General features: G+C 58.8%; 51 protein-coding genes and 2 pseudogenes (1 of these 53 running past the window's edge). 26 read left to right on the top strand and 27 right to left on the bottom strand.

Going from position 1 to position 57671, the window contains the following annotated elements; genetic code table 11:
* Positions 1-127: the 3' portion of an MFS transporter gene (locus ACIOWL_RS14265; protein ID WP_400386344.1), read on the top strand. Its footprint begins 1079 nt before the window's first position; the window shows 127 of its 1206 coding nt (coding positions 1080-1206); its start codon lies beyond the left edge, outside the window; it ends in the stop codon at positions 125-127.
* A gap of 279 nt (positions 128-406) precedes the next feature.
* Here ACIOWL_RS14265 and ACIOWL_RS14260 read toward each other — a convergent pair whose 3' ends face one another.
* The 5 genes from ACIOWL_RS14260 to ACIOWL_RS14240 form a co-directional block, all read right to left on the bottom strand.
* Positions 407-1198, bottom strand: coding sequence for a hypothetical protein (locus tag ACIOWL_RS14260; RefSeq protein ID WP_400386342.1), 792 nt, complete (start codon positions 1196-1198; stop codon positions 407-409).
* Positions 1199-1215: 17 nt separating this feature from the next.
* Complete coding sequence (locus ACIOWL_RS14255; RefSeq protein ID WP_400386339.1) at positions 1216-1848, bottom strand: Type 1 glutamine amidotransferase-like domain-containing protein; 633 nt, start codon at positions 1846-1848, stop codon at positions 1216-1218.
* A gap of 199 nt (positions 1849-2047) precedes the next feature.
* Positions 2048-3532 (bottom strand): rhamnulokinase family protein, encoded by a 1485-nt coding sequence (locus ACIOWL_RS14250; RefSeq protein ID WP_400386336.1) that lies wholly within the window; start codon positions 3530-3532, stop codon positions 2048-2050.
* A complete protein-coding gene (locus ACIOWL_RS14245) occupies positions 3529-5577 on the bottom strand; it encodes a bifunctional aldolase/short-chain dehydrogenase (protein ID WP_400386333.1) in 2049 nt (682 codons plus the stop codon). The genes ACIOWL_RS14250 and ACIOWL_RS14245 overlap by 4 nt, the downstream gene beginning before the upstream one ends.
* A gap of 74 nt (positions 5578-5651) precedes the next feature.
* Positions 5652-6413, bottom strand: a complete 762-nt coding sequence (locus ACIOWL_RS14240) for a DeoR/GlpR family DNA-binding transcription regulator (RefSeq protein ID WP_400386330.1) — start codon at positions 6411-6413, stop codon at positions 5652-5654.
* Positions 6414-6566: 153 nt separating this feature from the next.
* Here ACIOWL_RS14240 and ACIOWL_RS14235 point away from each other — a divergent pair, with 153 nt between their 5' ends.
* On the top strand, positions 6567-7856 hold the full coding sequence (locus tag ACIOWL_RS14235; protein ID WP_400386328.1) for an MFS transporter: 1290 nt from the start codon (positions 6567-6569) through the stop codon (positions 7854-7856).
* Here ACIOWL_RS14235 and ACIOWL_RS14230 read toward each other — a convergent pair.
* Complete coding sequence (locus ACIOWL_RS14230; RefSeq protein WP_400386325.1) at positions 7849-8601, bottom strand: DeoR/GlpR family DNA-binding transcription regulator; 753 nt, start codon at positions 8599-8601, stop codon at positions 7849-7851. The genes ACIOWL_RS14235 and ACIOWL_RS14230 overlap by 8 nt on opposite strands.
* 48 nt (positions 8602-8649) lie before the next feature.
* Here ACIOWL_RS14230 and ACIOWL_RS14225 point away from each other — a divergent pair, with 48 nt between their 5' ends.
* From ACIOWL_RS14225 to ACIOWL_RS14215, 3 genes are read left to right on the top strand one after another with little or no spacing between them, the layout of a single operon-like run.
* A complete protein-coding gene (locus tag ACIOWL_RS14225; protein WP_400386322.1) occupies positions 8650-9702 on the top strand; it encodes a 2-hydroxyacid dehydrogenase in 1053 nt (350 codons plus the stop codon).
* The gene (locus tag ACIOWL_RS14220; RefSeq protein WP_400386319.1) at positions 9699-11132 is read left to right on the top strand and encodes an FGGY-family carbohydrate kinase; all 1434 of its coding nucleotides are present in this window, start codon (positions 9699-9701) and stop codon (positions 11130-11132) included. Before ACIOWL_RS14225 ends, ACIOWL_RS14220 begins: the two co-directional genes overlap by 4 nt.
* Entirely contained in the window at positions 11132-11908 is a 777-nt protein-coding gene (locus tag ACIOWL_RS14215) for an SDR family NAD(P)-dependent oxidoreductase (RefSeq protein WP_400386316.1), read from the top strand. Before ACIOWL_RS14220 ends, ACIOWL_RS14215 begins: the two co-directional genes overlap by 1 nt.
* A 60-nt stretch (positions 11909-11968) precedes the next feature.
* Here ACIOWL_RS14215 and ACIOWL_RS14210 read toward each other — a convergent pair whose 3' ends face one another.
* The 3 genes from ACIOWL_RS14210 to ACIOWL_RS14200 are packed head-to-tail and all read right to left on the bottom strand — an operon-like array spanning position 11969 to position 14851.
* Positions 11969-13270, bottom strand: coding sequence for an MFS transporter (locus ACIOWL_RS14210; RefSeq protein WP_400386313.1), 1302 nt, complete (start codon positions 13268-13270; stop codon positions 11969-11971).
* Between the two features lie 2 nt (positions 13271-13272).
* Complete coding sequence (gene rhaI / locus ACIOWL_RS14205; protein ID WP_400386310.1) at positions 13273-14445, bottom strand: L-rhamnose isomerase; 1173 nt, start codon at positions 14443-14445, stop codon at positions 13273-13275.
* 58 nt (positions 14446-14503) lie between these two features.
* The gene (locus ACIOWL_RS14200) at positions 14504-14851 is read right to left on the bottom strand and encodes an L-rhamnose mutarotase (protein WP_400386307.1); all 348 of its coding nucleotides are present in this window, start codon (positions 14849-14851) and stop codon (positions 14504-14506) included.
* A 236-nt stretch (positions 14852-15087) separates the two neighbouring features.
* Between ACIOWL_RS14200 and ACIOWL_RS14195 the strand changes: the two are divergent.
* From ACIOWL_RS14195 to ACIOWL_RS14170, 6 genes and pseudogenes are all read left to right on the top strand, one after another.
* Positions 15088-15432: pseudogene (locus ACIOWL_RS14195) on the top strand (NAD(P)-dependent oxidoreductase); the annotation flags it as partial.
* 182 nt (positions 15433-15614) lie between these two features.
* Positions 15615-16628 carry a LacI family DNA-binding transcriptional regulator gene (locus ACIOWL_RS14190; protein ID WP_400386304.1) on the top strand — a complete coding sequence of 338 codons (1014 nt, stop codon included), beginning with the start codon at positions 15615-15617 and terminating at the stop codon, positions 16626-16628.
* Positions 16629-16687: 59 nt separating this feature from the next.
* Positions 16688-18136, top strand: a complete 1449-nt coding sequence (locus ACIOWL_RS14185; RefSeq protein WP_400386301.1) for a DUF3375 domain-containing protein — start codon at positions 16688-16690, stop codon at positions 18134-18136.
* Positions 18133-18795: a DUF4194 domain-containing protein gene (locus ACIOWL_RS14180; protein ID WP_400386298.1), complete on the top strand. Its 663-nt coding sequence runs from the start codon at positions 18133-18135 to the stop codon at positions 18793-18795. The genes ACIOWL_RS14185 and ACIOWL_RS14180 overlap by 4 nt, the downstream gene beginning before the upstream one ends.
* Positions 18792-22154: an ATP-binding protein gene (locus ACIOWL_RS14175; protein WP_400386295.1), complete on the top strand. Its 3363-nt coding sequence runs from the start codon at positions 18792-18794 to the stop codon at positions 22152-22154. The genes ACIOWL_RS14180 and ACIOWL_RS14175 overlap by 4 nt, the downstream gene beginning before the upstream one ends.
* 11 nt (positions 22155-22165) lie before the next feature.
* Positions 22166-23323, top strand: a complete 1158-nt coding sequence (locus ACIOWL_RS14170) for a Wadjet anti-phage system protein JetD domain-containing protein (RefSeq protein ID WP_400386292.1) — start codon at positions 22166-22168, stop codon at positions 23321-23323.
* On the opposite strand, the gene ACIOWL_RS14165 is transcribed toward ACIOWL_RS14170, so the two are convergent.
* Positions 23320-25113: a plasmid pRiA4b ORF-3 family protein gene (locus ACIOWL_RS14165; protein WP_400386289.1), complete on the bottom strand. Its 1794-nt coding sequence runs from the start codon at positions 25111-25113 to the stop codon at positions 23320-23322. The genes ACIOWL_RS14170 and ACIOWL_RS14165 overlap by 4 nt on opposite strands.
* A gap of 627 nt (positions 25114-25740) precedes the next feature.
* Between ACIOWL_RS14165 and ACIOWL_RS14160 the strand changes: the two genes are divergently transcribed.
* Complete coding sequence (locus tag ACIOWL_RS14160) at positions 25741-26181, top strand: hypothetical protein (protein ID WP_400386286.1); 441 nt, start codon at positions 25741-25743, stop codon at positions 26179-26181.
* Between the two features lie 800 nt (positions 26182-26981).
* On the opposite strand, the gene ACIOWL_RS14155 is transcribed toward ACIOWL_RS14160, so the two are convergent.
* Entirely contained in the window at positions 26982-27431 is a 450-nt protein-coding gene (locus tag ACIOWL_RS14155) for a MarR family winged helix-turn-helix transcriptional regulator (RefSeq protein WP_400386283.1), read from the bottom strand.
* 81 nt (positions 27432-27512) lie between these two features.
* Here ACIOWL_RS14155 and ACIOWL_RS14150 point away from each other — a divergent pair, with 81 nt between their 5' ends.
* The gene (locus tag ACIOWL_RS14150) at positions 27513-28961 is read left to right on the top strand and encodes an MFS transporter (RefSeq protein WP_400386280.1); all 1449 of its coding nucleotides are present in this window, start codon (positions 27513-27515) and stop codon (positions 28959-28961) included.
* 246 nt (positions 28962-29207) lie between these two features.
* On the opposite strand, the gene ACIOWL_RS14145 is transcribed toward ACIOWL_RS14150, so the two are convergent.
* From ACIOWL_RS14145 to ACIOWL_RS14130, 4 genes are read right to left on the bottom strand one after another with little or no spacing between them, the layout of a single operon-like run.
* Positions 29208-29507, bottom strand: a complete 300-nt coding sequence (locus tag ACIOWL_RS14145; RefSeq protein ID WP_400386277.1) for an antibiotic biosynthesis monooxygenase family protein — start codon at positions 29505-29507, stop codon at positions 29208-29210.
* Positions 29504-29959 (bottom strand): cupin domain-containing protein, encoded by a 456-nt coding sequence (locus tag ACIOWL_RS14140; protein ID WP_400386274.1) that lies wholly within the window; start codon positions 29957-29959, stop codon positions 29504-29506. The genes ACIOWL_RS14145 and ACIOWL_RS14140 overlap by 4 nt, the downstream gene beginning before the upstream one ends.
* Before the next feature lie 9 nt (positions 29960-29968).
* Complete coding sequence (locus ACIOWL_RS14135) at positions 29969-31345, bottom strand: NAD-dependent succinate-semialdehyde dehydrogenase (protein WP_400386271.1); 1377 nt, start codon at positions 31343-31345, stop codon at positions 29969-29971.
* Positions 31346-31374: 29 nt separating this feature from the next.
* Positions 31375-32838 carry a CitMHS family transporter gene (locus ACIOWL_RS14130; protein ID WP_400386269.1) on the bottom strand — a complete coding sequence of 488 codons (1464 nt, stop codon included), beginning with the start codon at positions 32836-32838 and terminating at the stop codon, positions 31375-31377.
* A 75-nt stretch (positions 32839-32913) separates the two neighbouring features.
* Between ACIOWL_RS14130 and ACIOWL_RS14125 the strand changes: the two genes are divergently transcribed.
* Positions 32914-33636, top strand: a complete 723-nt coding sequence (locus ACIOWL_RS14125; protein ID WP_400386266.1) for a GntR family transcriptional regulator — start codon at positions 32914-32916, stop codon at positions 33634-33636.
* A 12-nt stretch (positions 33637-33648) separates the two neighbouring features.
* On the opposite strand, the gene ACIOWL_RS14120 is transcribed toward ACIOWL_RS14125, so the two are convergent.
* Positions 33649-33963: a putative quinol monooxygenase gene (locus ACIOWL_RS14120; RefSeq protein WP_400386263.1), complete on the bottom strand. Its 315-nt coding sequence runs from the start codon at positions 33961-33963 to the stop codon at positions 33649-33651.
* Positions 33964-34065: 102 nt separating this feature from the next.
* Here ACIOWL_RS14120 and ACIOWL_RS14115 point away from each other — a divergent pair, with 102 nt between their 5' ends.
* The 4 genes from ACIOWL_RS14115 to ACIOWL_RS14100 all read left to right on the top strand — a co-directional run bounded on the left by ACIOWL_RS14115 (position 34066) and on the right by ACIOWL_RS14100 (position 38082).
* On the top strand, positions 34066-35133 hold the full coding sequence (locus tag ACIOWL_RS14115) for an Ldh family oxidoreductase (protein ID WP_400386260.1): 1068 nt from the start codon (positions 34066-34068) through the stop codon (positions 35131-35133).
* Between the two features lie 586 nt (positions 35134-35719).
* Positions 35720-36025 carry a helix-turn-helix domain-containing protein gene (locus ACIOWL_RS14110; RefSeq protein WP_400386257.1) on the top strand — a complete coding sequence of 102 codons (306 nt, stop codon included), beginning with the start codon at positions 35720-35722 and terminating at the stop codon, positions 36023-36025.
* 1 nt (position 36026) lies between these two features.
* On the top strand, positions 36027-37310 hold the full coding sequence (locus tag ACIOWL_RS14105; RefSeq protein ID WP_400386254.1) for a type II toxin-antitoxin system HipA family toxin: 1284 nt from the start codon (positions 36027-36029) through the stop codon (positions 37308-37310).
* A gap of 310 nt (positions 37311-37620) precedes the next feature.
* The gene (locus ACIOWL_RS14100; RefSeq protein ID WP_400386252.1) at positions 37621-38082 is read left to right on the top strand and encodes a DUF3817 domain-containing protein; all 462 of its coding nucleotides are present in this window, start codon (positions 37621-37623) and stop codon (positions 38080-38082) included.
* Positions 38083-38159: 77 nt separating this feature from the next.
* Here ACIOWL_RS14100 and ACIOWL_RS14095 read toward each other — a convergent pair whose 3' ends face one another.
* Both ACIOWL_RS14095 and ACIOWL_RS14090 read right to left on the bottom strand, forming a co-directional pair.
* Entirely contained in the window at positions 38160-38522 is a 363-nt protein-coding gene (locus ACIOWL_RS14095; RefSeq protein WP_400386250.1) for a hypothetical protein, read from the bottom strand.
* Between the two features lie 99 nt (positions 38523-38621).
* On the bottom strand, positions 38622-39737 hold the full coding sequence (locus tag ACIOWL_RS14090) for a PrpF domain-containing protein (protein ID WP_400386247.1): 1116 nt from the start codon (positions 39735-39737) through the stop codon (positions 38622-38624).
* Between the two features lie 215 nt (positions 39738-39952).
* Between ACIOWL_RS14090 and ACIOWL_RS14085 the strand changes: the two genes are divergently transcribed.
* A complete protein-coding gene (locus ACIOWL_RS14085) occupies positions 39953-40702 on the top strand; it encodes an ankyrin repeat domain-containing protein (RefSeq protein WP_400386245.1) in 750 nt (249 codons plus the stop codon).
* Between the two features lie 154 nt (positions 40703-40856).
* Here ACIOWL_RS14085 and ACIOWL_RS14080 read toward each other — a convergent pair whose 3' ends face one another.
* Genes ACIOWL_RS14080 through ACIOWL_RS14070 form a run of 3 tightly spaced genes read right to left on the bottom strand, consistent with a single transcriptional unit; the run spans position 40857 to position 43900 of the window.
* Positions 40857-41852, bottom strand: coding sequence for a tripartite tricarboxylate transporter substrate binding protein (locus ACIOWL_RS14080; RefSeq protein ID WP_400386242.1), 996 nt, complete (start codon positions 41850-41852; stop codon positions 40857-40859).
* A 40-nt stretch (positions 41853-41892) separates the two neighbouring features.
* Complete coding sequence (locus tag ACIOWL_RS14075) at positions 41893-43398, bottom strand: tripartite tricarboxylate transporter permease (RefSeq protein ID WP_400386239.1); 1506 nt, start codon at positions 43396-43398, stop codon at positions 41893-41895.
* 1 nt (position 43399) lies between these two features.
* Complete coding sequence (locus ACIOWL_RS14070; RefSeq protein ID WP_400386236.1) at positions 43400-43900, bottom strand: tripartite tricarboxylate transporter TctB family protein; 501 nt, start codon at positions 43898-43900, stop codon at positions 43400-43402.
* 138 nt (positions 43901-44038) lie between these two features.
* Between ACIOWL_RS14070 and ACIOWL_RS14065 the strand changes: the two genes are divergently transcribed.
* The 6 genes from ACIOWL_RS14065 (at position 44039) to ACIOWL_RS14040 (ending at position 49113) form a co-directional block, all read left to right on the top strand.
* Positions 44039-44821: an IclR family transcriptional regulator gene (locus ACIOWL_RS14065; RefSeq protein ID WP_400386233.1), complete on the top strand. Its 783-nt coding sequence runs from the start codon at positions 44039-44041 to the stop codon at positions 44819-44821.
* A 257-nt stretch (positions 44822-45078) separates the two neighbouring features.
* Entirely contained in the window at positions 45079-45702 is a 624-nt protein-coding gene (locus ACIOWL_RS14060; RefSeq protein ID WP_400386230.1) for an RraA family protein, read from the top strand.
* A 19-nt stretch (positions 45703-45721) separates the two neighbouring features.
* Positions 45722-46498, top strand: coding sequence for a DUF1932 domain-containing protein (locus tag ACIOWL_RS14055; protein ID WP_400386227.1), 777 nt, complete (start codon positions 45722-45724; stop codon positions 46496-46498).
* Between the two features lie 32 nt (positions 46499-46530).
* Positions 46531-47868 carry a TRAP transporter large permease subunit gene (locus tag ACIOWL_RS14050; protein ID WP_400386224.1) on the top strand — a complete coding sequence of 446 codons (1338 nt, stop codon included), beginning with the start codon at positions 46531-46533 and terminating at the stop codon, positions 47866-47868.
* 19 nt (positions 47869-47887) lie between these two features.
* Positions 47888-48136, top strand: coding sequence for a hypothetical protein (locus ACIOWL_RS14045; protein ID WP_400386221.1), 249 nt, complete (start codon positions 47888-47890; stop codon positions 48134-48136).
* Positions 48133-49113: a cyclase family protein gene (locus ACIOWL_RS14040; protein ID WP_400386218.1), complete on the top strand. Its 981-nt coding sequence runs from the start codon at positions 48133-48135 to the stop codon at positions 49111-49113. Before ACIOWL_RS14045 ends, ACIOWL_RS14040 begins: the two co-directional genes overlap by 4 nt.
* A gap of 348 nt (positions 49114-49461) precedes the next feature.
* On the opposite strand, the gene ACIOWL_RS14035 is transcribed toward ACIOWL_RS14040, so the two are convergent.
* The 5 genes from ACIOWL_RS14035 to ACIOWL_RS14015 all read right to left on the bottom strand — a co-directional run bounded on the left by ACIOWL_RS14035 (position 49462) and on the right by ACIOWL_RS14015 (position 55763).
* On the bottom strand, positions 49462-50859 hold the full coding sequence (locus ACIOWL_RS14035) for a M20/M25/M40 family metallo-hydrolase (protein ID WP_400386215.1): 1398 nt from the start codon (positions 50857-50859) through the stop codon (positions 49462-49464).
* A 48-nt stretch (positions 50860-50907) separates the two neighbouring features.
* Entirely contained in the window at positions 50908-51918 is a 1011-nt protein-coding gene (locus tag ACIOWL_RS14030; protein ID WP_400386213.1) for an amidohydrolase family protein, read from the bottom strand.
* The gene (locus ACIOWL_RS14025) at positions 51911-53164 is read right to left on the bottom strand and encodes an MFS transporter (protein WP_400386211.1); all 1254 of its coding nucleotides are present in this window, start codon (positions 53162-53164) and stop codon (positions 51911-51913) included. Before ACIOWL_RS14025 ends, ACIOWL_RS14030 begins: the two co-directional genes overlap by 8 nt.
* A gap of 81 nt (positions 53165-53245) precedes the next feature.
* Complete coding sequence (locus ACIOWL_RS14020; RefSeq protein WP_400386523.1) at positions 53246-54673, bottom strand: NAD-dependent succinate-semialdehyde dehydrogenase; 1428 nt, start codon at positions 54671-54673, stop codon at positions 53246-53248.
* 175 nt (positions 54674-54848) lie between these two features.
* Positions 54849-55763: a LysR family transcriptional regulator gene (locus ACIOWL_RS14015; RefSeq protein WP_400386520.1), complete on the bottom strand. Its 915-nt coding sequence runs from the start codon at positions 55761-55763 to the stop codon at positions 54849-54851.
* A gap of 259 nt (positions 55764-56022) precedes the next feature.
* Between ACIOWL_RS14015 and ACIOWL_RS14010 the strand changes: the two genes are divergently transcribed.
* Positions 56023-56817, top strand: coding sequence for an MBL fold metallo-hydrolase (locus tag ACIOWL_RS14010; RefSeq protein ID WP_400386209.1), 795 nt, complete (start codon positions 56023-56025; stop codon positions 56815-56817).
* A gap of 251 nt (positions 56818-57068) precedes the next feature.
* On the opposite strand, the pseudogene ACIOWL_RS14005 reads toward ACIOWL_RS14010, so the two are convergent.
* A pseudogene (locus tag ACIOWL_RS14005) lies at positions 57069-57671 on the bottom strand (hypothetical protein); the annotation flags it as partial.

The following is a 57671-nucleotide window of genomic DNA, read 5'->3' as shown; positions in this document are numbered from 1 at the left end:
ATTACTGCCGCTCATTGTGCTTCCGGCGATTGCATTCGTTGTCCTTATAGGGCTCAAGGACCCCGAACTCACAAACAGTCATTCAGTGGCTGTGGCGCCATCTGACAGCAAGAATTCAAGCTCATGATGAGAATGCTATGCCCACCAGAATCTGGCCATAGCATTCCTAAGCTCTGAGCAGTTTCAACCGTGTCCACTTGCCACAGGAAAGTGTGCAATTTTCATTGGACGGTACCCGCTAACGCAGGGAGTCTAGAAAGATACTCGAAGAACGCGACGAGCTACTTAGACAACTTGGAGATATAGGTTGACGAGAGTACTGTAGGTAGCACAGAAGGTGAGGACAAGGTCCCTCATCATGAGTTTGGAAGTCTACAGAACGTATGCGTCTGTAGGCTTTTCCATCTTAAACCGGTCGGTTCTTTAGAACTGTTGGAACTTTGTTGCCTCCAGAGACCCAATTGGCTACATCCGAGTCAATACTGCGAATGATCCGCAATGAATCTCTAATCACGTCCAACACGTCAATCTGGAATAGTGGCTCCATGTGTGAAACGCGGTTTCTGAGCCCGTGAATGTGATTCACGCGCCAGTAGGTCATAGACCCGTCAGCATCCTGAACGTTTGGGAAGGCATGGATGAGGCAGTCCTTCCACATCCGCTCGCGATTGTTGTTCTCCTGGGAGTTTCCAGCGTTGGGCGCATGATTGGGCAAAAGATCCTTCCACATTCCGAACATCACCTGCGCGAGAACATCGTCATGGGTCACTGGGGCTCCGAATCGCCGATGACTTGGAACGCGGGCAATGGATTCTTTGCTCGCTCGGCTCAAAGCGCTATTTCTCTTGCCGGCAATCAACGCGCGTAGCGGGGTTTCTGGCTCCGCAAGGAGCCAACTTGCGCTACCACCATTTGCAACGTTCCATGTTTGCAGCTCTCGATCCATGGCGTTGCGCAAGACTACTTCGGTAATACCAATGATCGACTGTGTCGCTGCAGTCAGATCAAGATTCCATTGATACAGCTTGAGAGCCTTATCTTGGTTGCCTGCAACGGCATCAAGATAAGGCTGCATACGCGAAATGTGCAGACAATTGATGATTTTCTGCCGAGTAATATATGTGGCCACCAGATAATCATCTTCCTTTGTCTTGCTGTAATGAAATGCATGCAACGATAGCAGTTCATTTAAGCCCAAGGCCGGGCCTCGAGCCGTTAGACACCCGAGAAAATAACAGACTCCCCCTGTTCATCAGCAAGCAGGGCTTGATCATCGCGCAGCAGTTGCAACGCATACTCTGCACCAAACGTTTCCAGCGTCTGATCGATCAGCGCCGAAGGGTAGGGCGGCAACTTACCGTCAGCATGCGGAATGACGGTCGCACTCACCAATCCCAGACCTTTTGTATCATTCAGAAGTGGACCGTCCTCCGGCGAATCCATCAACGTGGCGGGAGCAACATCCGGTCCGGCAATAATAGAACCAGCGCTGCTGCCGATATAGGGCAATCCTGACTTCACATGCGACAGGACGATCTCGTCATTTCCCGTAACCCTCAGTGATTCCAACAGCGCAAAAGTGCTCCCGCTCGCCACATAGATCGCGTCCAGAGCCTCAAGCTCGGCGTCCAATTGCGCGGGTGCCAGCTCGCGAAACATCAAGGGAACTACCTCGTATCCAAGAGAACAAATCCGCTCACGCTCCGCCTCCACAAACGGCAACCCCAGGTAAGCAGCTTGGGCGTCGAGCGCGTAGCCGACCCTCAGCGCCCGGTCAGTAACGCTGACAGCCTCAGTAAGAAATGGCGCCACAGCACCTGTGTTTAGCGATAAAAGCAGAATCTTCACTTTTTGATCCTATCGGTGGCCACCGACAGCTGCAGCTCCGCAGAAACAACGCAATTGGTTTCGCGCTGAACGGCGGCAAAAGCAGTTTCCAGACCCACAACGTAAAAAGGTCCACCACCTTTCGTTGTGCGAAAGGTGGTGGACCCGAAGCCGTCACACCATCACATGTAACGACGTTGGTCTAGAAGCCCACACGGATCTAGACCAAACTTGCAGTGCTCTGCGGCACGTACGTTGTGAGTTGAACCGACGCGCTGACCAGCTCGCGCAGGTCTGCCAGGTTCACCTCGGAGCCAGCCGAGGCACGCTGCTGCACCAGGACATTGCCCAGCGCGGTGCATTCAACCGGTCCAGCAACTACCGGCACCCCGGCATGATCTGCGGTGCGCTGGCACAGCAGCTCGCCTTGCGAACCACCACCAACAATGTGGATGGCCTGAGGCGCAAAACCGCCAAATTCCGCCGCCGCAAACGCCTGGGAGGCGAAGCTGGCAGCGAGCGATTCGATGATCACCCGGATCAGTTCGGCGCGGGTCGCCGGAATCTGGCCTCCAGCGTCACGCACCGCTTCACCCACACGCTGCGGCATCTGCCCTGGAGCCAGGAAACGCTCGTCCTGCGGATCGATGAGCACCGGTGGAACAGGAAGCTTTTCGGCCTGCACCAACAGTTCTTCAAGGCTGGTTTCTGCCTGCCCTGAGGCTGCCGCCTGCTCGTTCCAGAAACGGATCGATTCGCTGAGCAAGAAGGTTCCGGTCACGTTTTTGAGGAACCGCACACTCTGGTCCACCCCGAGCTCATTGGTGAACCCTGCGCTGCGCGCCTTCTCGGTGAGAACCGGAGCCTGGAGCTCAACACCCACAAGCCCCCAGGTCCCGCACGATACATAGGCCGACCGGGCGCTGGACAGCGGCGTGGCGGCCACCGCGCTGGCGGTGTCATGCGAAGCCACCGCCACCACCTGCACCGATTGACCGGCACCCAGTTCCTCAGCGAGTTCTGGGCGCAAGCGGCCCACAACTTCTCCCGGGTGGATGATCTCAGGCAGCTTGTTAGCCACCCCAAGATGCTCGCTCAGCTGCGCATCCCAGGTGCCGGTGCGCTGATTGAGCAGCCCGGTGGTGGATACGTTGGTCCATTCACTGCGGGCGACTCCGGTCAGCAACCAGTTGAAGTAGTCAGGGACCAGTAGCACCGTATCCGCCGCGGCCAACCGTGTGTGCGCACGCTCAGCCTGAAGCTGGTACACCGTATTAAACGGCAGGAACTGCAACCCGTTGCGGTCGAAAATTTCCGCCCGGTCGAACTTTGCTTCCAGCTGCGGGACCGCCAGTTCGTTGCGCGGATCCCGGTAGTGTCGTACCGCTCCCAGGCGTTCGCCCGCAGCCAGCAGCGCATAGTCGACAGCCCATGAGTCCACGCCAATGGAGGCGATATCCGGGCGCTGCGCGAAGGCAAGCTTCAGGCCGTACCGGATCTGGGTCCACAACTCGTCGATGTCCCAGGCCAGGTCATCCGGCCCGGCCCCGTCTTCCAGGTTCGCCAGCGGCACCGGGCCGTTGGCGAATCGGTGCACCAGGTGCAGCTGCACCTTGCCGTCGATAAGTTCGCCGAGCATGACCCGGCCGCTGGTGGCTCCCAGGTCCACCGCGGCGACCGGGGCACCGTGTACTAGATGGCTCATCGCAGGAATGCCGCGGCCACACCGGAGTCAACCGGGATGTGCAGGCCGGTGGTGCGGGTCAGTTCCGGGCCGGTGAGCACAAATACCGCGTCGGCGATGTTTTCCGGGATCACTTCACGCTTGAGGATGGTGCGGTTCGCGTAGAACTGGCCCAAATCCTCCTCTGCCACGCCGTAGGTGGCGGCGCGGTTGGCACCCCAACCCGAAGCGAAGATGCCTGAGCCGCGCACCACGCCATCCGGGTTGATGCCGTTCACGCGAATGCCGTACTCGCCCAGTTCCACGGCCAGCAGGCGAACCTGGTGAGCCTGGTCTGCCTTGGTGGCCGAGTAGGCGATGTTGTTCGGACCGGCAAAAACCGAGTTCTTGGAGGAGATGTAGATGATGTCTCCGCCCAGCTTCTGCTCAATGAGCACCTTGGCGGCGGCCTTGGAGATCAGGAATGAGCCCTTGGCCATCACGTCATGCTGCAGGTCCCAATCCGCCTCGGTGGTGTCCAGCAACGACTTGGACAGCGACAGGCCGGCGTTGTTGACCACCAGGTCCAGACCGCCGAAGGCCAGCACGGCCGCGTCAATCGAGGCCTGCACCGCGGCGGCATCCGCCACGTTGGCGGCCACGCCGATGGCGACATCCGAGTTGCCCAGCTCCGCCGCGGCGGACTGGGCCTTGGCCAGATCCAAGTCTGCAATAACCACGCAGGCGCCCTCGGCGGCCAAACGGGTGGCGATTGCCTTGCCGATGCCGGAAGCGGCCCCGGTCACCAGGGCAATACGCCCGGCGTGCGACTTGGGTTTCGGCATACGCTGCAGCTTGGCTTCTTCCAGCGCCCAGTACTCGATGCGGAACTTCTCCGCGTCGGAGATCGGGGTGTAGGTCGACAGCGCCTCGGCGCCGCGCATCACGTTGATGGCGTTCAGGTAGAACTCGCCGGCCACCCGAGCGGTCTGCTTGTTCGCCCCGTAGGAGAACATGCCGACACCCGGAACCAGCACGATCAGCGGATCGGCACCGCGCATGGCTGGGGAATTCTCATCCTTGTGAGCCTCGTAGTACGCCTGGTAATCCGCGCGGTACTCAAGGTGCAGTTCCTGCAGGCGGGCCAGCTGCTCTTCAACCGTGGAACCGGCTGGCAGGTCCAGCACCATTGGCTTGACCTTGGTGCGCAGGAAGTGGTCCGGGCAGCTGGTGCCCAGGGCGGCCAGGCCGGCCAGCTTTTCACGGGACAGGAAGTCCAGCACCCGCGAATCGTCGGTGAAGTGGCCGACCATTGGCTTGTCGGTGCTGGCCAAACCGCGAATGGTCGGCGCCAAGGCGGCGGCGCGGGTGCGGCGCTCAGCTTCCTCAAGTGCTTCGAAACCGGCGACTACCGGACCGAAAGGTTCTGCGGAGCCGTGCTCCTGGATGTAGGCGGCCGCGGTGTCAATGATCCACAGCGAGTTCGCCTCAGACTCTTCGCTGGTTTCGCCCCAGGCGGTGATGCCGTGGCCGCCGAGGATGCAGCCCACTGCCTGCGGGTTTGCTTCCTTGATGGCGGCAATGTCCAGGCCCAGCTGGAAGCCCGGGCGACGCCAGTCAACCCACGCAACCTTGTCCCCGAAGATCTTTTCGGTCAGTTCGCGGCCGTTGGCCGAGGTGGCAATCGCGATACCCGAATCCGGGTGCAGGTGGTCCACGTGGTTGGCGTTCACCAGGCCGTGCATGGCGGTGTCGATGGACGGCGCGGCACCGCCCTTGCCGTGCAGGCAGTAATCGAAGGCAGCGACCATTTCATCTTCACGCTCAACACCCGGGTAGACGTTGACCAGCGAACGCATGCGGTCCAGGCGCAGGGTGGACAGGCCCTGTTCGGTCAGGGTGCCCAGGTCTCCGCCGGATCCCTTGACCCAGAGCAGCTCGACCTCTTCCCCGGTGACCGGGTCGGTGGCAGTGCCCTTGGCCGAGGTGTTGCCGCCGGCGTAGTTGGTGTTCTTCTTGTCAGCGCCCAAGCGGTTTGAGCGCTCGATCAGTTCCTGTGCGGCGGTACGTGTCGCGGTGCTAGCCATGAGGTGTCCTTCGTTTTCACGTTGTGTAACTAATTGTTAATTATCACAAAATCTAACACGCTTCGCAAGATCGTTCACAAAATTTCCACGAGCTTCCGGAACGGATCCAGCAACGGGTCATGCGGTTCAAGCTCGGTGACTAGTACGTCCACCTCACCCCACCCCAAACAACGCACAGCGTCGCGTCGCGAAAGTTTCGAAGAATCCGCAAGCACAACAACCCTGTCCGCGGCGCGGGCGAACTCCTGCTTCACCTGAACCTCGGCCAGCGAGACGTCCATCATGCCGGACTCCACATCCACACCACTAGCTCCCATGAAAAACGTTTTGTACCCGAATGACGAAGCGCAGGAGCAAGCAACCGGACCCACGAAGCTATCGGTAAGCTCGTCGAGCTCACCGCCAATCAGGATTGTCGACTGGCCCTCGGCTCGCGGCAAGGCTCGAAATGTCGTGTAAGAGTTGGTGGCCAACAATAATCCAGTCGCTGGTTCCAACGCCTGCGCCAGTAGCCCCGAGGTCGACGAAGCATCCAAAGCTACCCCGCCGGCATCCGGGAGCAGCGTCACCGCCTTAGCCGCAATCACTTCCTTGGCTTCTCGATGTTGAGCACTGCGCACCGCATACCGGCGCGGCCCGGTGATCTTCATGGCACCGCCGCGCACGCGGCGCACATACCCTTCCACTTCCAGGTCCGCCAGGTCGCGACGCACCGTCATCTCCGAGACCCCGAAGTGCTCGGCGGCATGATTCAGGCGCACCTCGTTTGAATTTTCTAACCATTCCAGAATGACGCGTCGACGCTGTTGCGCGCCCAGTGATCCACTAGTTGACATGCCCTAAGCTTGTCCGATTCGGCACATCGCCACAACTCGACGCCGTCAAAGCACAATTTTCCTTCTTGACATTTCTGACAATTTCTTACATCTTTTTACAAGATGCTTTTTTGCACACTACACTCGGCACCAGAGATTCAAAGGAGAACACAGGTGACACTTTCCCCCTCCCCTGCGCGTAACTTCATGGGCTTATCTAAGGCACTCATCTGGGGTTACGTCGCAATTGCCTTCTTCATGACCGGCGACGGCCTAGAACAAGCATTCCTCTCGGACTACCTCGTCACTTCCCAAGGGTTCTCCACCTCTCAGGTTGGCACCCTCTTCACCGTGTACGGTTTCATCGTTGCGATCGCGGCCTTCGCATCGGGCGTATTAGCCGAGTACTACACTCCCAAACGCATCATGGGTCTTGCGACCATCGGCTGGATCGTCTTTCACGCCGGTTTCCTGTTTTTTGGAATCATGGCTCACAACTATCCAATGATGATGCTCATGTACGCCATCCGTGCGATTGCCTATCCCATGTTCGTGTACGGGTTCGTGGTCTGGATTTCCTATGCCGCGCCACAGAACAAACTCTCAAGCGCAATGGGCTGGTTCTGGGCATCGTATTCAGTGGGTGTCGGAGTCTTCGGTTCATACCTACCAGGCCTGACGATCCCTTTGATCGGTGAGGTCACCACCATGTGGGCCGCTTGCATTTTCATCGCAGTCGGCGGATTGCTGGCCTACTTCATGGTTGACGGCAAGGGCCCCGAAGTTCAAGGGCCACGCACCATGACCGGGTTGCTGGGTGTACTGCGGCACACAATCTCGCTGCCCTTCCACAATCCACAGCTGGGTTATGGCATGATCCAGCGCGTCATTAACCAGATCTCGCTCTACGCCTTTATCGTGATGCTGCCTATCGTATTCGTGCGCGACATCGGCTTTGAACAGGGCGAATGGCTGAGCCTCTGGGGACTGGTGTACCTCGTCACCATCTTCACAAACCTCATGTGGGGCGTCTTGGGTGACAAGCTTGGCTGGATTCGAACCATTCGTTGGTTCGGCAGTATCGGCATGTTCATCGCCACTTTGGTGATGTATTTTGTCCCTGCCCTGGTTGGGCCAATTCCATGGATTGCCGCTTTCGGGGTGATCCTCTTAGGTATCGCCATCGCAGCGTACGTGCCGTTGTCGGCACTCATGCCGGCATTGGAACCGAAACACCGTGGCGAGGCCGTGGCACTGCTGAACTTGTCGGCAGGGCTTTCACAGTTTGTCGGTTCCCTATTGGTCACCCTCTTGTGGGGTTGGCTGGGCACCGCGGCCACCGTCATCGTCTTGGCATGCACCTATCTCATTGGCTTCGCCCTGACCTTCGTAATGAAGGTAGATCAGGACGCGCTGGCCAAGTATGCGGTGTCCACCGCCGAGTCCGCCGAGCGAATTAAATAACCCGAGGAATGAGCTTACGCATGCCATCCAACGCCCGGTGCTGTGGATCGAGGTCCGTGGCCAGAGTGTGGATGGCTGAGGTTTCCAGCGACTGGGCCAGTGACAACTGGTCCAGTTTGCTCGCGTCGACACCTACAACCACCTGCGCTGAGCATTCAGCAAAGGTCTGTTTGATGTGTGCCTCTTCCAAAGTGTCGTCGAAACCTCCGCGTTGCTGATGCAGCCCAGCCTGCGACGCAAAAAACATCGAGTACCCAAACCCGCTGGCGCAACGCGCTGCCAACGGCCCGATTAATGAATCGCCACGGCTATCGAGCTTCCCTCCCAACAGCAACGCCTCAATTCCAGGCTTGTCCTGCAGGGCGCGCAGGGTTTGCACCCCGTTGGTCACTACCGTCAGGTCCGTGGCATCGCGAATCATCTCGGCAAGCAAGGACATCGTCGAGGAGGAATCAATGGCAATGATCCCTTGACGCGGAACCAAGGGCAGCAGCTTCGCGGCAATAAGGCGCTTTTGCTCCGTATTTTTCGCTTCGCGGCCACGAAAACTCACAGGGGCCGTTGATTGGGCTCCACCTCTCACCCGCCGCGCTAGACCTTGACGTTCCAACGACATGACATCACGTCGAACCGTCTGCTCACTGACGCCCAGCGACAGGGAAGCAGATGCCAGGGAAACGGAGCCGTATTCGCTTAGTGCGGAGAGGATCCAACGTTCCCTGTCTTCGGTCATCAAATTAGCCATATCCCAATCATAAAGTTTCCACCTAGTTTCCACTTAAGAAGGAGCACCATGACTACCGTTCTAGCCGCCGGCGATCGGTTTATCCTCCCTCAGCTGTTTAGCGAGGAGTTGCAGGCTGCACTCGATACCGAGCTGCAGGTCAAAACCCTCGAACTACCATGGCCTGATGTCCCCTTCGCAGCGGTGGGAAATGTCAACGAAGCCTCCGGTGATGAACAGCTGTTGATCGACGCACTAGTTGGCTGCGACGCAATGGTCACGCAGCTGGCCCCCGTCACTGAGAAGGTACTAGCCGCTAGTCCACAGCTGAAATTCATCGGTGTGTCCCGAGGCGGCCCAAGCAACATCGACTTGGAAGCTTGCGAACGACACGGCGTGACCGTCTGCAACGTTCCCGGACGTAACGGCCCGGCCACGGCTGAAATGAGCCTGGGTTTGCTCTTGGCTGTCTTGCGACGCATTCCGGCGACTCAGCGCACATTGGAAAACGGCATCTGGGAGGGGTCCTTCTACCGGGCAGACCAAGTCGGGTTTGAAGTCGAAGGAGCAACCATTGGCTTGATCGGTGCAGGCGCCGTCGGTTCTCGACTTGCCACCGCGCTGCATGCCATGGGCGCCACCGTGCTGGTTTATGACCCGTTCCTTCCAGAACAGGCACTTCAAGGAGTTGTTGAACGTGTCCAGAGTGTGGAAGAGCTGCTTAGCCGCAGCCAAGTTGTCTCAATCCACGCCAGGCTGAACGAACAGACCGCCCACGTCATCAATGCACGGTCACTGAGCCTGATGCCGCGTGGCTCCTATTTGGTGAATGCCGCGCGCGGCGGGCTTGTAGACTATGACGCAGTAGCCGAGGCGCTCGAAACCGGCCAGCTGGCCGGCGCAGCTTTTGACGTGTTTCCCACCGAGCCGGTGGACTTTTCCCATCCGATTTTCGAGGCCGCCGCAAAGGGACTGAATGTGGTGATGACCCCGCATATTGCCGGTGCTAGCACGCAGACAGCTGTCCGTGCCGCCCGCGGCACTGCTACCGAATTGGCACGTTTCCTCAATGGGCAGCCGCTGCTAGCTCCGCTAACCGAATCTGCAAAGGCACAGGCATGAGTGAAGTATTTCTTGGCATCGACGTCGGAACCAGCTCCGTCAAAGTCGTCACTACCGATGCACACGGAAAACTCGTTAACGAAGGCGCTGCCCCGTACCCAACGTCCACCGATCGTGACGGCGGCGCAGAGCAGGATCCCATGGCCTGGTGGGAAGCCATCTGCCAGTTGTTGCCCTCAGTGCTCGAAAAAGACACCGTACGCGCTCTGGCAGTCACTTCGCAAGCACCCACGCTAGTTCCTGTCGATGCCGCAGGCCTGCCAGTGGGTCCCGCGCTGACTTGGCTCGACCGCCGTGCCCAAGCAGACGCCGCACAAATTGCAGAGCAGGCCGGAGGACGCAATGGGGCGGACGCCTTTTTCGGAACCGCAAAGCTTCCCTGGTTATTACGTGAACGCCCGCAGATCGCCGAGCGTACCAGCGCGGTGCTCACCGCCAACGGTTTTATCGTTGCCCAACTGACCGGGCAGTTCACGTTGGATGACAGCTCTGCCTCGCTGATGCAAGGTTTCGACGAGTCCACGGGCGCTTTCCCTCCCGCGCTGGTTCAAGCTGGTCTGGGCGTTGACCTGCTGCCGGAGGTTGTTCCTTGCCGCCAAATCGTCGGACAGGTCACCGCTGAAGCTTCAGTACTCACTGGCATCACTGCGGGAGCCCAGGTAGCAGCTGGCGCCATCGATTCGGTGGGTTCAGCCATCGAAGCAGGTGTCTTGGGTCTCGGCGGGCCCTTGGTGGAAATGACCGGTTTCTCCAATGTGGCTATTCTGGCAGTGAAACCCGGCACGACGGTCCCAGGTTTCATTCATGCACGGCATTGCATTGAAGGGGTGGACTTGTTGATCACCGCCCAGGTTACTGCGGGTGCGGCGATCGACTGGGTCAACAGGCTTGACGCGTCTCAGGACCTGCGAAACGTTGCAGAGCTGGCTTCGCGCGAACGCCCGTCACGGTTGACAGTGATCAGTTCACTCGCCGGGGAACGCACCCCGCGGTGGAACCCCGAGGCACGGGGAATCATCGACGGCATAGATCTAGCCACCGACGGATATGACATCATGCTGGCCACTATGGAAGGAAACTCCATGGCACTGGCCGAAGATGTCTGCACGATTCAGCAACATGGTTATCCGGTGGATCGTATCCTTGCCACCGGCGGTGGAGCCAAGTCGGCCATGTGGTTGCAAATCAAAGCCGACGTAACCGGTATCCCGGTGCACCGCCCGCGCAGTGGACATGGCGCGGCGCAAGGAGCTTCCTACCTAGCCGGTTATGCGGTGCAAGCCTACCGCTTGGCGGACATCGTTGCCGATGAAGTGCAGATCGATGCATCTTTCACACCAGATCCCGAGTTGCATGCAGCTTATGAGGTACGCGCTCAGTGGGCATCTCGGGTAGCCGAGCTCAACCTTGCACGAAGGGAACAGCGATAGTGCGCACAGCCGAGCTTGCCGGTCGTGTTGCCGTAGTCACCGGCGGAGCCAGGGGGCTAGGACTGTCCATGGCCACCGTGTTAGCGGAGCAGGGAGCCCGCGTCGCGCTCCTTGATTTGCTTGACTCGGTGTCCGAGGCGGCCGCTGGCCTACAGGAACACAGCGGTACGCAGTGCATTGGCTTGCGGGTAGATATCACGGACGAAAATTGGGTGACCCAAACCTTGGCTGAAGTTGCTCAGCGCCTTGGCGAAGCTGACATTCTGGTCAACAGCGCAGGAATTACCTCGGGAACCGAGCTGCTTGAAACCAGCCTCGATGTGTGGAACAAGCTGATGCAGGTGAACCTTTCCGGCACTTTCCTCATGGCGCGCGAGTTTGCCAAGCGCCATCAAGCCCGCGGAGGGGAGCACCGTGCTTCGATCGTGAATGTCTCCTCGATGTCTGCTTTCGCAGTCAACATTCCACAGACTCAAGCGGCGTACAACACCTCCAAGGCCGGGGTATCAATGTTCACCAAGAGCGCTGCAATTGAATGGCTGCCGCTGGGAATCCGGGTTAATGCAATCGCTCCCGGTTACTTCGCCACTGACATGACCAAAGATTTTGTCGCTGAGAATCCGCAAAAGGCTGCCCACTGGATCGGCAAGATCCCCGCAGGCCGGATGGGCCAACCCGAGGAACTCGGTGGACTGCTAACGTTCCTGGCTAGTGAACAGTCCTCCTACGTGGTGGGGCAGACCTACATCATCGATGGTGGATACACTCTGGTTTAACTGAAAGTAGGGCTGTGGATTTGCATCGCAAAACCACAGCCCTACTTACTTCCTCAGCGACTAGGCCTTGGTAGCGCGCTCGGCATAGCCGTAGCGCTCGAGTTCGATTTCTTCCAGCGTCTTGCCGCGGGTTTCCGGGGCCCAGATGGTGCCGATGAGCAGTGCTGCAACCAGCAGGCCGATGATCAGCAGGCCGAGCTTCTCCAAGCCCATGCTGGTGAGCAGGACCGGGAAGACCAGGGAGAGCAGGCCGACCAGGACGCGGGCGAGCATGAACAGCACACCCTGGGCGCTGGCGCGGTACCGGGTGGCGAACAGTTCAGCGGTCCACAGCCCGTAGAACGCCTGGGCGCCGATACCGGCCGAGATGCCCCACGCCACGGCGTAGAACAGCAGGGAGAAAGCACCTGGAGGGGCGAAGATCAGCACAACCCACGCCACCACACCCAGCGCGGCGCCGGCGAAGTACAGCCAACGACGCGAAACCTTGTCCCCGTACTTCATGAAACCGAAGTAGGTGGCAACCGCCGTCAGCACCCACACCAGCACCTGCAACAGGTTCTGCTGGGTTGCCGATTCCACACCGGCTGCCTCGTACACACGTGGCTGGAAGATGCCGGCCTGGCCTGCAACGGTGTTCCACAGGCCGTAGACACCCAGCAGGAAGAACAGCGCGGTCCAGTTGCGGCGGTCGGCCAGCAGGCCGCGCATGCCGGAGAAGAATGAAATCTTGGTGCCGGCGGCGATTTCCGCCTGGCGCTGTTCCTTCCACCGGGTCGATTCCGGCAGGCCGCGGCGGACCCACCAGGTCACGGCGGCAATGATGAACAGGTGGAAGAAGATCACACGCGATCCGTTGACACCCCATGGTTCAACCAGGATTGCCAGCGCGAAACCGATCGCCGGGCCAACCGACCAGGCCAGCTGCGCGGTGCCCACGTGGGCTGCGCGGTGCTCGCTGGGGGCCTCTTCGGCAATGTAGGTCCAGGAAGCCGGAACACCGGCACCCACGGCGATGCCCATCAGGATCACGCCGATCACCAGCAGGGCAGTCCCCGAGGTGAAGGTGATCATCAGGGCGCCGATCATGAACACGATCAGGTCATAGGTGTAGATGAACTTGCGGCCCAGGCGGTCGCACAGCGGACCGCCGATGAGCGCGCCCAAGGCGGCGCCGAAGGCATTCGCGGAGACCGCGGCGATGACGCCAACCAGCGCGTCGTCAAAACCAAAGGCGCTCTGCCACAGGCTCAGGCTGGTGGCCAGGGCGATAATCGCGCCGGCCTCGATGTAGTTGCTCATGGCCACCGCAATGGTGGCCTTCCAACCGGTAATGCCGCGCTTCTTTGCAACGGTAGTCATTTTTAGGCTCCCCAACCGGCCTGGACGCCACCGGCGCGCTCGGCTTCGATGGTCGACTGGTAGTCCGAGGTGCGGAATGCCTGCATCGGGTCAGCTGGCAGGCCGCGCGAATCGCGCCATGCAGCCAGTTCGCCGCGGACGTCGGTGTAGTAGGCGTCCATGAAGATCTCGTTGGCCTTGAGCACGTCGCCGGAAAGCTGCGCCTCGGTGAGGGCAACCCGGTCGATCAGCAGGGCGCGGGCGGTCATTTCCTGCACATTGAGCACACTTCGGATCTGTCCAAGAATCTTGTCTTCTACATTGTGGCACTGATCGAGCATGAAGCTGATGGGGGTATCCACCTCAAGGCCGCCACCGCGGTGCACCTCGGCCATGATGCGGAAGAGCTGGTACGGATCTGCGGTGCCGACAATCAGGTCGTCATCTGCGTAGAAGCGCGAGTTGAAGTCGAAGGAGCCAAGCTTGCCCAGGCGCAGCAGCTGCATCACGATGAATTCAATGTTGGTGCCCGGTGCGTGGTGCCCGGTGTCCAGGCAAACCATTGCCTTCTCACCCAGCGCGGCGACCTGGGCGTAGGAGGTGCCCCAGTCCGGAACATCGGTGTGGTAGAAGGACGGCTCGAAGAACTTGTACTCCAGCACCAGGCGGTGCTCGTCGCCCAGGCCGGCGTAGATCTCTGCCAACGAGTCGGACAAGCGGTCCTGGCGGCCGCGCATGTCGGCCTGGCCCGGGTAGTTGGAACCCTCGGCCAGCCAGATCTTCAGATCACGTGATCCGGTGGCGTTCATGACGTCGATGCACTCAAGGTGGTGGTCGATTGCCTTGCGGCGGATCTTTGGATCCTCGTGGGTCAGCGCACCGAACTTGTAGTCGTCGTCCTGGAAGGTGTTGGAGTTGATGGTGCCCAGCTGGACACCCAGATCCTCGGCATGGCGACGCAGAACCGAGAAGTCTTCCACCTTGTCCCACGGGATATGCAGGGCAACCGACGGTGCCAGCCCGGTCAGGCGGTTGACCTCTGCGGCATCGGCGATCTTCTCGAAGGCATCACGCGGGGTTCCCGGGGTGCCGTAGACCTTGAAGCGGGTGCCGGAGTTGCCATAGGCCCAGGAAGGAACCTCGATGGCCAGGCGTTCAAGGGTGGTTAGGATCTCGGGACTCAGCTTTGCGCCCATGGATCTCTCCGTTCTTCTCTTGCGTTGGTACGTGCGGGGAAAATTTGTGGTGTGGTGTTCAGTTCGCCGCGTTGGCGGTGGCGGTCAGCTGGTCTTCGAGGTTGAAGACTTCGCGCAACCGCGGTGCGCCCTGGTCGGCTCGGCCATCCAGGGAGACAAAAAAGTCGGCCATGTCCGCTTCCCAGGCTGCGGTGCGGGGATCCGCATCCAGCGCCGCCTGCGCGGCTTGGTCGTCTTCCGTCTCGTAGTAACCGATCAGCAGGCCGTCCTCGCGCAGGAACAGGGAGTAGTTTTTCCGCCCGGCGTCGTTGATGGCTTGGAGCATCTGCGGCCAAACAGCCGCGTGGCGGCGGGTGTACTCCTGAATGCGGTCAACCTTGACCTGAAGTTGGAAACAAACTCGCATGAAACTCGGCCTTCCCCGTTCAGTGCATTCGATCGGGCCGGTGAAGCCCTGCCCTGTGAATTGAAAATGAATCGTTTCAATTCAACTGACTTCATTGAGTGTAGAGCAGGTGTCGATGGAAATTCAAGGCGAAAAGGTGATCCGGGACAAGGTTTTTGAAACCTTTCAACTCATCGCGGATTTGTCGCTCCCCCGCCAAGGAGAAACCCTAAAAGAAGGCTTCAACGCAGGCGCATGCACTCATTGCCCAGGAGCATCTACCCCTGCGTGGCCCAGAGGGCCTGATTATCAATGTGGCACGCGGTCCGATCATCAAGGAAAAAGACCTCTATGAAGCCCTCAGTTCGGGAATCATCGGTGGAGCAGCCTTGGACGTGTGGTGGAACTATCCTCAGGCCGGTGACTACGGCGAGCCCTCGCAGTATCCGCTGTCCGAGTTTCCCAACGTCCTGATGACCCCGCATTGTTCGGGAATCACCGAGGATATTTTCCGCTCTCGTGCCATCGATCTTGGTCGCAATGTTGATCGTTTTGCTCAAGGCCTGAGTTTGTTACGTCCCATGCAAAGGTTGCGGAACTGACGGTATTGAAACTTAACCCTGCAGCATTTGGCAGGTGGTAAGCGGATTTACTAGAAGGAAAAATGACCAAGAAATAGAGCATGTGTGTTGGGAAAACTTCAATCGCCCAAGAATTACCCAAGGCCAAGACGATATACTCTCGAAAGATCATTTCCAAGGAAGACAGGGTTAAGGCAGTGAGCGTGAGCGTAAAGGAAGTCGCCGCCGAGGCGGGGGTTTCCGTAGGCACGGTCTCCAATGTGCTCAACCGCCCGCAGGTCGTCGCAGAACGCACCGTCGCCAAGGTCACCGCGGCCATTGAAAAGCTGGGATTCGTCCGTAACGATGCAGCACGTCAACTGCGCGCCGGGCACTCGCGAAGTTTTGGACTCATTGTCCTTGATACCCGCAACCCGTTTTTTATGGACGTGACCCAAGGTGCTCAACACCGGGCCTTGGAAAACGGCTATACCGTGCTGACCGGGACCAGCGACAACTCGCTGAGCATCGAACAGCAGCTGCTTGAACTGTTTGAAGAGCAACGCGTCGCCGGGGTCCTGATCTCTCCCATGCATGAAGACCTCGGCCGGCTCTGGAGGCTGCGCGAATCAGGGACCCCGGTGGTTCTGGTCGACCGCGGCAGCGGGGACCGCAGTTTTTCCTCGGTGTCGGTAGATGACGTAGCCGGCGGACGCCTGGCCGCGGCGCACCTGATCGAGCTCGGGCGCAGGCGCATCGCCTACGTGGGCGGGCCCGAGCGAATCGAGCAGGTACGCCACCGCTTGGAAGGGGCCCGCGAGGTCATCGCCGCCACCGAGGGCGCTGTGCTGGACTGCATTCCCACGGACAAACTGACCGTGCTGGAAGGCCGGGCCGTCGGCGAACGTATTGCGGCCATGGATCCGGAGTCCCGGCCCGACGCAGTTTTTGCGGCCAATGACCTGCTGGCCATGGGTTTGCTTCAGGCCTTTGTGATGTCTGGAAAGATCCAGGTTCCACAGGACATCGCCCTGGTTGGATACGACGACATCGATTTTGCCGAGTCCGCCATCGTGCCGATCACCACCATCAGCCAGCCCGCAGCCGAGATTGGCCGGACCGCGGTTGATGTCCTTTTGCGCGAGGCCGAGGCGGGCGAGGATGCGGTCCGCGAACAGTTTGTTTTCACCCCCAAATTGGTGGTTCGCGCCTCCACCGTGGGCGCCAAAGAGTCCTAGCGTCTTCACACCCTGCGCAAAATAGCCCATTGCCACTGCCACTAGCTACGCTGTAATACATGTCCGCAGTCCAAGCCGCCCTCACCGCTCGCCGCTTACTGGCCGAAAGCCCGGCATGGGGTTTGCTTCGCGCAGACAACGCACCCGTGGCATTTGGTGTGCTGGGAGCCAGGTTTTCGCGCCAACGCCGGCAAATCGCCGCCCCAGAACTGATCGAGGCGGTGGACGCAGACCTTGATGAGCTTCGCGACCGCGGTTTCGACCTGCCGCAAACCGCAGCGAACTACATTCGAGCATGGCTTTCCGACGGCTACCTTGTCCGCCGCCCCGGTGATGCCCGCGAGGAACTTTATGAGCTCAGCGACGGGTCGTTAACCGCCCTGCGTTTCATCGAGGATCTTGCAGTTCCGCGGACCTCCGTCACGGAGTCCCGCCTCTCCACCATCGTTTCCCGGGTCCGGACCTTGAATATCGACACCGACCCGGATATTTCCCGCCGGTTGGACGCGCTGCGCGCGCAGCGCGATGCCCTGGACGCCAGGATTGAAGCACTCACACGCGGTGAAACCACGGATATTGATGAGCAAGGCGCCGTTGATGCGGCCATGGACATCCTGTCGCTAGCCAGCCAGCTTCCCGAAGACTTTGCGCGGGTCCGTGCGGAGTTGGAAACCATCAACCGCTCGCTGCGCGTTAAGTTGGTTGAGGAACCGGCCTCCCGCGGCAGCGTCTTGGATGATATTTTCCGGGGTGTCGACCTGCTGGCGGAATCCGATGCCGGACGGTCTTTCTCCGCGTTCCATGCCTTGTTGCTTGATCCCGAACGCACGGTCGCGGTAGACGATGACATTGATGAATTGCTCAGCCGTCCCTTCGCCCGCAAACTCAATGAAACTCAACGGATGGCGCTGCGCGACCTGTTGCCCGGCATGCAGGACTCCAGCGCTGAAATCAGCATGGTGATGACCTCCTTGGGCCGAAGCCTGCGGCGATTTGTCCAGTCCGAAGAACTCGCCGAAGACCGCGAGGTGCATCGACAGCTGCGAAGCACCATGTCTGCTGCCTTAACAGCCGCTGCGACGTTGCGGCCCTTCACCAAACTGGGGTTCGAGCTGCCGCTCACCGGCCTGCAAACGTCCTCGCCCAGCGCGATGAAGCTGCACAATCCGTCGGAATCCCAAACAAGTGAAGCCTTGGTCATTCACTCTTCAGGCACCGCTGACCTGCAAGCCTTGCGTGAATCCGTGCGCGCTTCGGAAATTGATTTCACCGAAATCACAGACAATATCAACTCCGTGCTCGAAGCCCAGGGTTCGGCCACCATCGCCGAGATCCTTGAAAAATACCCTGCGACCCAGGGAATCGCCAGCGTTGTCGGCCTGCTGGTGCTCGCCGAATCGCATGCGCAGACCGTCAGCGGCACACCGGAACCGGTCAGCTGGGTCAGCGCCGAAATCACCCGCCAAGCCACCGTCCCCCGCTTCCTCTTCCAGGAGAAGATCGTATGAGCGAGCCAACGTTCACCACCGCAGGAATCGAAGACACGGCAAACCGTGATGCCCGGCTATGGCCCGAAGACACCGGCGAACTCTCCGCGGCTTCCCGCAAGGTTTTGGTGCAGTTGGTCAAGGGGCCGTATGTCTCAGCGGAACGCCATTCCGAAGCGTGGCGAGTGCTGCTCACGGACACCACCGCGCTCCGTTCCCGGCTTGCAGACATGTTCCTCGACCTGGTGTTGGACGAAACGCAGGGTGTGGCTTTTGTCCGCAACGCCTCCTTGGAGGCTGGGGCTCCGCAGGTGGTCCGCACCATGGCCCTGACGTTTTTGGACACCGCAATGCTGCTGTATCTGCGCCGCGAGCTTCTGCGCGGCTCTAACACCCAGCGCGTATTTGTCGGCCGTGATGAGGTATTTGATCATCTGAACAGCTATCGTTCCGCAGAGTCCACCGATGAAGCCGGGTTCCTCAAACGGGTGAGTTCCGCCTGGACCAAGATGCTCAAACACAGCTTGCTGCTCTCTTCCAGCGTGCCCGACCGGTTTGAAGTTTCACCGATCCTGCGCCTGATCTTCTCACCGGAGCAGATCCGCGCCGTCGAGGACGAATACCGACGGCTCGCACGGCAAGACAAATTTGATGATGTGGAAACCGAGGAAGACCAGTGAGCGCAGCATTGCCAGCAGGCCAGTGGCGGCTTGAACATCTAGAACTCGCCAACTGGGGCACCTTCTCCGGCCTGCATTCGGTGCAGATTCCACGCAAGGGTTTCCTGCTGACCGGCGAGTCCGGTTCCGGCAAGTCGTCCCTGGTGGATGCCATCAGCGCGGTGCTCACCCCGCGCGGCAAAACCCGTTTCAACGCGGCGGCAGCCGATGGCAGCACCCGTTCCGCGGACCGTTCGGTGCTAACGTACGTGCGTGGCGCCTGGCGGCGCAGTGCAGATGAAGAAACCGGTGAAATCACCAGCCAGTACCTGAGGCCCAAAGCCACCTGGTCCGGAATCCTGCTGCGTTATTCGAACGGCAAGGCGCAAACCCAGACGCTGGTTAAACTGTTCCACGTCAAGGCCGGGGATAATAATCCCGCTGATGTCAAGGATTTATCCCTGCTCACCGGCGAGGCCCTGGGCCTTGCGGAGCTTGAAGCCTACGCCGCGAACGGGCTGAAGGTACGCGAACTCAAAGCGGCCTTCCCGGAAGCAACCGTGGATTCGGAACACTCACGTTTTGCGCACCGCATCTCCCGCGCCTTGGGGCTCTCCGGCGAGCGCGCGGCGCTGCTGCTGCACAAAACTCAATCGGCCAAGAACCTCGGTTCGCTTGATGAGCTCTTCCGGAAATTCATGCTTGACGAGCCGGGAACGTTCGCGAAGGCGGATTCTGCGGTGGATCAGTTCACCGAGCTGAACGCGGCCTATGAGGCGGTGTTGCGTGCACGGCGCCAGGTCGAGCACCTCAGCCCGCTGCGGGCCGCGAATACCAAGTACGAGCACTCAGCGCAGCGCGCCGATCAGGTGCAGTCCCTGCTGGATCATCTCGATGATTTCACCCATGCCTGGCGCCGTGAACTGACAGTAGCCGCGATTGATGACGGCCGCAGCCACCACGGCACCCTGCAACGCCAGCTGGCTGAGGCGACCGAGGAGCTGGACGCGGCCGAGTCGGCCTGCGACACCCTGCGCGCTCAGGTAGAACAGCGTGGCGGGCTGCAACTATCGCTGTTGGAAACCAAACTGTCCGCCGCTCTCACCGGGCTTGAGAATATCAGGGCCGACCGTGCCAGTGTGCAGCGCAAGCTGGCTACGGCCCTCATGGCCATGCCCGAAGATGCCGCGCAGTTCGCTGAACTCGTGGCCGAATGCACCCGGTTGCTTGAGTCCAGCACCGAGGAAAAACAGCGCCTGGAGCAAACGCTGGGAGATGCCAGTTCGCAGCGTCTTCAGGCGGCCGCCGCCGTCGCTGAGGTTAACCGGGACATGAACGCGCTGCGCAGCAGCCGCTCCAACCTCCCCTATGATCTGCTCGCGGCACGCCAGCTGATTTGCGAGGATACCGGTTTGGATCCACGCACGCTGCGGTTCGCTGGCGAACTTTTGCAGGTGCACCCGGACTTCGCCCAATGGTCCGGTGCGATTGAACGGGTATTGCGTCCCCTCGCGCTGGTGATGCTGGTCCCCGCGGCTCATGCTCTGAAAGTTTCCCAGTCGGTGAATGCACACCATTTGGGTACCTCGCTGAAGTACGAAACGATCTCTCGGCAGCAGCCTGAACGGCCTCGGGCGAGCGGAGTGAATTCGCTGGTGCAGCGGGTCCAGGTGGCGGATACTCCCATGCGTGCCTGGCTGGAGCACCGGCTCTCAACCCGTTTTGACTACCAGTGCGTGGACAGCGTTGAAGAACTGCAGGCAACCACGCAGGGTGTCACCCTGGCCGGGCAGGTCAAACGCTCCGCGCATTCTTTCGAGAAAAACGATCGCCACAAGGTCAATGATCGACGGCACTGGGTCCTTGGTTTCGACACCGATTCCAAGCTGGAACAGCTGCAGCTGGAGTTGAAAGCCGCCGGCGGCGCACTTCAGCGTTGTTCGGCCACCGAGCAGAAAGCCAAAGCCGCCCTGGACCTGCACAACGCACGGTGTTTTGTGGCTGCAGACATGGTGGATCTGCCGTGGGACAAACTCGACCAGGACCGGGCGGCCCGGCAGATCACCGAACTTGAAAATGCCAGGGCTACCCTGCTGGCAGATGACTCTGATTTGCGTAGCGCCCAGCACCAGCTGGAACTGGCCAAGGCCCGTGAGACCACGGCACGCGGTGCTCAACGCGAAGCGCAAAAGAACGAGCTGTCCGCGTTGGCCACGGTGGAAAAACTGCAAGCCGCCCTGGCTCAGCTTGATGAGTCGCCGGCCGGTGAGGTGCCGGCGTCCGTCGCCGGTGCCCTGAAACAGGAATTTGTCAGGGTTCGAACCCAGCGGACCACTACTCCCGAGTCGATTGAAATCGACGCCCGCCGGGCGCAGTCGGCGCTTTCCCGGACCAAGGAGGAACTGCGCGGTGCCATGGCGGACCTGCACCAGCAGATGTCCAAGATCATCACCGCATTCAAACTTGGGTGGCCTGAGTCGGCAGCGGATCTTGAGGATTCGGTGGATGACCGTGCGGGATACCTGCAGGTGCTCAGCGCGTTGGAAGCCGACCGGCTTCCCGAGTTCGAAGACCGCTTCTTCGATATGCTGCGCACCCAAACCCAGCAGAACATTGCTCAGCTGCGCGAACAGATTCAACGCGCCGCCAAAGAAATCCGCCGCCGCATCGAACCGATCAATTCCTCGTTGCTGCGCAGCTACTACTCCCCCGGCCATTACCTGCAAATCCGGGTGGAAGATGCGCGGCCGGCCATGGCCAACGACTTCCTGAAGGATCTGAATACCGTCACCACCGGTGCGCTGGCGCCGGAAGAAGACCGTGCCGAGGCTGAGGGCCGGTTCAAGGTGCTCGCCCGGCTCATGACTCAGCTGGGTTCCTCGGAACCTGCGCATCGGTCCTGGCGCCAACAGGTGCTGGACGTACGCAACCATGTGCGGTTTACCGCCATTGAAGTTGATACCGAGCGCAACGTCATGGACGTGTATGACTCGGGTGCTGGGCGTTCGGGCGGGCAGAAACAGAAACTGGTGGTGTTCTGCCTGGCGGCCGCCTTGCGCTACCAGCTGGCGGGGAATGCAAAGTATCCGACCTACGCCTCCATCGTCATGGATGAGGCTTTTGACAAGGCAGATACCAAGTTCACCAAAACCGCCATGGATATCTTCACGGAGTTTGGTTTCCATATGATTCTGGCGACCCCCATGAAACTGCTGCGCACCTTGGAAGACTATGTTGGCGGTGTCGCGTTGGTGACCTGTGAGGATTCCCAAGCTTCGCATATTTCGGAAGTTCCTTTTGAGCCTACGTCCGAAGATGAAGCAGAAGAAGCTGCCGAGCCCGTTGCGGTTGAAGAGATCGTTCCCGAAGCCCTGTTTTAGAAAGTCATGCCATGATCACCGTCAGTGAAGCACGGACACGTTTGGGGCGGATCTATGACCGCAAGTGCTCGGCCTGGGCGGTAGTACCGTTCATGCCTGGCGACGCGGTGCTTTTAGGTCTTCAACCTCCCACGGACCGGCAAGCGGCTAGCGATCTTGGGCTGGTGGCAAGCTGGCTGAGCGGTTGGAGCAAGATCAACGTCGCGGGCCTTGAGATCATCTGGGAACAGCGCCATTGGCCTAACAGCGGGACTCAGCTGATCCCGGTGAAATTGGAAGCCCAATCTCCGCAGGCGTTGGCGAGTTTTCTGGGCCGCGCCTCGGCATGGGAAATCCACCATGCCAGGGCGCAAAGATTGCTGAACTTGGGTAGTGGCAACCCACCGGAGGCATCGGCTTTTGCCGCGGTGGTTTCCAAGCTCATGAACAAGATTGCGGCCTTGGAGAATGATGATTTTGACAGGGTTTTTGATGTCCTTCATTGGCTGCAGCAGCATCCGGGCTCAAAACTTTATCCACGCCAGTTACCGGTCGAAGGCATCGATTCCAAATGGCTCGAACGCCACCTGTCGGTGATCAAGGCACTGCACGTGGCATTGGGCGGCGCCGAGGACCTGGGCTTAGCCAGCGCGCCAAAACATTACCGGGTCCGCTTTCTTGATCCTGTTTTGGCCCCTGCCGGACTATGCGATGTGACCGCTCCGATAGAGCAATTGGCGAAGCTTGGCGTGCCTGCGCATACCGTCATCGTGATCGAAAACCTCCAAACACTGCTTTCACTGCCCGAGATTCCTGGCACCGTGGCGCTGCACGGCGCAGGATACGATGTGCGCTGGTGTGCTCAGCTTCCGTGGGTCCGCGCCGCTACGTTGCTGTACTGGGGTGATCTTGACGCCGATGGGTTGAACATTCTCGCGGCTTTACGCAGCGTGATCCCCGAGGTCCGGTCGCTGATGATGGACGTGGAAACCTTCACCAGGTTTGCTCAGTTTGCAGTCCCGGATCCCAACGGCCCGGGACGCTCGGCGCCCACGGCGCTGACCACCGGTGAAACTGCCGCCTATGAAACCTTGCGGGATTCCGGTGGTCTGCGCCTAGAACAAGAACGAATCGATTGGGCCCACGCGCTGCAGGTCCTGCACCAAACGCTGGATGAGTATCCCGCCTAAAATTCGTCCATAAATCGGTCGTTGACCGAAACTGCATAAAATTCCGAGGCGTCTGGAACTTCAAACGCGGTCTCCACCAGCCACTCGCGGACTTCGTCGTATTCGGGGTGCTTGGGATCCTGCATGACCTGCATTTTGTACTCCCACCCGCCAATTCCTCCCGAGTCCTCCACGGGAGCGAATCTGCGACCGCCGGTGCACCGCGGCAGGAATTCTTGATTCGCTTCAAGCACTTTCTCCACCTCGATACGCACCTGCCAGTCATCGCCAAAGTCGTAGGTGTATTCAAGCCGGTCCTTGACGTTGTGCAGCACCTCGGAAATCGGTGTCGATTCCTCGTCTGCGTCGTACGTCATGGCACCGAAGAGCGCCCCATAGGTTTTCCCACTCCGTAAACCTGTCTGGAACATATGCTCATGGGAATCGGTCCACATGAAGGCGGCCTGAATGATGTCGTGCAGGTCCCCCAGGTGCAGATCCAACGGCACCAGCACCCGACGCCAGATGGGAGGCTTGGCATCGCGGAGGCTCAGCTTAAGCTGCAAAACTTCACCGGCATACCACGTAGTTCGTTCGGGACGTTTAGGTTCGTCTTCGTCCCACCCAAGTTCGGGTTCAAAGGGTGAGAACTGGTCGTCATCCTCGGGGTCGTAACTCTCCTCTGCTTCCAAATCAGCGAGGATCGCCGCCACTACGGGTGGAACCGAGTAGTGGTCACCGGATTCGACAATTCCCAATGCCACCAGTTCACGCATCTGTTCGTGAGCCTGATTCCAGGTGTCTTTTTCCACGAGAGGAGGTGGCTTCAGGTCCGTTCGAACCGGCTCCTGGACCTGCGCCGCGGTTAACCATCCGAGCGTCAGCTCCCACACTTCCTCCTCGTTCGGGGCGTCCGGGGCGCTTTCAAGTTTGGTCTCCAGCAACAGCTTTAGCACCCAGCGGACCAACGTGCAGGTTGCCTCGAACGCTTGCAACCCCTCACGCTGTGCGAAGGCCTCGGCATTCTCCACTGGTTCAGGCTGCTCAAAATCCAGATTCAACACCCGGGCGATGCCTAGCGAAGCGAAAACAAGTCCAACAATCAGCTCCCACCGTTCACCGCTGAATCCGGCGGGTATAGAGGAGTCCAGTTCCTGCACCGCGGATTTGATCAGGCCTTGGCCATCTTCCTTGCTCCATCGCCGCCCCTTGGATTCAGCCACCCACTGTGCCATGGCGTGGCCTAAAGCAACCACGGGCATTTGTTCGAACTGGGCCAGGGCGGCCTCTACACGTTCTTCATCGGTCAAACCGTCGTCAAGCTGCGTGTCGTCCTCCAGCACCCCGGCCAGGCCGGGCCCACCATTAAACGAGAACTGCGAGCTGCGCAGGCCTTGGCGCAGCAATTCAAGTTCTTGCTCGGGATACTTCCAACGGCCGGAATCCTGCAGGAAGAGCGTGTAGGCACCCCATGACTCAGTAAAAATTTTGGCGAGATATTCCTTGTCCTCACGGTGTTCCTCGCGGTCTACGAGCCCATGGACAATGGCGAGAACTGTCTGCGGATCAAAATCCGTGACCGATTCAATCTCGAGAAGATCGGCGTAAACGCTCATCGAATCACGAACCGCCGCCAAGGTGATTTCCACCGACCCGGGGCCTACATAAGCCAGTTCGAACCACCGCGCGAAGTCCGGTGTCAGGTCATCGATTCCACGGTTGACCTTGCTGTGCGCCAGGGAGATGATGTTCGAATTAATCTTTGCTGGGTGGCCCTGTTTGCGCTGCGGTTTCTTCTTCTTTTTGGACACGGTACTGCACCTCTCCAACGGTTCGTTGTTTACTCTCAAGATTACGACGTATAGGTGCCGATACCGGTTTACCCCTTGAACCTTTGTGTTTCGGAATCCGCATCCGGACAAGGGCACGGCTGGGTACCGGGGCCGTGTGTCCGAGTTTGGTGCATACACCCACGTCGCAGATGGTTGATCCAGTTGATCCGCAGCATATGGCTTCTGCGGCACGGGAAGAACCACACGTAACTTCCACCGCTGGCGCATGAGCGAAGACCTCCGGTTCACTCTGGATGCACGCACTATTCTGGCAAAAGACTGATAGTCCTTGCGAAGCTCGTTCAACTATATTAATGAGCCATCCAGAGCAAACAAGATATCCGGATTGACCTGTGCTTTTAGTGCAACCAGTGGGTTCTTGGCACCTATTTTGCCGCCATGATTCCGGCGCCTGATGACTCTTGGAAACGCCAGCAGTTTTCAAAAACATTCGGGGATCTGATATCCCGAACTACTTGTCGCAAAATCACGTAGAGTGGCATAGACACTGTGGCATCGCAAAACCATTGAAACTCGAATCTTGCGATGCTCACCGTGACTGATGGGGTCACTCGGAAAGTTACGAACAAGGTGGAGGTAGTACACATGCCAGGACGCATCGTCAGGACAGAAACTGCTGAGCGTGTCACTGAACTTTTGAGTTCACGGGAGGGACGCAGTCATCTCAGCGCCCATGGGTGGATTCAGAATATGCCGGTCGTGATGACGGCTGCCAAGGAATCCGCCAATGATGTCATGGGTCTCGTATCGATGCATGGACGAGCCGTTCTCGTTGCAATGATCGATCCGAGTTCCAAGGAGCTCAAACTGATCCACATTTCCACACCCAATCAGGCATTGAAGCCTGTGCCGGTCGAAGCGGATTCGGTTCCCATCGGCTCCCTTTTCGAACGAGCCGAACGCGAAGGTACGGTAACCTTCCGGGTCAAGTATTGGGAATACAGCGCTGTCGCGCATCCAATCCCAAGTTTCCAATCAATTCCCAGCTCAGCAAAAATGAGTTATTCGCGTAGGGTCACCATCTAGCCTTACCGACAGCAGCAAACCTTCGGTGCCGTACGAGCTGCGGCGAACCGAGTCAGAGGCCGTTTCCTTACTGAAGGGGACGGCCTCTTTGCCACTCTCCTGACAGGGCCGTTTGAACCTCACCTTGAAGCGCTCTGGCACATCAAAGGCGCTGAGCTGAAAGGTGAATTTACCGGCAGGAACTCGACGCATCCCAGGTGCCGAATCGAAGTTCAGGCGATATCTTGTGTTGCCGACCTCGGCGCGGGCCACCGCGGCGGCCCTTCCTTGCACCAACTTCGGCAAATGAATCGGCGTACCGAACACCCATTGCGGCTACGCAGTAGGTTTGGGGTGTATCCCGCGGTTCGAACCCCCGTTACCCCTATGGTCATACGAACGGACGCAGTTCAGCAGGTCTTGGACTTCTTCGGCTCGGCCATTCCAATACCCTGCGCCTAACCCGAATCCATTAGCGGCCTCGCCGGCCATCTTCCGCAAACCGTCGCGGCGGTCTTCCAAAGCGGTTGTCAGGTCGTCATACTGATCAATCGTCAGCGACAAGGACAGATCATAATTTTTGCGTTTGCTCCCATTCACCCTGAGCTCCTCGTGGGTCCCATCGTTCAACGTTCGTCCCGAGACTACGCCGTGTTGGACCGAACTTCGATCAGACCGAGGATTCATCCAGACTTTTCCTAGGAGAAGTATTCAGGGGTGCGCCTTCAAATCCTCGCCAGATGGTGTTCAGCGCGCAAAACCGGCGAGCACCACCGACCTGTACATCTCGAAGACAGAGGTGGAGCCGTACTGCAACAAGCTCACCGAGCGCGCTTAAGTTCTCGATACGCTTCAATCGACCCGTTGTACCGGCGCAGCAATTTTGCAAAGGTGTTGACGTCCTCGGCGGACCAGTCGGCCGTAATAGCATCGAGGTCACGGATATACCCCGCGCGGTCTTCCTCTAACAGTTTTTGTCCATGCTGGGTGACACCGAGTTTCCGTGCGGCACTTCCGCTTGGATCCAGGCTGCGTTCCAGCAACCCCTCCTGAACCACCGCAGTAACCTGACGCTGCAGGGTTGAGGCGTCCAGGCTCAGCGCGGCACTCAGCTCGCCAATGGACATCGGTCCCCGGGCAAGGATTTGGCTCAGGATGAGGTAGGCGCTTCGGTCCAAACCGTTACGACGTCGGTGCTGGGCAACAAAAAACCGGCTCAGCATCATCTGCTCGTACTCAATAACCGCGGTGTCTCGCTCGATGTAAATCACGCTCCAATCGATCTTTAATGCTACCCGAGATGTGTATGATGAATATCGTATGTATCTTACACATTCCCCGGAAAGGCACCCTTGACCAACCGCGCCCGAACATCCGCCACCCGGCCGGGAACTACCGTCGGCATCCTGGCAACCGCCGGTATCGCCTCGGCATTGACCCAGACCATGGTTTCACCGCTCATCCCGCAGTTGCCGGAAATCTTCAACACCTCAGCGGAGAACACAGCGTGGATTATCACGGCAACTCTGCTGGCCGGCGCGGTGGCAGTTCCCGTTTCCGGACGGCTGGGCGACCTCTTCGGCAAACGACGGATGATCCTCATCCTCGCGCTGCCGCTAATTATTGGCGGTCTCGTCTGCGCGGCGGCTCCCAACGTCACGATCATGATTATTGGCCGCGCTTTGCAAGGTTTCGGCTCAGGCATGATCCCCTTGGGTATCGCCATGCTGCGTGACCTTGTACCCAAGGAACAGCTTTCCTCCGCCATCGCCACGGTCAGCGCCACGCTGGGCGCCGGAGGCGCCATCGGCCTGCCGGTCTCCGCGGCGGTCATTGAGTTTTCAAACTGGCGCTGGCTGTTTATTGGCGGCTCCGTGGTCTCCCTGATTGTTGCGCTACTGATCTGGAAATTCATCCCCGGAAGCAAAGCCGGTGCCGCGGGGCAGCGCTTCGACTGGCTTGGCGCCATCGGCTTGTCCGCAGGCATCTTGTCATTGATGCTGGCCATTTCAAAGGGTTCATCATGGGGTTGGGCTTCGCCGCTGACCCTTGGTCTTTTTGGCCTGGCGTTACTGGCTCTAGTCTCCTGGGGGTTCTGGGAGCTTCGCGCCACCGACCCATTGGTTGATTTACGCACCGCAGTGATTTCCCGTGTCCTGCTGACCAACATCGCTTCGATCTTTGTTGGTTTCGGCATGTACGTCAGCATGTTGTTGATGCCCCAGATTCTTCAGCTTCCCGAAAGCACCGGATACGGACTGGGACAGTCGGTTCTGGCCGCTGGATTGTGGGCGGCACCAGCTGGATTCATGATGCTGATCCTCTCTCCGGTGGGAGGAAAACTCTCCGACAAACGGGGCGCCAAATTCACCCTGCTCGTGGGCATCATCATCCTGGCGGCTGGCTACCTGGTCGGCCAATGGGGCATGGGAAGTACGTGGGGTTTGCTGATCACCGCGGTGATCATCAACAGCGGCGTGGCCTTTGCCTACGGCGCCATGCCATCTCTCATTATGAGTTCGGTGCCGCGTAGCGAAACCGCGGCCGCCAACGGCTTCAACACGTTGATGCGTTCGCTGGGCACCACCGGTAGCGCCGCCGTCATCGGTTTGGTGTTGGCGCAAATGTCAACCGACTTCCACGGCACACTGATTCCTACCGAACAAGGATTCCGTACGGCGTTGATCCTCGGAGCGGCGTTCTCCCTCGCCGCCGTGCTTGTAGCCATTTTTATTCCAAAAAACGCACCACGCAGCGAGCTGGAACCGGTTGATGTTCCGTTGTCGGCCAATACCAAGTAATTGTCCGGGCTTTGCCGACGCTCTACATAGGGCAGGCACAGTCCCCCGGATTAGAGTTATAAGTACCTCATAAAGGTGCGAGTGATGATCGAAAAGATCCCCGCCGGGTTTCCCGGCGGGGATCTTGGGTTAACGGTGGGTGCCGGACAGGCTAGCGCCTCGCTAGGTCAAGGGTCAGCACATAGCACCGCCGCTTTCACTGCTCCATATCTGCACGCCGGCAGCCGAAGTCTGCGTACCTAGTCATCAGAAGCCGTTGAGCACATGCGTGGTGTGAACCACCGCCGGTGCGCCGTCCAGATGATCGCCAATAAGCTGCCGCCATTGCCCATAGGCCTGAGAGGAACGGAAATGCTCGGTATGGTGTTCCACCGTTTCCCACCCAACACGCAGCTCATAGGTGGAGGTAGATTCCACCACTCGATTCAGCGTCATTGATAGGGCCCCGGCCGCCTGCTGAAACAACACGATGGCTTCAAGGGCGGCTTGCTCGAATGCTTGTTCATGGCCAGGCAGAACCTTGATGGTTGCAACTTCAAAAATCACTGCGCTGCTCCTGTTGCACTTGGCTGGGTAGGATGCTCCGTATCAATACGGTGCCGGTCAGCCGAGCCGTCCATGGTTCTAGTGGCGTCAATGGAGGCGTAGGTCCAGAAAATTTTCATCTCTTCGATATCGGAGGCGTTGCGGAATCTATGGACAATGTTCGCTGGAACGAATGTTGTTTCATAGGTTTCGAGGAAGAATTCAGTCCCGTCGATGTCCACGTACGCGGTGCCCTCAATGACCATGACCGACTCAACACAATTATGGCTATGGTGCCCAATTGCCGCTCCGGGCGCAAAGGTTGTGATCCCGTTCAGGAACGTTGTCGACCCGACCTCGGCAGTCACCAGAGGAACCGTGACCGCGCCGTTTCCCCGGTCCTTGGCGGGAAGCTGTGATGGACGCAGAATCGCGGCCGGAACCGAGCTGTTTTCAGCATAAATTTTTGTCATGATCAGTCCTTAGGCCTTTGACGTCGGGCCGTACCAAACGGTTTTGATATTGGTGAATTCACGGATTCCGTAGGAGCTCAGCTCACGCCCGTAACCGGATTTCTTGATTCCGCCGAAGGGAAGGCGCGGGTCCGAGGCGACCATGCCGTTCACAAAAACTGCACCGGCTTCAAGCTGTGCAACAACCTGTCGCGTGGTCTCGTGGCTTTCGCTGAAGACCGTGGCGGCCAACCCGAATTCGGTTTGGTTGGCCAATCGGACGGCTTGTTGGATCGAGTCGACCCGGATAATCGCCGCCACCGGTCCGAAGGTTTCCTCATCGAAAGCCGCATGGCCAGGCTGCACGTGATCCAGCACGGTGGGTGCGTAGTAGAAACCGTCCCCCTCAAGCAGTTTCCCGCCCAGTTTGAGCTCGGCTCCCCCGGCAATACTGCGCTGCACCTGGTCGTCAATATCCGCACGCAAATTGGCGCGGGCCATGGGGCCGATCTGGGTGGTGTCCTCGGTCGGATCACCCACTTTCAGGGCGGCAACACCTTCGGTGAAGAGCTTCACAAATTCATCGGCCACACTGTCATGGACAATAAACCGTTTGGAATTCACACAGCTCTGTCCGCCATTGGTGAATCGTGCTTTCACCGCCACTTCGGCAGCTTTGCGCACGTCCGCATCGGCCAAGACAAGGAATGGGTCCGAGCCGCCGAGCTCGAGGACCTGCTTCTTCAAGCTCTGTCCTGCCTGCCCGGCGACGATGGCACCAACCTCAGTGGAACCGGTCAGGGTGACTGCAGCGATGCGGTCATCGGCAATGATGCCAGCGACCTTGGACGAATCAACCAGAACGGTTGAGAACAGGCCTCGCGGCACCCCGGCATCTCGAAGGATTTCTTCGGCCGCCAAAGCGGCCTGCGGCACGTTGTTGGCGTGCTTGAGGATCGCCCCGTTGCCCGCGGCCAAAGCGGGAGCCGCGAATCGGAAGAACTGCCAGAACGGGTAGTTCCACGGCATGATGGCCAGCACGACACCTAGGGGTTCGAAAACGACGCCGCTTTCTTCGGCCTGCGTCTCGATGGACTCCGCAGCGAGATATGTTGCCGCGTGCTCAGCATAGTAATCCAGGGTCAGTGCGCACTTTTCAATTTCCGACCGGGCTTCGGTGATGGGTTTGCCCATCTCCAAGGTGATCATCTGCGCGTACTTTTCTTTGCGCTCGCGCAGCACCTGAGCGGTTTTGGTGAGGTAACCGACTCGTTCAGTCAACGGCACCGTACGCCATTGTTTTTGCGCCTGAGCTGCACTGGTGAGGATGTCATCAATTTCTTCTGCCGTGTGCGGTTCGAAGGCGGCAACCTGCTGGCCGGTGGCTGGGTTCACAGTAGTGATCATTTAGATTCTCCCTAAATTGAGAAAGTGGACTAGAACAGTGGGTAGGCCGCGAAAAGCCCGCCGGCAATGAGCATGGCCAGGGCCACCAAGAATCCGCGCCAGATAACCTTGCGGAAGTGCTCGCCGAGCTGCACATTGGCCATGCCGATAAGCAATAGGAAGGAGGCAACCAACGGGCTGGACTGGTGCAGCGCCTGGCCCATCAGAGAGGCCCGGGCCATTTCTACCGGGGTGATCCCGAAGTGGCCGGCGGTCTCCGAAAGGATCGGCAGGACACCAAAGTAGAAGGCATCGTTGGTCATGACAAAGGTCAACGGGATGCTGAGGATGCCTGCGATTCCGGCCATGAACGGACCCAACGAGGCTGGCAAGATGGACACCAGCCACGCGGCCATGTCTTCGATCATCCCGGTACCGTTCATCACTCCGGTCAGCACCGAGGCGGCAAACACCATGCCCACCACGGAGATCACCGATGAAGCATGGGCCTGGATTTGCTCTGCCTGTTGCGCAACCTTCGGGAAGTTAATGATCAGCGAAACACCCACGGCCACCATGAAGATCAGGGCCGGTTCAACGATATCTGCCACCAGCAGCACCATGACGGCCAAGGTCAGGATGAAGTTCACCCAAATCAGCTTGGGCCGGGCATTGGCGCGCTGGACAAACGTGCCATCTTCGCTAAAGGACGCAGAGAAATCTGAGCCTTGAGCACTTCCCTGCGCCGTGGCAGAAGATGCGGCGCCGTTCTGCGACTTCGACCATCCTCCGCGAACCAAGGCGTCTTCCATGACTCGTTTCCCGGTTGAGCGTTCGTCAAGGAACACCAAGCCCAGGCGCTTCTTTTCGGAGAGTCCCAGGAAGTACGCAAAGAGCAGCACGGCGATCAAACCGGTGACGATCGCCGGGATCATGGGAACAAAAATATCGATGGGCGAGAGACCCAGAGCGGCCGCAGCGCGTGAGGTGGAGCCACCCCACGGAACGGTATTCAGCACACCATTGGACATGGCGGCGACCACGGTCAGCACCACCGGGCTCATTCCTAAACGCAGGTAGAGCGGGAGGAATGCGGAGGTGACGATGATGAAGGTTGTCGACCCATCGCCATCCAGTGACACCACCGTGGTGAGCAGTGCGGTTCCAACTACCAGTTTGGTCGGATCATTACCGGCAAACTTCAGGATCCCTCTGATCAGCGGGTCAAACAGCCCCACATCGATCATGGTTCCAAAAAAGATGATGGCGAAAAACAGCAGCGCTGCGGTAGGGGCAAGCTTGGCGACTGATTCCATCACCATGTCGCCTACCCCCAGGCCGGCTCCGGCGAAAAGGCCGAAGGCCAACGGAACCAAAATGAGGGTGGCGATCGGTGTGAGCTTCTTTGCCATCACCAGGTACATGAAGGTGGCGATCATGAGAAAGCCGAGGAGAACAAGCATCGTTGACGTTTCCTTGCGGGTGAATTCGGGCTGGAAAGTGATTGGTGACACTTACTGTACTTGTATACCTAACGGTACACAAGATTGTACATGTCTTGGTGCACCGGGGCGACGTACACTAGATTCATGGACAAGGACCTCAGCCAGCGCGCACCCGGGAAAACCGATGCCGTTTATCTTCAGCTCAAATCAGACATTGAAGAAGGCGTGTTTTCGCCGGGTGAGACCCTGCCCGAAATCATGCTGGTTGACCGCACTGGCGCGTCCCGGACACCGGTGCGCGAGGCCCTGAGGCGACTCGCGGCAGACGGACTGGTGGAGATCGCCCCGCGCCGGCCAGCCGTCGTGTCACGCATTTCACTCAGGACGGTTCGGGAGCTTTTTGACTTCCGGCGCATCATTGAACCCGCGGCCATCCGGCTGGTCGCGCGAGAAGCGGAGGAATCCGCGGAGATCAGGGATCACTTCGCCGCACTGCAACAGGACTTCCAGGAGATCCTGGACCTCGAATACAACGAATCCTTTGCCGCAAGATTTCGCGCAAACACCCGGCGCTTTGACGACCTGCTGCTGCAGTACACACCCAATGGGCACCTGAGCCGGTCGATTGCCGAGTTGCGCACCCACACGGCGCGCCTGAAGAGAATTGCCCACACCGACCATGCGCGACTGCATGAATCAACCGCGGAGCATATCGCCATGTGCCAGGCGATTATCGAGGGCCAGGAGCAGCAGGCCGCCACCATGCTCGATGAGCATCTGCATCACGTTGACCGCGCAATTTTTGCCGCCCTCCTGGATCAGCAGGAATCAGGCAGGAGCCGCGGCCACGTCGACCTGCTGGGATAGGTAGGCAGCGGGCTACTCGAACCAGCTGAACGAGTTGACCAGCTCCCCCGAAATGTTCACCTGGCTTCCGGGAACAACAACTTTCTGAGAGATTTCTCGATACGTGAAATAGTGCTCAGCCTGCTTGTGCTCGTTTTCAAACGCCTCTTCATCCCGATATACCTCATAGAACGCGAAACGATTACTGTTGCCACCGAGTTCAATCACGTCAAAGCGGTAGCATCCCGCTTCGTCACGCACCGACCTTCGGCTGTTTTCTGCAATGGCAGCCAGGAACTCGTCGCGGTGCTCGGGGATAACTTCCAGGGTGACCCACAAGGAAAACATTAAGGACCTCTTTCGATCGGGCGTACTCTTTGTCGAGTTTTTGATGTACATTTGATTGTATACCTGAATGTGTACATCATTCCCAGATCGGAGCGAGACATCATGGCTCTCAATCAAGACACCCAATCTCCCGTAAAAACAGAGAACCTTCTGTACTTCGCGCAACAAGTACTCCAAGCCGAAGGCCTCAGCCCCGAGCATGCACTGCTTGTCGCCGATTCTCTGGTTCAGGCCGACCTCTGGGGCCATCAATCCCACGGAGTTTTGCGACTGCCCTGGTACGTTGCACGCCTGCGCACCGGAGCCATGAAGGCCTCCAGCGAGGCGGCCACCCTGATCGACACCGGAGCAATGTTGCTTCTTGACGGTCAAGACGGCGTAGGCCAGGTCCTCACCGACCTAGCCCAACGCGAAGCTGTGCAACGCGCGAAAATCCACGGCGTCGGCGCCGTGGGCATCCGCAACTCAAATCACTTCGGTACCGCCATGTACTACACCCGCAAGGCAGCCGCCGAAGGCTGCGTGTCCATCCTGACCACCAACGCTTCCCCGGCAATGGCCCCGTGGGGTGGCAAGGAAAAAGGAATCGGCACCAATCCATGGTCCATCGGCGCCCCGTATAAAGACGGCGCAGTCGTCATGGATATCGCCAACACCGCGGTGGCGCGCGGCAAAATCTATTTGGCCCGCCAGCGCAACGAGGCAATCCCCGAGTCATGGGCGCTCACTCCGGAAGGAATGCCAACCACAGATGCCGCCGAAGCAGTCGACGGCGTCATCCTGCCCATGGCAGGCCACAAGGGTTACGCAATCTCCTTCATGATGGATGTGCTCTCCGGGGTGCTCACCGGAAGCTCCTCAGGCAAGAACGTTAACGGACCCTACCGAGAAAACGAACGCTCCGGCTGCGGACACATGTTTATCGCACTGGATGTTTCCAGCTTTGGTTCCCCCGAAGACTACACAGAGCGCCTGGAACAGCTCATCAATGAGGTCAAAGAGACTCCCTTGGCCCACGGAGCATCAGAAATCTTCATCCCGGGAGAGCTCGAAGACCGGCACGAGGCGGCCCGCAGAGCCGAAGGAACCCTCTTGCTCCCGGAGCAAACCTGGGCAGACTTGGCAAAACTAGGACACGAAACAGATGTAGAGCTGCCAAGCCGGGCCTAGCGCGCTGCTGCGCCTGACCCCAAAGTCGCGGAAATATCGCATGCCGGTTGCCACCTCCTGATTTCTAGACCGACACCGATGTTCCCCTTCCGGAGCACCGGTGCACTTGATGAGAAAGTGCCACCGCTCCGCACCAATGGCCTGAGAAGCAAAATAGCTCGCTTCTCAGGCCATCGGCGCAAAAACGATTGCGTATCCGCGGCGAGTGCGAACAGTTTGAGGTGTTGCAGCAAATCTGGTGACCATTGGCGCTCTCCGCATATCGAAATACCACCCATAAAGTCCAGATGTCCAGAAACCCAGATCAACCGCCACCTTGGCATTGGACCGCATCGCTCAGAATCACCTTCTCCCCAAAGATTTGCGCAACGACCCTACTTCCCCATAGGGAATGAAAGTATGCAGCGAGCCACTACGCCTGGACGAATCACCCCTTTGTGAACGACGATGTTGTTATCAACAGTTGCCAAAACAAGTGTTAACCACGAAACTTGATCTCATGAATGATCCGGCACCTTTAAGACAACAGGTGCCAAGGCAATCATTATCCCACAAAACGATCATAATACTTGCTAAGATACACATTATGAGCACAATTCAAGATATAGAGAGCAAAACTGGCCGGTTTATCCGCGAAGCCCGGCTCGGCCGCGACCTCACGCAAGCTGAACTCGCGCGCCAAAGTGATGTGTCACTCAGCTCTCTGCAAAATCTGGAGGCTGGCCGCGGGGTAAAATTGGAGACTTTTCTCCGGACCCTACGTACACTCGACCGACTAGACATCATCGACGCGTTAGATGAAGGTTTCAGTGAGCTAAGCCCTATGGAGGCCTTGCGTCTCGCTCAAAAAAAACCCGCAAGGCCACAACGGGCCTCAAGACGGAGGAATTAGCTTGCCTTTCGAACATGTGGAAGTCATCGAAGTCAAAGCATGGGGTCAGACCATTGGCGCAATTAACCGTGGAAAAATTCGCAACGCCTTCACCTTCGAGTTCGCGCCAGGGCTAGATGGCAAGGCCTCGTTCTTTCCGCTCAGCATGAACCCAACTAGACAGAAGCGATTGTTCTCTTTCCCTGGGCTCAGCACCGAAACATGGAGCGAGCTACCGCCCGGTATCGCCGATTCGCTGCCCGATAAATTCGGTAACACAATCATCAATGCCGAAATGGCCCGTCGCGGCGCGGATCCCACCAAAGTCTCAGTGCTCGACCGGTTGGCCTACACCGGGCGCCGAGCCATGGGAGCTCTTGAATTTCAACCCGCGAACAGCCCCCTAATGCCACACCCTACGGCGCTGGATTTGAGCGACTTGGTAGTTAAGGCGCGCCAAGCTGTAGCAGGAACACTGGCCAACGATGTCGAATCAGAGGCAGCGCTAGCCCAAATTCTCGCAGTCGGATCAAGCGCCGGTGGCGCTCGCGCCAAAGCTGTAGTCAATCTTAATCCAGTCACAAATGAACTCACACCTGGACAAGAACCATCAGCCGACGCCGAAAGCTGGCTGCTCAAATTCGATGGCGTACAGGATGAAAAACTCGGTGACGGCAAAGCATTCGGACGTATCGAATACGCGTATTCGTTGATGGCGAGGGCTGCGGGGATCAACATGCCCAAAACTCGGCTGCACAAAGAGAATGACCGTGCACACTTCATGATCAAACGTTTCGATCGTCCCGGTGGAACGCGAAAACTTCACATGCAGAGCTTATGCGCCATGAAATTACTGGACTTTAATCTCGTGGGAACCCATGACTATTCGCAGTTCTTGCAGACCATCGATCAACTGAATCTCGGGGATCAGGCCAAAAACGAGGCGTTTCGCAGAATGGTATTCAACTACGCTGCATGGAACTGTGACGACCACACAAAGAATCAGTCATTCCTAATGGACGAACGTGGGCAGTGGAGTCTCGCCCCTGCTTATGACGTCACTTTCAGTTATCGGGCAGACAGCAAATGGGTTGACCAGCACCTCATGGGTGTCAACGGGAAATTCCTGCACGTCACGGCCGAAGAAATGTACCGGTTTGGGGAACAACACGGTGTTAGAGGATACCGATCCATTGTCAGTGAGGTCAACGACGCAGTAGACAACTGGAGCGACTACGCAAACAGCGCAGAAGTCGACACAATCGATCGTAGACCAATCGAGGAGCGCATTGGGCGCTTGATTTGACGATGCACACAAAGACGATCAAGATGCCTACTCAAAAGAGCTGCTTACCGCAGTGGCGCAGCGCACCGAACTAATCCACGACCTTTCCCATCGCTTTTGCAATCCGCAGTTCCCTATGCAGAAAACAACTGTGCGAAGTGACGCTCTAGATCCGCGCCATCTGTTTAGCGCTAAAGATTGTCGCGAAGAGTTAGAAGAGCGATGGGACAGACCCCACTCAAAAGAACCACACAGGAGCGCTCGATACGCTGGAACAGGTTCTGTTAAAGGAACCGCTTCATCAGCACACCCGAGAGACAGAAATCAGGTCATGTCACCAAGCGCCCTTTTTCGCACCGTTGCCCGAGCCGAAGCAGTAACCTGGACGCTTCTGCTGATCGCAATGTTCTTGAAGTACGTAGTCAAGGTGGGCGATTGGCCAGTTTCTATCGCGGGATTCGTGCACGGCTTCGTCTTCTTGTCTTACGTTGCCACCGGTGTTCTTGTCGGCATCAACCAACGCTGGAGCAAACGTTCCATCGTTCTCACGGCAGCCACCTCAGTGGTTCCGTACCTGACAATTCCTTATGAACGCCGGCTCACGAAGTTAGGGCGTTTGGAAGGCCAGTGGCGCACTACCAAGAGCGATCACCCGGATGATGCGAAGCGGATCGACACGCTATTCCGCTGGATGGTCGGCCGTCCCCTGCTAACCGCCGTGAGCGCGGTCGTGATTGTTGGTTTGGTCTTCACCGCCATGCTGATCATGGGCCCTCCAGGTGGGGGCGCGTAGTAACTTAGTCGTCTTTGTATTCGGCTTCCCAACAGTCCTAGCATCAGACTGCACCCAGTGAACCGCGATGCAAGCTTTTACACTTCCATCCCTTCGAAGACGCTATCGTCAGTGAACTCCCCAATGAGACTCCGATGGGCTTCTACCGTACGGACACCGGGGTATAAACCTGTCTGGCGGTGTTCCGGAACAAGCACAGTATAGGCCGCGGTCTCGATTACGCTCGTTTGATCGCCATAAATAATCCTTTGGCCGCCTTTGGTCTGCGAAAGTGCCAAATGGCGTGGCACACGTTTCATAACTATTCCTCCGAGATCCACCACGCAAGCATCGACATCTTGGTTGGGGGCATTATCGAGATAACAGGTTGTTCCTTCGTCCCCGGTAGCTTTTTGCTCTACAAGGCCGTAAGACCAGGCGAAGTTGCAGTTTTGATCCATCCAAGTACGGTGTCACCCATCATTCCCACCCAGATCGAACGAGCTTGAGTTCTATAAAAATACCTCTGTTCTGCGAAACTTCATAGGAAACAGAAGGGCCTATTCCGGCAGCTGCACAAAGCCTTTCATCAATATTCGGGCGGTACGCAACAGCGAAGTGTGCATCAGCTTCCCCGCGGCATCAAAGTGCGCGGCAGCAGACACTGCCCCGGAGGGTGTCCCAAGCCGAATGATCTCCCCCTCCAATCCAGGGGCCACCTTCGCCACGATGCTGCCGGGAATCTGAGCCGCGGCGGCCAAACACATGGCACCGGTCCCCGGGACCGCTTTGTGCGTTTGTCCCATGGAAATCACCCGAATCGCCAGATCCGAGTCTTCGGCCCCGCTCAGTGTTCCGTCTAATAGTAAAGCGGGCGAGGACGGCGCTATCAGCGCAATTTTTGGCACCACGTGCGCCGCCTCATCAGGTGTTGCAGACAAACCCATGGCCACTGCCCCTGCCCTGCGGATCTTTTCCAACCGCTGAATCACCGGTGTGTTCGCGTCGATGGCCTCCGGGCTTTCGGTGCCATCCAGCCCCAGCAGCGAAGCCTGGATCATCACCATGGGAAGCGCCGCATCAACCAGGCTCACCGGATACACCTGCCCGTCAACCTTTAATAAGTCCGCGGGATTGCCGGTGGGCAGCAAACCAGAACTGCGGCTGCCCGCCGGGTCCGGATAACTCAGTTCGATCGGCGCAGCAACACCATGCACACCGGGCAACGACAACGCGCCACGCACGGCGGCCCGACCGCCAACCACCTGAAGCGTCACCTGCACCAGCTTCGAGGTATTTGTATTAAACAGCGTGAATCGTTGCTCCCCTTCCGGGGCCTGAAGCAAACCAGCTTCGAGGGCAAAAGGCACCACACCGGACGACAGATTCCCGCAGTTTCCTGCATAGTCGGTGATTCCTGAATCCACCGCGACTTGGCCAAAAGTGTAATCCAGGTCCACGCCATCACGTTTTGAGCGGGCAACCACCATCACCTTGGACAGCGAGGAAATACCTCCGCCCATTCCATCCAGTTGACGCCCGAAACGATCCGGTGCTCCCAGCGCCTGGGCAAAAATGCGATTACGCTCTGATTCTTCATCCGGGAGCCAATCTTCGCAGAAGAACAAACCCTTGCTCGTTCCACCGCGGACAAAAACCGCCTCAATCCACTGCACACAGACTCCCGAATCTCTCAGCTTGGACCCTTCGGTGGCCCCGGGGCCATTCTAAATCTCGATCACTCATCAGCACGGATTCGTTTCCATGACACCGAACTCGTCAGTCCGTCCAGCTTCGGCGTGCGCCACCGGCAGGAACGTCATACAGTTCACGCTCGATACTAGCCAAATGGCCGATGCACCATCCCATAACCGACTGGCAAGGTGGAGGCATGAGCGAACAACAACCTCGAAGCAGCCACCAGCAACATTTCACGCTGCGCATGGGACTGCCGGCATTAGCCCTTGGATCAGCCGTGTTTCTGGGTGCATGTTCGCAGAGTTCAACCCCGCCACCAACAGAAACCGGACAAAATACCGTGTACCCCCAAGATCAAACAGCCCTGCTACAAACCGCGGTGCAATCGGCTGACGTTGACGCGGCAAAGGCCGCTATCGCTGGCGGCGCCGAGGTTAATACCTCATTGCCTGATGGGACTCCCCTGGTGGTACTGGCGACGAAAAATGAGGACACCGAGCTGGCCACGGCGCTGATCTCCGCCGGGGCCGACGTAAACGCCAAGGATTCCATTGACGATTCCGCTTTTCTTTATGCCGGAGCCGAGGGGCTCAATGAAATCCTGAAACTCACCATTGTCCACGGGGCCGATGTTTCAAGCACCAACCGCTACGGCGGGACCGCGCTGATTCCGGCTGCCGAACATGGCCACACAAAGACCGTCAAAATCTTGCTGGACGCGGGGGTGCCGGTGGACCACATCAACAACTTGGGGTGGACTGCCCTGCATGAAGCGATTGTGCTCGGCGATGGCGGGTCCCGCCAAGTTGAAACGGTCCGTTTGCTCCTGGTCGGTGGGGCGGATCAAAACATCCCGGATGGCAACGGGACTTCCCCGCGTGAGCTGGCGGCACAGCAGGGTTACACGGATATCGTCAGTGTGCTTGATGGCAACAACCGGTAGTCGCTGCCATCAGTCTCATCGGTTGCCGCGGTGTCTCCTGCCGGTTGCACGGTGGCACGTCGCGACCAACGGCCGTTGCCGTGTGAGCGGTTGGAAAAATCACCCCGGGTGACCGTGCTGTGCGCGCGGTTCCCGGGGTGGAAGATGTTCCTGATTATTTCGCTTGGACCAGTGGCAGAACTGCCTGGTAGTCAGCTTCCTGCTTCTGCCAGAACTCGCCGTAGCTCTGGGCGTCTTGGAAGCTAGTCGTCAGTCCGAGGTTATCCATCTTGGTAATCACTTCTTCGTTTTCGATTGCGCTTTGCAGCGCCGCTTCCAGTTTCGCGGCAACCGCCTCGGGCAACCCGGCAGGAGCCGCATAGCCACGAGCCGTCGTTGAGACGATGTCATATCCTTCTTCGGTGAAGGTCGGGACCTCTGGCAGCATCTCGGTGCGTTCGGTATTCATCACTCCCAGCACCCGGGCTTTGCCCTGATTGGCCAGATCCACTACCTCGCTGATATTTCCCACCAACACGTCGACGTGTTTGCCCAAGAACGCAGTGGACGCTTGGGAGGCACCTTCGGAGAAGTGGACCGGGCTCAGCGCAGAGCCGGTGGTCTCATTGATCTGCGCAATGGCGAAGTGTTCGCCACCCATCTGTCCGGTGGTGGTGGCGTTGATGGTATCCGGGTTCGCGCTGCTCGCTTCGAGCAAGTCCTTCAAGCTGGCGTAGGGGCTGTCGGGTTGCACTGCGATCACCATCGGATCAACTACCTGGCGGGCCAGCGGCTGCAGGTCCTCGCGGGAGAAGGCCGCACCACGTGATTCATCCAGCGGGATCACTACAATCGACGGGGAACCCACCGCGCCGATGGTGTAGCCATCCGGTTTGGCGTTGGCCAGCGCCGTGTAACCGATCTGGCCGCCGGCACCGGGTTTGTTCACTACCTCGACGTTGGTCCCCAACTCTTCTTCCAACACCGGCTGGATCAAGCGGGCGGCCGTGTCCACCGGGCCGCCCGGTGAGAACGCAACAACCAGTTCGACGGATTTCCCGTTTTTCGGGAAATCTTCTCCGGATGAGGCGGCGGTTGAGGAGCTGTCGACGCAGCCGGTGGCGGTCAGGGCGAGGGCGCCCACGGCGAGCGCCGAAATCAGTTTTTTCATGTGTATTCCTTAGAAAGTGTGAGCTGAGGCGAGGGGATGATTAGCTTTCAGGATCTTCTGCGGCCAGAGCTGCTGGTTTACGCAGCTTCAGCAGCGGGCTGCAGACAATCACCAGCGCGAGGATCAGAAGAACCAGGGTGATTGGTCGATCCATGAATATGGAGAAACTGCCGTGGGAAATGTCCAGGGATTCACGCAGCGAGCGTTCCATCAACGGGCCCAGGACCAAGGTGAGCACCATGGGTGCCAGGGGAATATCAAGGTGACGCAGCCCCAGGCCCACCAAGCCGAAAAGAATCATGACAAACACGTCGAACACGGAGAAATTGATGGTGTAGGCGCCAACCACCATGAACATCAGGATCAGGCCGGCCAGGATCGGGTACGGGACCTTCAAGATCGAGGTCCACAACCCCACCAATGGCACATTCAGCACCAGCAGCAAGACGTTGCCGATAAACAGGCTGGCAATGATGGTCCAGGCCAAGGTGCTGTGCTCCGCGAACAGGGTCGGCCCGGGGGTCAGTCCCTGCTGCAGGAACGCTCCCATCAAGACCGCAATGGTTGGAGAAGCCGGGATACCGAGGGTGAACAGCGGGATCAGTGCGCCGTTGGCGTGTGCGTTGTTGGCGGTTTCCGGACCGGCAACACCCTCAATGGCCCCCTTGCCCAGTTCGTCGCGGTGCTTGGAGAATTTCTTTTCTGCTCCATAGGAGAGCAGCGAGGAGACCGAGCCGGTCATGCCCGGGATCAATCCCATCGCGAAACCAATACCGGTGCCGCGGGCGAAGGACGGGGTGCTGCGTTTCCAATCGGTGCGGGTAGGGAGCAATGCACGCATACCCGGTGCCTGCACCACTGTTTGGTTCTTCCCTGGACGGTAGGACAGGATTTCGGACAGCCCGAAGATGCCAACGATGACCGCCACAAAGGACACCCCGTCGAGCAAACGGTCCATGCCGAAGGTGAAACGCGGTGCTCCCATCACCGGGTCGATACCGATCATGGAAATCAGCAAACCAAGGGCTCCGGAAATCAGTGCACGCACCATCGAGCGCCCGGCCAACGCCACCAGCAGGGAAATCCCCACCACAACCAAGGCGAAAAATTCTGGCGGACCGATCAGCAGCCCCAGGCTTCCCAATGGTTTGGCCGCAAGCACCAACCCTACGGTGGCAATCGAGCCGCCGATGAACGAGCCGACCGCTGCAATCGTCAGTGCGACACCGGCCCGGCCCATCTTGGTCATTTGATAACCGTCGATGGCCGTAATCGCCGAGGCGGCTTCACCCGGAGTGTTCAGCAGAACACTGGTAATGGTCCCGCCGTAGGTGGTGCCGTAAAAAATGGCGCAGAGCATGATGATGGAGCCGGCAGGATCCAAGCTGAGGGTCAACGGGATCAACAGGGCGATACCCGCCACGGGGCCGATGCCGGGCAATACGCCAATGACGGTACCCAGCAGGCAGCCGACAAAAGCGAAAAGGAGGTTCTGCCAGGTCATCGCCTCGGCAAATCCCATCATGAGTTCGTTTAGAACGTCCATGTCACAGTCCGATCAGGTTCAGCGGCAGCAACGATGCTACCGGAAGTGATACATGCAAGACGGCGGTGAACAGGTAAAAGACACCCACGCTGCCAAACAGCGAGATGACCACCGCTTTAACCCATCCAATACGGGCCCGGAACTGGAGGTGATACAGCAGAAAAGCAAAAACGCTCACCTGGAAGCCCAGCAGCGGCATCACTGCGGCCAAAATAACCAGGCTGAGCACCACCGCCCACACCTGGGCCTTATCAAGAGGTTCGGCCGAGGCCGATGAATTGATGTTGTTGCGCTCTTGAATGAACCAGATAACCGACAAGATCACGAGGAAGGCCCCCAGAACAGCGGGGAAGAAACCGGCGCCCGGCCCCATCGTGGTCCACAGGCCCAACGAGATCGAACCGGTCAGCGCATACAGGCCCACCAGGGCGATGGCGGCTTGCCCAATCACAATGGATCGCCGGACCGGTGCCACACCCTCCTCCCTTGCCTCATTCTCCATGACTGCCTCCAATTGCATAGTTTGTTCTCAAATTTCATACAGTAAAACTTTGTAGCGTGCTATGAAATAGTGACACGGGGCACAAGCCCGGGTCAAGCAAAACCTAGAATTCGCAATGAAATTGCGTAGAATGAAATTATGGTTGCAGATCGACAGGAAAAAACAGAGACCCCCAACGGCATGCGGTCGCTGACCCGCGCGATCGCCGTCTTCGAGCAGATCCAGCGTTATGACCACCCGCAGCGGCTGAGCGCCATCGCGGCCGATTTGGGCATGAGCTCGCCCACCACGCTGCGTATCTTGCGCGTCCTGCAAGAGGCAGGGCTGGTCAGCCAGACCGACAAGAGCTACCGCCTAGGCCCGGCGGTTCTGCCAGCGGCGCGGGTTTTCCTGGAAAACGACCCACTGCCCCGAATCGCCAAACCCATCCTGGAGCAACTCTCCAGCGCAACAAACCTCACCGCATCGCTCTACACCCGACTGGGCAGCGAACGCGTCCTGGTGGAGCGCGTGGTGGGCGAAACTTCATTGGGTTACAGCCTGCCGCAGGGGCGGCGACTGCCCTTGACCGCCGGCGCCGCCGGTCGGACCCTGCTCCGAGGACTGTTCGACGAAGAGCTGGAGGTGATCGCCGAAGCCTCACGCCGCCTGCATTATGAAAACGAGGACTTCGATCTGGCCGCCATCAAGTCCCGAGTCCCTGCACCGGAGACAACCTATGTCATTTCAGAGGACGAGCGAGCGCTGGGAATCATTTCACTTGCCACACTGATCCCCTCCCGGCAGGGTTCCTACACCGAGGCGCTATCCCTGACCGGCCCGATACACGCGGTCACCCGCACCCAACTCGAGGCGCATGCACCGGAACTCCTGCACGCCGCACGCCGGATCTCCGACCTTTTGGCCAGCAGCGTCTACTAAGCCCGCAGCCTCTGCGGATCACCCGCACCCGGCACCGACCGCACTCGCCCGCCCAAGCCATTCGGCCCAGGCGGGCGACTGGCTTTAACCGCCCAATCGGGCCAGCAAGCTCTCCTCTTGACACCGTGACGCGCAACATGTCATGATTCCGTACATTACAAATTAATTGCGTAGTATGAAACTGAAGAACATTCCATGAAATAAAATTGGAGTTCTTCACCCACGCAACACCGCAGAATCACAGGGATAGGTGCCCCATGAACCAACAGACTGCAGCCACCAGCGTCGATCAATCGGTGATCGACCGGCTCGCCGCGTTGCCCGCCGCCAATATCGGGGATGCCATGCAGCGCCTTGGCATTGCCGCCGCCGAGATCCAGGCAGTCTGGAACGGCGCCAAGCTTGCCGGCCCGGCGTACACCGTTTGGGTTGCCCCGGGGGACAACGCCGGAATCCACGAAGCGCTGAAACACGCGCAACCCGGTCAGGTCATCGTGGTGAACGGCGGCGGCTACACCGACCGTGCGCTGCTCGGAGAATTGATCGGCGAACGGGCAGTCTCCAAGGGGATCGCCGGCTTCGCCGTGGACGGAGCCGTGCGGGATGCCGTGGATCTAGGCGAAATCAACCTTCCGGTGTTCGCCCGCTCCACCAGCCCCGCCGGCCCCTACAAAAACGGCCCGTTCAAGGTTGGCCAACCCATTGCCTTCGGCGGGGTAGCGGTGATGCCCGGGGACATCGTAGTGGGCGATTCGGACGGCGTGGTGATCATCCCAGCCGATGCGGCCGAACAGATCGCCGCCGCGGCCGAAGCGGTGAACCTCGATGAATCCCAGCGGCGCGCCGCCATTCTCGCCAGCCGCGCAACCACCACCTCCTAAACCCCAAAGGCAACAAACCATGAAATGCGCAATTATCGGACTTGGCGAAGTCGGACAGATCTACTCAGCGGCCCTGCGCGGGGCCGGCCACGAGATCATCGGCTTTGACCCCTTTGTCAGCACCGCCCCCGAGGGCATGACCCTGGCCGCGTCGGCAGCCGACGCGGCCGCGCAGGCAGACCTGGTGCTGGTCCTCACCGGCGCGGCAGCCGCCCCTGCGGTGGCCGGCGAATGCCTTCCGGTGATGGCGCCGGGAACCTACTATGCGGATCTCACCAGCTCGTCGCCCAAGGTGATGCAGGAGCTGGGTGCCACCGCCGGAGCCGTGAACTTTATTGATGTCGCCATCCTCGGACCGGTCATCGCCCAAGGTGCGCAGACCCCGCTCATGGCCAGCGGGAGCGGCGCCGAGCACTTCGCCAGCCTGCTTGCGTCGCTCGGGGCGCAGGTCACTGTGGTTGCCGGAGGACCAGGCAGCGCCATGTCGCACAAGCTGCTGCGCAGTGTCTTCACCAAGGGCCTGGCCTCGGTAGTGATCGAGGCCGTGAGGGCCGGGGCGGCCGCGGGCCTAGAGCCGTGGATCCGCGAGGAAATCTCCAAAACCCTCGCCGGAGACGGGCAGGCGGTGATCGACCGCTACCTCACGGGCACCGCCAAACATGCGGTGCGGCGGGCGGCAGAAATGCGCTCCACCGGCGGATACCTTGAAGATTTGGGGGTCCCGCGGGAAATGACCGAAGCGTCGGCTAGTGCCATGGAACGAATGGCTGCGGACAATAGAATGAGCGCTAGCTAGCCCGCGCGCTGGCACGGTGGGAAGGAATAGGCATGATTGGCATTTGGGCGCTGGGGACTTACCTGGCAGTCATCATCATTTGGACGGTGCTGCTGCGGCGAAACGTCGGCGAAGCCATGATTTTGGGTTTCCTGGTGGCGGCGGCATTCAACGGCGCGGGCATGATCTCCAATGGGTGGGCGGCGCTCTATGACGCGTTGACCGACGAAATCGTGTACGCCACGGTGATTTTTGTATTCATGGGTTATCTGCTGGAACGCGCCGGGGTCATGGAACGAATGATCAATCTGCTGGATTCACTGATCGGCGGGAGCAAGGGCGGGGCCGCCTACGTTTCCACGGTCTCCTCCGCGGGGCTGGGGAGTATCGTGCACAACCAGGCGGCCATTGCCGCCACGGTAGGCTCCATCACTATCCCCTGGATGGAACGCTCGAAAATCGACCGTCCCACCGCGGCCACGATTGTGGCCGGCAATGCGGGCATGGGCATCACCTTCCCCTTCAGCGCCTCGATGTTCGTGCTGGTTGGCTCCTCAACGGTCGGGCCGCTGCTCTCCGCCAACGAGTTGATCCTGCCGCTGATTTTTGGCGGTTTATGGTGTGTGCTTCACCGGTTGATCGTCGCCTATATCCTGGTGCGCCGCAGCGGAGCCCAAGCGACCCCCAAGGAGCAGCGCCAGCAACTCACCGTGGCCTTCAGGCAGGGATGGGCCACCTTGTTGCTTTTTGTCGGAGTGGCCATTCCGATGATCATCACCAGCGGCGCGGTGGCACAGCTGCTCAGCGAACATACCCAAACCGAGGTTTCCAAAACCGTCAGCCCGATTTTCTGGATCCCCATTGTGCTGATTGTGATGGGTGTGCTGCTCGGGTGGCGCAAACTCCCGGGCAGCCTCAAGGACTGGGGCAAACTGCTGGAAGACTCGATCCCCCGCTTCGGCATTGTCGGCATCACCGTGCTGTTCGCCTTCGCTGGCGCCAACGCGCTGGCCAGCACCGGGCTGCCGGAACAGCTGACCGCCGTGCTGAACCAGCTGGATCTTCCGGTGTGGCTCTTGGCGCTGGTGATCGGGCTGATCGTGGTGGCCGTCGCCGCCCCGTTGTCGTCAACCGCCACCATGGCCGCGGTGGGTACCGTCGGTGTTGCGGCCCTGGTGGCCGCCGGGGTTCCCGCCCCCACGGCGGCCGTGGCAGTGCTGGTGTTCTCCTCTTGCGAGGCGGCCGTCCCGCCCGGCGGTGCGCCGCTGTATGTTGCCTGCGGCATTGCCGGGGTGAACCCCTACAACACCTTCCGCCGCATGATGCTGTTTTATGCCCTTCCGTTGCTCGGGATCGGCGTACTGATTGCCTCCGGCATCCTGCCGGTCTAGACCCTGAAAGGACACACCGATGTATCGCTCAATACTTCAAAAGGTATTTGTTTTCTCCCTGGCGCTCGCCTTGGTGGGAGGCGTGGTATTTGTCCTCTGGCAGGCCGTTGGACTCGCCGCCGGCAGCGCCGCCATCCTCACCGCACCCAATGGCGTCTTCAAAACCGTACTGTGCATTGCCGCTTCGGTGGCATCCATCGCGGCCTACCTGTTGCTGCATGTAGGCTCGAGCCCACGCGAATACGCCGAGGAGAATCAGTCGAAATGACCCAGCCACGCTCTTACCCAACCCGTGCCGAGCTGAAACGTCGCCCGGGGCGGCTGGCCGGAACCTCCTGGGAACTGTTCACCTCCCCTTCCGCCGGGACGCCGGAGAAGATTGACGACACAACACGTCAACGTGCTGTCGCAACCGTGCGCAGGGGCGAGAGTTTTGGCCTGGATTACTCCATCGACGCCTTTGCCCCGGGAATGTCCAAAACCCGCGAGGCACCCCGGCACCACATCTTCGGCAACCACCCGGCCCACCGGGATGACTACCTTGACGGTTTTTACTTGCAAGGCTCCACGCAGCTCGACGGGCTGCGCCACCGACGCTCAGACGAGGTAGGTTTCTACGGCGGCGTGGCCGATGAAGTGATCATTCCGGGCACAACGGAATTGGGTATTCAGCACTGGGCCGATCAGCCGATTGTCACGCGCGGGGTTTTGCTTGATGTCTCCGGGTTCGCCGACGCGCAAGGGCAACCGCTGGATCATGAGGCCGGCGCCCAGATCTCCTTTGACCTCTTGCAAGATACCCTGCGGTGGCAAAACATCACGTTAGACCAGGGTGATACCGTGATGGTCCACACCGGGTGGAGCGAGTGGTTCCTCTCCTTATCCCCCGGGCAGAAATCCAGACAACGGGATTCCGGCAAGGCCACGGGACTCACCCAGTCCGAAGAGCTGCTGGACTGGGCTTGGGATAGCGGGCTGAGTGTGTTGGCGGCCGATAACTTCGCGGTTGAATGCCTCCCGCCGGTGGCCGACTCCCCCTTTGCGAGCTCTGCCCCCAATGACCGCGGGATGATGCATCAAGAGTTCCTGGCGAAACTCGGGTTGCCGCTGGGTGAATTGTGGCGCTTGGGCCCGTTGGCGCGGCGGATGAAGGAACTGAAGCGCTCCGATTGTTTGCTGGTCATCAAACCGCTCAATGTTGTTGGCGGAACAGGTTCACCGGCAAACGCCACGGCGATTCTCTGAGTTAAGCATTCCGTAGCGGCCACGGGGGCAAATGCCTTATGCGGTCCGCTGCAGGTTGCAAAAGCAAAACATTGTTTTCCCACGCTCATTGGCCACAAGTGTCATGCGTGATTCTTTGACCGGAGATTGCTTGAGTGCATGCGGCACCATTCCACCAACGAAGATTCGGTGCGAAATCCCGAGGGTTTTGCGGTGAAGTTTTCTTTAATCGTTCCTTGACCCGTTTCTCCGTAGACCCAGCCTGCGAACATGGATATCGAGCCTGACTCCTGGTCCTGCGCTCCCTCAGCAGCATGACCAGGGGCTAGGCCAACAGACCCGGTCTAGCCCCTGATCGAGAATCAGGGTTCAGGCAGAAGCCCACAATTCCGGGTTTTCCGCCAAGTCCCAGAACACACCGGCCATCATGCGCAGCCCCTCTTCAACTACCGGCACCAGAAGGTGCTCGTTTGGCGCGTGTTGCAGCGAGCCCGGGTAAGAATGCGGAATCCAGATTGTTGGCAAGTCCAGCGTCTGCGCAAACACCGCGTTGGGGATGGTTCCTCCGAGATTCGGAAGCACCACGGGTGTGCGCCCTGTCGTCTCCGTTAACGACCTGATGACAACGTCAACCACCGGCGCATCCAAGGAAAGCCGTGAGGCAGGGACATCGCTGCCGCTGACCACCTCAACGGTATCGATCCCGTGGTCGCGAAGGTGCGCGGTAATTCGCTCGGAGAGGTTAGAGGTATCGGTTCCCACAACGTACCGCAGGTGCAAATGCGCCCGAGCACTCGCTGGAATGGCGTTCACCGGAGCCGCTGGCTGCCCTGATTCCATGGCGATCACCTCAAGGGTGTTCCATCCGAAGACTCGTTCGTTGGGAGTCAACCGGGGCTCACCCCAATTCGGATCGGCTGCCGCGGCGGTGGCCGGCAACTGGCCAATGGCAACCACCACAGCATCGGGAATTCCGTCTACGGGGAGCAAACCCGGCATCTCAATGACGCCGTTTTCATCTACCAAACTAGAAATCGCCGCGGCCAGCGTTGTGGCTGGATTACGCAGCCGCCCTCCCCAGTTTCCCGAATGGGCGCTGTCTTCGCGCAGGGTGCAATCAAGAACGAATGATGCGCACCCCCGCGATCCCAAAAAGATCGTTGGCAACTCGGCACTATAGCGAGGTCCGTCTGATCCGATAAACAGGTCAGAACGGAACAATGAACGGTTGGCACCAATGGTTTCGTCAAGCCCCACCGACCCGGCTTCTTCACCGGATTCCAACAACACCTGAACGTTGAATCCCAACGCCCCACGGATCTCGAGCACCGTCCGCAAGGCCAGCAGATTCACGGTGTGCTGGCCCTTGTTATCCGCGGTTCCTCGACCGTAGAGCCGTTCACCCTTGCGTTCAAGCCGCCAGGGGCTCAACCCTGGCTCCCAAGCTTCCTCATGGGCGAACTGAACATCCGCATGCCCATACAGGAGAACCGTCGGAAGCGATTCATCTTCAATCCTCTGTGCAAGAAGGATCGGATGATCCGCAGAAACAACGTTTTGCAGGATTTGGTGGCTGAACCCCAAATCCAGCAAGTCCGGAATGATCTCATCTTCGAAATACCGGATTTGCGCCGCCCCGTTGTTTCGTCCTTGGCTCTCGGTGCGATGCACAACCCTCGCGCCCAGGACCCTTTCAAATTCTCCATTGTGCAACGTCTGTACGGCAGTGGAAATGGCGCTGTCTCGTGTGGCTACGATGTTCTGCATCGAGTTCCTTTCATCTCTGATCGCTTGGTTATGCTTCTGCGGTAAACGTTAGATTTCACGTAGTTCGGAGGGATCCAGTTGATAGATCCTGATGGCGTTCTCTAGAAAGATCGCGGTTTGCTGCGACAACTCTAGCGACCGGGTGCTACGGCGGACGGCCTCCAGGGTCTGTGCGTAAGTGAATCCTTGCAATGACGCCACCGGGAAATCACTGCCGAACACCATACGCTCCGGGCCAAAGGTTTCCGCGAGAACACCAACTTGCTCGTCAAGATGCGACTGAGTTTTGGCGTTCAAAAAAGAAAACGAAGCCGAGAGTTTAATGGCGATATTTGTGTGTTGCGCCATTCGCTCTAATCCGTCGCGCCAACGTTTGCGTCCCGGGCCGGAGAGGTCCGCCGGTGAGCCCTTGTGGTTGATGACGATCTGCAACTCGGGGTAAGTCCGAGCCAAGTTGGCGACGTTCAGCGCTTGCTCTGGGTACATCAAGAGCTCCAGCAACAGACCGCGGTCCAGAACCAGCTCAACGGATTTTCGCCATTCCACGGTCTCTGTGAGATTCGATTCCGAAGCCATTTGCAGGTTGGGGTCCGGCGTCCAGCCGATGGTCTGCCGCACACCAACTACTCGTTCCGAGTCCAGATGCTTCTCCAGCGTGCTGCGTGTTAACCGATGGCCAAAAGGAACCCCGGCCACGTAGCGCAGCGCTACGGAATCCTCATGCGCCAAGCCATCTAGCCATTGGGTTTCGCGTTCCTGGCCAGACTCCGGATTCCACATGGCCTCCACATGGACCGAGCCGACAACACCGGCTCCCGTCACATCCTTGCGGTAATCGTCATGCGAATAGTTCCGGCCCTTGAGCGGGTCGAATCGCCCCGGCGGTCCAAAATTTCCATGCGGACCGAGCCAGGGGTAATCACCAGTTGCCAGGTCCCACAGATGGTGGTGGGCATCCACCACCGCGCCGCGATAAACGTTGTGAAGTTCCTGAGGGGTGAGGGACATCTGCCCCAGCTCCGCGTTCGCCGGGTCAACGTCCAGATATTGGCTAGTCAAGGACTTTGCCCTTAGTTTCAGGCATCACGAACAAGACCACTAGTGTCGCCAGGAGCCCGGCTGCCGATACGTACCAGAAGAACAGATTTCCCAGGCCCAAACCACCAAGCCACGTCATGAGCAGGCCAGCTGTTCCGCCGAAAGCGGCAACAGTCAGGTTGTACCAGGAGCCGATTCCGATGGCGCGCAACCGTGTGGGGAACAGTTCAGACATGAATGCAGGATTCAACGCGGAATGTCCGGCGTAGAGGGAAAGCAGAACGGCGAAAACGAGGAACATGTTCACGAAGCTCGGTTCTTTCACCAGCAGTGAGAGCGGGATGGTGAGCACGGTGTATCCCACCGTCATCACCAACAGTGGTGGGCGGCGGCCAATACGGTCAGAGAGCACTCCGACCGGGTACTGCAAGGCGACAAAAATAGCAGTTGCCGCTGAGAGCGCCCAAAATACTTGGGCCTTTTCTGCACCATAGAAGTTGATGACGTACGGGGTCAGTGCCGAGAAGTTTGTGTAATAGGCCAAGGTTCCGACCATGGTCAGTGAGACAATGATCAGTACAGACTTCGGGTGCTGGGTGATGGTGGCCAGCAGAGGGTTTTTGGTTGCGACAGCTTCAGCCTTATTCGACTCGAAATGCTCGGATTCACGAAGATCCCGGCGTAGCCAGACACCGACAAGACCCAGCAATGCGCCCACAACAAACGGTATGCGCCAGCCCCACGCAGCCAAGGCGGCGTCATCCATGGCGCTGGTGAGCAGCGCGCCAAGCAGCGAGGCAACCAGTACCATCGAGCCGGTGGAAATGTAGAAGAAGGCCGAGTACCGTCCGCGATGCGACGGAGGAGCGATTTCAGCTAGGTACGACGCAGCATTAGACACTTCACCACCCAGCGAAACGGCCTGGGCAACACGGGCCACAAACAAGAGCACCGGTGCGAACCAACCAACCATCGCAAATGTCGGCAATGCGGCAATCAGCAAGGAGCCGAATGCCATCAAGGTGATGGTCAGCAACATGCCGTTTTTGCGTCCGGCAACATCGGCGAACCGGCCAATGATGATCCCGCCCAGGGGGCGGAAGAAGAAGGACAGCGCATAGATCAGGAACGTCGATACCAACGCGCCGGTTTCATCCCCGGGAAACATCTGGGAGGAGAAAAATACCGCGAATGTCGCGTAAATGGTCCAGTCGAACCACTCCACAGCGTTGCCAGCGCTGGCCGCAACAATCGTCTTAACCGGCATCTTGTGCCGAGTTTCTGTCGTTTTAGTGCCTGCAGTCGAAGTCATCTCAATTTCACCGCTTTCTGATAATGATTGGTTGAATCACAGCTCGGTTGAGCCGGAGGAGCCGATACCGACAAAAGTTGTTTCCAGGTATTCGTGGATTCCTTCGGCGCCGCCTTCACGGCCGACTCCGGATTCCTTAACGCCGCCAAAGGGTGCTGCAGGATTTGCGATCACTCCGGCGTTCAAACCCAACATGCCCGTTTCCAGCTTTTCCGCCAGGCGCAGCCCGCGGTCGATGTTTTTGGTGAAGGCATAGGCAACCAAACCGAATTCGGTGTCGTTGGCCAGGTCGATGGCTTCCTGTTCGGTTGAGAAGCTCACGATCGGAGCCACCGGTCCGAAGACTTCTTCCCGGAGGATTCGCGCTTCGGAGGGCACATCCACCAGGACGGTAGGTTCAAAGAAGCTACCCGGGCCGGCAACCCGGTGTCCCCCTGTCAACACGCGTGCACCGAAAGCGACCGCGTCGTTGACCAGCTCAGCAACTTTGGCCACCGCCCGGTGATCAATCAACGGGCCCAGTTGCGTGGCTGGTTCATGTCCCGGACCCACCACCAGTTGCGACATGCGAGCTGCCAGTTTTTGCGAGAAGACCTCGACCAGCGACTGATGGACGTAGAACCTGTTGGCCGAGGTGCACACCTGTCCGGCATTACGCACCTTGGCCAGCAGTGCTCCCTCAACGGCGGCATCCACGTCGGCATCTTCAAAAACAATCAGCGGGGCATTTCCACCCAGTTCCATTGAGGAGCGCAGAACGTGTTTCCCGGACTGTTCCAAGAGGACACGGCCCACAGCGGTCGAACCAGTGAACGAGATCTTGCGAAGCCGCGGATCTTCCATCAGGGGCTGAACCAACTCCGAGGCACTGGTGGTCGGCAGGATGCTCACCACACCTTCTGGAACGCCGGCGTCAACCAATACCTGGCCGAACAGCAGCGCCGTCAGGGGTGTCAGCTCCGAAGGCTTCAGGATCACGGTGCATCCAGCGGCCAGTGCGGGGGCAATTTTCCTGGTCGCCATCGCAAGGGGGAAATTCCACGGTGCGATGAGCAACGACGGGCCGACCGCCTTGTAGGTGACGATAAAACGTTGCTTGCCATCCGGGGAGGAGGTGTACCGCCCGTTGATCCTCACCGCTTCTTCAGCAAACCAGCGCAAGAAATCGGCGGCGTAGCTCACTTCGCCGCGCGCCTCCTGCAGGGGTTTGCCCATCTCCGTGCTGATAACTGCCGCGAACTGTTCGGTACGTTCAAGAACCAGGTCATAGGCTCGCAGCAGCAGGTCGCTTCGTGTCCGCGGCGCCGTTGCCGCCCACGAAGCTTGGGCCTCCTGAGCGAGGTCCAAGGCAACAATGCCGTCCTCCGCCGAGGCGTCATGAACGTTGGCGATATGTTCCCCGGTGGCCGGGTTGTAGACAGCGAATGTCGTATCAGTCGCAGATTTCTGCCACCGGCCGCCCATCAACAAGTCTGTGGGCACACCAGCAATGTCAGCATTACCGGCTGCTGAAGGCCTGTCGGATACTTCTGAGATATAAGTCACTGTGAGAGCGTAGCTAGGATCTACGCAACGACGAACCTCATTCCACATTCGAGAACGCACCGATGCCGGGCGGAGAACGCTGCACCTCGGGATGCTAGGAGAGCGCTGCTCCCCTTGCATCTGGCCGCCGAATGAGTTCTTGAATAGTTTCGGCGATAAGCTGTGCGGCCGGGCTGAACTTAGCACCGATACGCCCTTGAAGTTGAAGCTGCCTGCTTTGGAATTCTGGTTCTTGCATCGGAACGGACACCACCAGGGACTTATCCGTGGGGTCCAGGCTGATATCGCTCAAGAGGGTAATGGCGTCGCTGCCCTGAACGTAGGCAAGGCTGGCCGCGACATCATCTGTTTCAAATGCCGGGTCGATCCCACGCAGCGACGTCGCGGCAAAAACATCAACCAGGGCCCGACTTGTTGCCCCGTGCGGACTGAGCACCAAGGGGAACTGGGATATCTCGCGGAAGGTCAGCACCGGGCGCTGGCTGAAGGTGTGCCCGCGGCGCATGATGGCGTGAACGGGGGCGCCCGTCGACAAAAGCACTTGCACCTTGGAGGCCAAGCTCAGGTTGTAGGTCACCCCGAGGTCAACCACGGCGTCACGCACCATTGAACTCACTGCACTGGCAGGAGCTCGTTTGAGCCGCACACGCAGCCCCGGCATTTGCCGTTCAGCCAACGCTATGGCTCGTGGCAAGAGGTAGTGAACAGCACCTTCAGAGCCAGCTATTGACACAATGGGGGATACATTGACATCCCTGATTTGCCCGGTGACTTCAGAAGCCAAGGACAGCGCAGAGCGCGCATAGGCAGCGAAAGCATTTCCTTCCGACGTCGGTTTGAGGCCGTGTGGAAGTCGCTCGAATAAACTGACATTCAGTTCTCGTTCGAGGCGCGCAATATGGCGGCTAACGGCCGAGCTCGCTATCAGCAAACGACGTGCGGCGGCGTTGACGGACCCTGTCTCATAGACAGCCAAAAAATATTCAACCGCCGGATCAACCAAGCTCATCTTGCTCCCAACATTCGATTCCATTTGAAGTTTCGACACATCAACGATGGATCTGGAATGTAACTAGAGTAGCGAAGAGTCATACGCCGCTCCTACAGTTTTTAGGCAATAGTTACGAAGCGTTTCAAGGCAATGAGAGCCCGCCCATCCGGTCAAAAGAGGAGTATCCCGGAGACTGGCCAAGACCAATGTTGTACTTCTGAGGTTTGCACATACCGTGTGGGCCAATACCTGCGATGAGCGATGTATCGTTTGTTAAATGCGAATTGGTTCCGTAGAGATCCAGCCACTTTTCGACGGTTACGGCCGTGAACAGGCTGGTGAGATTATTTCTCGCTTCAATTTTCCAGATGCATGGCGTTGCCACCCGGAATCCTTTGGACACGACGGGCATTGGGAATTCCCCGTCGGCGGATTCCTGATCCGCACGGGAGAACGAATCATCGTTCTTGATACCGGAGTAGGTCCAATGGACGATGGGTCGTACAAAGGCGGCGGGCTCATTGCCCAATTGGCATCTTTCGGGGTTCGACCCACCGATGTCACCGATGTCCTTTTTAGTCATCTCCATTTCGACCACATCGGCTGGGCAAGCCGTGATGCCCGCCCCGTGTTCCCAAATGCAACCTACCGAGTCCATGAACGAGATTGGCGCCATTTCATGGACGGCGAGGCAAAGTCGGCAGTAGGAACAGAACTGCTATCTCCGATTCAGAATCAGCTTGAGCTCTTTACCGCCGACTTCGAAATTGCGCCTCATGTTTCGACACGGTTCAGTCCTGGCCATACTCCTGGCTCAACCGTTTTTGTCATCGCGTCCGAACAGCAACGAGCAATTCTGCTGGGTGACATTGTGCATTCGACGGTTCAGCTATCTGAACCGGACTGGACTGTCATTTGGGATGTGGATCCCCTGGCCGCTTCGCGGGTTCGCAATGACATCGCTGACGACGCAGAAAAGACCGGCGACTTGCTCGTGGCCGCGCATTTCCCGAAGATGCAATTTGGCCGAGTGCTGCGGGTAGAGGGCATCCGCAAGTTTGTTGCGCTGTAGGCCTGTCTTGGAGCTTGTCGGATGTTTGCAACCCGTGTTGAGTTAGGTTCTCTGACCGGCTGCCGGCGTTTCTCCGGCCCTGTTTCTGGCCCCGAATCTCATGTGCTCAGATGGACACCAAAAATGCTCCCCGCAAAGCGGCCCAACAGCGTGGGTCTCTCCGCGAGGAGCAATTTTTGTACATGTCATCTTGCTGCACTTCTACGGACCATTAAGGTGCACGGTTCAGTACAAGCAACATGGCACGCTAGCTAGTGAGCACGACGCTTTCGTACTGCAAGCGAGATTACTCCAGCAAGTACAAGGAGCGTTGCGAGTCCGCCAACAATAGCGATGTTCGCACCGGTGCTCGCCAATCCATCATTAGGCTTTTCCGGGGAGACTGGCTCCTGAGAAGGCTTTGACGGATCGGAAACATCTGGCGAAGCGGAAGGCTCCTGAGAAGGCTTTGCCGACTCCGAAGGCTCCTCAATCGGCGACTCCGAAGGATCAGGCGACTCCGAAGGCTCCTCAGTCGGCGAATCCGAAGGATCAGGCGACTCCGAAGGCTCCTCAGTCGGCGAATCCGAAGGATCAGGCGACTCCGAAGGCTCCTCAGTCGGCGACTCCGAAGGATCAGGCGACTCCGAAGGCTCCTCAGTCGGCGACTCCGAAGGATCAGGCGACTCCGAAGGCTCCTCAGTCGGCGACTCCGAAGGATCAGGCGACTCCGAAGGCTCCTCAGTCGGCGTCTCTGAAGGTTCCGGCTCGATTTCTTCGTAGGTCACGTGAACATTCGCACCAGTCTCATTACCGTTACGATCCTTCACGACGTATGCGATATCAGTCGGATTACCCTCGAAACCCTCTTCAGG

Origin of the sequence: Glutamicibacter sp. NPDC087344 (assembly GCF_044744225.1) — a bacterium.
Classification (GTDB): domain Bacteria; phylum Actinomycetota; class Actinomycetes; order Actinomycetales; family Micrococcaceae; genus Glutamicibacter.
The sequence above is the reverse complement of the archived record's forward strand: the minus strand, read 5'-3'. Positions and strand labels throughout refer to the sequence as shown.

What these genes read in the sequence shown, in the direction of transcription:
- ACIOWL_RS14250 (WP_400386336.1), bottom strand. Translation starts at nt 3,532, where the DNA reads ATGAGCCATCTAGTACACGGTGCCCCGGTCGCCGCGGTGGACCTGGGA.
- ACIOWL_RS14245 (WP_400386333.1), bottom strand. Translation starts at nt 5,577, where the DNA reads ATGGCTAGCACCGCGACACGTACCGCCGCACAGGAACTGATCGAGCGC.
- ACIOWL_RS14240 (WP_400386330.1), bottom strand. Translation starts at nt 6,413, where the DNA reads ATGTCAACTAGTGGATCACTGGGCGCGCAACAGCGTCGACGCGTCATT.
- ACIOWL_RS14230 (WP_400386325.1), bottom strand. Translation starts at nt 8,601, where the DNA reads ATGGCTAATTTGATGACCGAAGACAGGGAACGTTGGATCCTCTCCGCA.
- ACIOWL_RS14225 (WP_400386322.1), top strand. Translation starts at nt 8,650, where the DNA reads ATGACTACCGTTCTAGCCGCCGGCGATCGGTTTATCCTCCCTCAGCTG.
- ACIOWL_RS14220 (WP_400386319.1), top strand. Translation starts at nt 9,699, where the DNA reads ATGAGTGAAGTATTTCTTGGCATCGACGTCGGAACCAGCTCCGTCAAA.
- ACIOWL_RS14210 (WP_400386313.1), bottom strand. Translation starts at nt 13,270, where the DNA reads ATGACTACCGTTGCAAAGAAGCGCGGCATTACCGGTTGGAAGGCCACC.
- rhaI (WP_400386310.1), bottom strand. Translation starts at nt 14,445, where the DNA reads ATGGGCGCAAAGCTGAGTCCCGAGATCCTAACCACCCTTGAACGCCTG.
- ACIOWL_RS14200 (WP_400386307.1), bottom strand. Translation starts at nt 14,851, where the DNA reads ATGCGAGTTTGTTTCCAACTTCAGGTCAAGGTTGACCGCATTCAGGAG.
- ACIOWL_RS14185 (WP_400386301.1), top strand. Translation starts at nt 16,688, where the DNA reads ATGTCCGCAGTCCAAGCCGCCCTCACCGCTCGCCGCTTACTGGCCGAA.
- ACIOWL_RS14180 (WP_400386298.1), top strand. Translation starts at nt 18,133, where the DNA reads ATGAGCGAGCCAACGTTCACCACCGCAGGAATCGAAGACACGGCAAAC.
- ACIOWL_RS14170 (WP_400386292.1), top strand. Translation starts at nt 22,166, where the DNA reads ATGATCACCGTCAGTGAAGCACGGACACGTTTGGGGCGGATCTATGAC.
- ACIOWL_RS14160 (WP_400386286.1), top strand. Translation starts at nt 25,741, where the DNA reads ATGCCAGGACGCATCGTCAGGACAGAAACTGCTGAGCGTGTCACTGAA.
- ACIOWL_RS14140 (WP_400386274.1), bottom strand. Translation starts at nt 29,959, where the DNA reads ATGACAAAAATTTATGCTGAAAACAGCTCGGTTCCGGCCGCGATTCTG.
- ACIOWL_RS14135 (WP_400386271.1), bottom strand. Translation starts at nt 31,345, where the DNA reads ATGATCACTACTGTGAACCCAGCCACCGGCCAGCAGGTTGCCGCCTTC.
- ACIOWL_RS14125 (WP_400386266.1), top strand. Translation starts at nt 32,914, where the DNA reads ATGGACAAGGACCTCAGCCAGCGCGCACCCGGGAAAACCGATGCCGTT.
- ACIOWL_RS14120 (WP_400386263.1), bottom strand. Translation starts at nt 33,963, where the DNA reads ATGTTTTCCTTGTGGGTCACCCTGGAAGTTATCCCCGAGCACCGCGAC.
- ACIOWL_RS14115 (WP_400386260.1), top strand. Translation starts at nt 34,066, where the DNA reads ATGGCTCTCAATCAAGACACCCAATCTCCCGTAAAAACAGAGAACCTT.
- ACIOWL_RS14110 (WP_400386257.1), top strand. Translation starts at nt 35,720, where the DNA reads ATGAGCACAATTCAAGATATAGAGAGCAAAACTGGCCGGTTTATCCGC.
- ACIOWL_RS14100 (WP_400386252.1), top strand. Translation starts at nt 37,621, where the DNA reads ATGTCACCAAGCGCCCTTTTTCGCACCGTTGCCCGAGCCGAAGCAGTA.
- ACIOWL_RS14095 (WP_400386250.1), bottom strand. Translation starts at nt 38,522, where the DNA reads ATGGATCAAAACTGCAACTTCGCCTGGTCTTACGGCCTTGTAGAGCAA.
- ACIOWL_RS14085 (WP_400386245.1), top strand. Translation starts at nt 39,953, where the DNA reads ATGAGCGAACAACAACCTCGAAGCAGCCACCAGCAACATTTCACGCTG.
- ACIOWL_RS14080 (WP_400386242.1), bottom strand. Translation starts at nt 41,852, where the DNA reads ATGAAAAAACTGATTTCGGCGCTCGCCGTGGGCGCCCTCGCCCTGACC.
- ACIOWL_RS14075 (WP_400386239.1), bottom strand. Translation starts at nt 43,398, where the DNA reads ATGGACGTTCTAAACGAACTCATGATGGGATTTGCCGAGGCGATGACC.
- ACIOWL_RS14070 (WP_400386236.1), bottom strand. Translation starts at nt 43,900, where the DNA reads ATGGAGAATGAGGCAAGGGAGGAGGGTGTGGCACCGGTCCGGCGATCC.
- ACIOWL_RS14065 (WP_400386233.1), top strand. Translation starts at nt 44,039, where the DNA reads ATGGTTGCAGATCGACAGGAAAAAACAGAGACCCCCAACGGCATGCGG.
- ACIOWL_RS14060 (WP_400386230.1), top strand. Translation starts at nt 45,079, where the DNA reads ATGAACCAACAGACTGCAGCCACCAGCGTCGATCAATCGGTGATCGAC.
- ACIOWL_RS14055 (WP_400386227.1), top strand. Translation starts at nt 45,722, where the DNA reads ATGAAATGCGCAATTATCGGACTTGGCGAAGTCGGACAGATCTACTCA.
- ACIOWL_RS14050 (WP_400386224.1), top strand. Translation starts at nt 46,531, where the DNA reads ATGATTGGCATTTGGGCGCTGGGGACTTACCTGGCAGTCATCATCATT.
- ACIOWL_RS14045 (WP_400386221.1), top strand. Translation starts at nt 47,888, where the DNA reads ATGTATCGCTCAATACTTCAAAAGGTATTTGTTTTCTCCCTGGCGCTC.
- ACIOWL_RS14040 (WP_400386218.1), top strand. Translation starts at nt 48,133, where the DNA reads ATGACCCAGCCACGCTCTTACCCAACCCGTGCCGAGCTGAAACGTCGC.
- ACIOWL_RS14035 (WP_400386215.1), bottom strand. Translation starts at nt 50,859, where the DNA reads ATGCAGAACATCGTAGCCACACGAGACAGCGCCATTTCCACTGCCGTA.
- ACIOWL_RS14025 (WP_400386211.1), bottom strand. Translation starts at nt 53,164, where the DNA reads ATGCCGGTTAAGACGATTGTTGCGGCCAGCGCTGGCAACGCTGTGGAG.
- ACIOWL_RS14020 (WP_400386523.1), bottom strand. Translation starts at nt 54,673, where the DNA reads ATGGGCGGCCGGTGGCAGAAATCTGCGACTGATACGACATTCGCTGTC.
- ACIOWL_RS14015 (WP_400386520.1), bottom strand. Translation starts at nt 55,763, where the DNA reads ATGAGCTTGGTTGATCCGGCGGTTGAATATTTTTTGGCTGTCTATGAG.
- ACIOWL_RS14010 (WP_400386209.1), top strand. Translation starts at nt 56,023, where the DNA reads ATGCGAATTGGTTCCGTAGAGATCCAGCCACTTTTCGACGGTTACGGC.